Origin of the sequence: Allobrachymonas denitrificans DSM 15123 (assembly GCF_900110225.1) — a bacterium.
In the GTDB taxonomy this organism is placed as follows: Bacteria; Pseudomonadota; Gammaproteobacteria; order Burkholderiales; family Burkholderiaceae_C; genus Brachymonas; species Brachymonas denitrificans.
Map to the genome: position 1 here is coordinate 1 of NZ_FOCW01000005.1, position 52,989 is coordinate 52,989.

45 protein-coding genes and 3 tRNA genes are annotated in these 52,989 nt (G+C 63.7%); 10 read left to right on the forward strand and 38 right to left on the reverse strand.

Annotation, left to right across the window (positions count from 1 at the left end):
* Positions 1-240, reverse strand: a 240-nt coding sequence (locus BMW28_RS09185; RefSeq protein WP_143280573.1) for a transposase, incomplete at its 3' end; no start/stop codon positions are given.
* A 96-nt stretch (positions 241-336) separates the two neighbouring features.
* Here BMW28_RS09185 and BMW28_RS09190 point away from each other — a divergent pair.
* Positions 337-864: a zinc ribbon domain-containing protein gene (locus BMW28_RS09190; RefSeq protein WP_143280574.1), complete on the forward strand. Its 528-nt coding sequence runs from the start codon at positions 337-339 to the stop codon at positions 862-864.
* 11 nt (positions 865-875) lie between these two features.
* A complete protein-coding gene (locus BMW28_RS09195; RefSeq protein ID WP_143280575.1) occupies positions 876-1,331 on the forward strand; it encodes a hypothetical protein in 456 nt (151 codons plus the stop codon).
* A gap of 243 nt (positions 1,332-1,574) precedes the next feature.
* Here the strand turns inward: BMW28_RS09195 and BMW28_RS09200 are convergent.
* The 6 genes from BMW28_RS09200 to petA form a co-directional block, all read right to left on the reverse strand.
* Positions 1,575-1,650 (reverse strand) — tRNA-Thr (locus tag BMW28_RS09200).
* Positions 1,651-1,698: 48 nt separating this feature from the next.
* The gene (locus tag BMW28_RS09205) at positions 1,699-2,232 is read right to left on the reverse strand and encodes a ClpXP protease specificity-enhancing factor (protein ID WP_091816990.1); all 534 of its coding nucleotides are present in this window, start codon (positions 2,230-2,232) and stop codon (positions 1,699-1,701) included.
* A gap of 13 nt (positions 2,233-2,245) precedes the next feature.
* Complete coding sequence (locus BMW28_RS09210) at positions 2,246-2,857, reverse strand: glutathione S-transferase N-terminal domain-containing protein (RefSeq protein ID WP_091816992.1); 612 nt, start codon at positions 2,855-2,857, stop codon at positions 2,246-2,248.
* Between the two features lie 129 nt (positions 2,858-2,986).
* A complete protein-coding gene (locus BMW28_RS09215) occupies positions 2,987-3,763 on the reverse strand; it encodes a cytochrome c1 (protein ID WP_091816995.1) in 777 nt (258 codons plus the stop codon).
* A gap of 24 nt (positions 3,764-3,787) precedes the next feature.
* On the reverse strand, positions 3,788-5,203 hold the full coding sequence (locus tag BMW28_RS09220; protein ID WP_091816998.1) for a cytochrome b: 1,416 nt from the start codon (positions 5,201-5,203) through the stop codon (positions 3,788-3,790).
* 11 nt (positions 5,204-5,214) lie between these two features.
* On the reverse strand, positions 5,215-5,811 hold the full coding sequence (petA, locus tag BMW28_RS09225) for a ubiquinol-cytochrome c reductase iron-sulfur subunit (RefSeq protein ID WP_091817001.1): 597 nt from the start codon (positions 5,809-5,811) through the stop codon (positions 5,215-5,217).
* Between the two features lie 162 nt (positions 5,812-5,973).
* On the opposite strand from petA, the gene mscL reads away from it, so the two are divergent.
* Positions 5,974-6,393 carry a large conductance mechanosensitive channel protein MscL gene (gene mscL, locus BMW28_RS09230; RefSeq protein ID WP_091817004.1) on the forward strand — a complete coding sequence of 140 codons (420 nt, stop codon included), beginning with the start codon at positions 5,974-5,976 and terminating at the stop codon, positions 6,391-6,393.
* Between the two features lie 126 nt (positions 6,394-6,519).
* Here the strand turns inward: mscL and pdxA are convergent, their stop codons facing one another.
* The gene (gene pdxA, locus BMW28_RS09235; RefSeq protein WP_091817006.1) at positions 6,520-7,587 is read right to left on the reverse strand and encodes a 4-hydroxythreonine-4-phosphate dehydrogenase PdxA; all 1,068 of its coding nucleotides are present in this window, start codon (positions 7,585-7,587) and stop codon (positions 6,520-6,522) included.
* Positions 7,584-8,339: a Nif3-like dinuclear metal center hexameric protein gene (locus BMW28_RS09240; protein WP_091817009.1), complete on the reverse strand. Its 756-nt coding sequence runs from the start codon at positions 8,337-8,339 to the stop codon at positions 7,584-7,586. Before BMW28_RS09240 ends, pdxA begins: the two co-directional genes overlap by 4 nt.
* A gap of 78 nt (positions 8,340-8,417) precedes the next feature.
* On the opposite strand from BMW28_RS09240, the gene BMW28_RS09245 reads away from it, so the two are divergent.
* Positions 8,418-9,560, forward strand: a complete 1,143-nt coding sequence (locus tag BMW28_RS09245; RefSeq protein WP_091817012.1) for a S1C family serine protease — start codon at positions 8,418-8,420, stop codon at positions 9,558-9,560.
* A 9-nt stretch (positions 9,561-9,569) separates the two neighbouring features.
* On the opposite strand, the gene BMW28_RS09250 is transcribed toward BMW28_RS09245, so the two are convergent.
* The 22 genes from BMW28_RS09250 to rpsB form a co-directional block, all read right to left on the reverse strand.
* Entirely contained in the window at positions 9,570-10,040 is a 471-nt protein-coding gene (locus BMW28_RS09250; RefSeq protein ID WP_091817015.1) for a DUF4149 domain-containing protein, read from the reverse strand.
* 14 nt (positions 10,041-10,054) lie between these two features.
* Positions 10,055-10,534 carry a transcription elongation factor GreA gene (gene greA / locus BMW28_RS09255; RefSeq protein WP_091817018.1) on the reverse strand — a complete coding sequence of 160 codons (480 nt, stop codon included), beginning with the start codon at positions 10,532-10,534 and terminating at the stop codon, positions 10,055-10,057.
* Between the two features lie 97 nt (positions 10,535-10,631).
* A complete protein-coding gene (gene carB / locus BMW28_RS09260; RefSeq protein WP_091817020.1) occupies positions 10,632-13,892 on the reverse strand; it encodes a carbamoyl-phosphate synthase large subunit in 3,261 nt (1,086 codons plus the stop codon).
* Between the two features lie 68 nt (positions 13,893-13,960).
* On the reverse strand, positions 13,961-15,133 hold the full coding sequence (carA, locus tag BMW28_RS09265; protein WP_091817225.1) for a glutamine-hydrolyzing carbamoyl-phosphate synthase small subunit: 1,173 nt from the start codon (positions 15,131-15,133) through the stop codon (positions 13,961-13,963).
* 261 nt (positions 15,134-15,394) lie between these two features.
* Positions 15,395-16,891 carry a sodium/proline symporter PutP gene (gene putP / locus BMW28_RS09270; protein WP_091817022.1) on the reverse strand — a complete coding sequence of 499 codons (1,497 nt, stop codon included), beginning with the start codon at positions 16,889-16,891 and terminating at the stop codon, positions 15,395-15,397.
* 103 nt (positions 16,892-16,994) lie between these two features.
* Positions 16,995-21,014 carry a trifunctional transcriptional regulator/proline dehydrogenase/L-glutamate gamma-semialdehyde dehydrogenase gene (gene putA, locus BMW28_RS09275; protein WP_091817024.1) on the reverse strand — a complete coding sequence of 1,340 codons (4,020 nt, stop codon included), beginning with the start codon at positions 21,012-21,014 and terminating at the stop codon, positions 16,995-16,997.
* Positions 21,015-21,265: 251 nt separating this feature from the next.
* Positions 21,266-22,045 carry a TrmH family RNA methyltransferase gene (locus tag BMW28_RS09280; RefSeq protein ID WP_091817026.1) on the reverse strand — a complete coding sequence of 260 codons (780 nt, stop codon included), beginning with the start codon at positions 22,043-22,045 and terminating at the stop codon, positions 21,266-21,268.
* A complete protein-coding gene (gene rnhB, locus BMW28_RS09285; RefSeq protein ID WP_091817028.1) occupies positions 22,042-22,692 on the reverse strand; it encodes a ribonuclease HII in 651 nt (216 codons plus the stop codon). The genes BMW28_RS09280 and rnhB overlap by 4 nt, the downstream gene beginning before the upstream one ends.
* Complete coding sequence (gene lpxB / locus BMW28_RS09290) at positions 22,664-23,827, reverse strand: lipid-A-disaccharide synthase (protein WP_091817030.1); 1,164 nt, start codon at positions 23,825-23,827, stop codon at positions 22,664-22,666. Before lpxB ends, rnhB begins: the two co-directional genes overlap by 29 nt.
* Positions 23,828-23,993: 166 nt before the next feature.
* Positions 23,994-24,782: an acyl-ACP--UDP-N-acetylglucosamine O-acyltransferase gene (gene lpxA / locus BMW28_RS09295; protein WP_091817031.1), complete on the reverse strand. Its 789-nt coding sequence runs from the start codon at positions 24,780-24,782 to the stop codon at positions 23,994-23,996.
* A gap of 19 nt (positions 24,783-24,801) precedes the next feature.
* Positions 24,802-25,242 carry a 3-hydroxyacyl-ACP dehydratase FabZ gene (gene fabZ / locus BMW28_RS09300; protein ID WP_091817228.1) on the reverse strand — a complete coding sequence of 147 codons (441 nt, stop codon included), beginning with the start codon at positions 25,240-25,242 and terminating at the stop codon, positions 24,802-24,804.
* A 5-nt stretch (positions 25,243-25,247) separates the two neighbouring features.
* A complete protein-coding gene (lpxD, locus tag BMW28_RS09305; protein WP_200785777.1) occupies positions 25,248-26,246 on the reverse strand; it encodes a UDP-3-O-(3-hydroxymyristoyl)glucosamine N-acyltransferase in 999 nt (332 codons plus the stop codon).
* A gap of 68 nt (positions 26,247-26,314) precedes the next feature.
* Positions 26,315-26,869, reverse strand: coding sequence for an OmpH/Skp family outer membrane protein (locus BMW28_RS09310; RefSeq protein WP_091817033.1), 555 nt, complete (start codon positions 26,867-26,869; stop codon positions 26,315-26,317).
* 2 nt (positions 26,870-26,871) lie between these two features.
* Positions 26,872-29,322 (reverse strand): outer membrane protein assembly factor BamA, encoded by a 2,451-nt coding sequence (gene bamA / locus BMW28_RS09315; protein WP_091817035.1) that lies wholly within the window; start codon positions 29,320-29,322, stop codon positions 26,872-26,874.
* A gap of 50 nt (positions 29,323-29,372) precedes the next feature.
* Complete coding sequence (gene rseP, locus BMW28_RS09320; RefSeq protein WP_091817037.1) at positions 29,373-30,734, reverse strand: RIP metalloprotease RseP; 1,362 nt, start codon at positions 30,732-30,734, stop codon at positions 29,373-29,375.
* The gene (gene ispC, locus BMW28_RS09325) at positions 30,731-31,939 is read right to left on the reverse strand and encodes a 1-deoxy-D-xylulose-5-phosphate reductoisomerase (protein ID WP_234970104.1); all 1,209 of its coding nucleotides are present in this window, start codon (positions 31,937-31,939) and stop codon (positions 30,731-30,733) included. Before ispC ends, rseP begins: the two co-directional genes overlap by 4 nt.
* 20 nt (positions 31,940-31,959) lie before the next feature.
* On the reverse strand, positions 31,960-32,796 hold the full coding sequence (locus BMW28_RS09330; RefSeq protein WP_091817042.1) for a phosphatidate cytidylyltransferase: 837 nt from the start codon (positions 32,794-32,796) through the stop codon (positions 31,960-31,962).
* Positions 32,790-33,518 (reverse strand): polyprenyl diphosphate synthase, encoded by a 729-nt coding sequence (gene uppS, locus BMW28_RS09335; protein WP_091817044.1) that lies wholly within the window; start codon positions 33,516-33,518, stop codon positions 32,790-32,792. Before uppS ends, BMW28_RS09330 begins: the two co-directional genes overlap by 7 nt.
* Before the next feature lie 45 nt (positions 33,519-33,563).
* A complete protein-coding gene (frr, locus tag BMW28_RS09340; protein ID WP_091817046.1) occupies positions 33,564-34,124 on the reverse strand; it encodes a ribosome recycling factor in 561 nt (186 codons plus the stop codon).
* Positions 34,125-34,168: 44 nt separating this feature from the next.
* On the reverse strand, positions 34,169-34,891 hold the full coding sequence (gene pyrH, locus BMW28_RS09345) for a UMP kinase (protein WP_091817048.1): 723 nt from the start codon (positions 34,889-34,891) through the stop codon (positions 34,169-34,171).
* A gap of 111 nt (positions 34,892-35,002) precedes the next feature.
* Positions 35,003-35,890 carry a translation elongation factor Ts gene (gene tsf, locus BMW28_RS09350; protein ID WP_091817051.1) on the reverse strand — a complete coding sequence of 296 codons (888 nt, stop codon included), beginning with the start codon at positions 35,888-35,890 and terminating at the stop codon, positions 35,003-35,005.
* Between the two features lie 107 nt (positions 35,891-35,997).
* On the reverse strand, positions 35,998-36,747 hold the full coding sequence (gene rpsB, locus BMW28_RS09355; protein ID WP_091817055.1) for a 30S ribosomal protein S2: 750 nt from the start codon (positions 36,745-36,747) through the stop codon (positions 35,998-36,000).
* A gap of 178 nt (positions 36,748-36,925) precedes the next feature.
* Here rpsB and BMW28_RS09360 point away from each other — a divergent pair, with 178 nt between their 5' ends.
* Positions 36,926-38,587, forward strand: a complete 1,662-nt coding sequence (locus BMW28_RS09360; RefSeq protein ID WP_091817057.1) for an NAD(P)H-hydrate epimerase — start codon at positions 36,926-36,928, stop codon at positions 38,585-38,587.
* 256 nt (positions 38,588-38,843) lie between these two features.
* On the opposite strand, the gene rnr is transcribed toward BMW28_RS09360, so the two are convergent.
* Positions 38,844-41,234, reverse strand: coding sequence for a ribonuclease R (gene rnr / locus BMW28_RS09365; protein ID WP_091817060.1), 2,391 nt, complete (start codon positions 41,232-41,234; stop codon positions 38,844-38,846).
* Between the two features lie 22 nt (positions 41,235-41,256).
* Here rnr and BMW28_RS09370 point away from each other — a divergent pair.
* A tRNA-Leu gene (locus BMW28_RS09370) sits at positions 41,257-41,341 on the forward strand.
* A gap of 161 nt (positions 41,342-41,502) precedes the next feature.
* Positions 41,503-41,587: transfer RNA gene (locus tag BMW28_RS09375), tRNA-Leu, on the forward strand.
* Positions 41,588-41,739: 152 nt separating this feature from the next.
* On the opposite strand, the gene BMW28_RS09380 is transcribed toward BMW28_RS09375, so the two are convergent.
* The 6 genes from BMW28_RS09380 to BMW28_RS09405 all read right to left on the reverse strand — a co-directional run bounded on the left by BMW28_RS09380 (position 41,740) and on the right by BMW28_RS09405 (position 49,003).
* Positions 41,740-43,173: an ATP-binding protein gene (locus BMW28_RS09380; protein ID WP_091817063.1), complete on the reverse strand. Its 1,434-nt coding sequence runs from the start codon at positions 43,171-43,173 to the stop codon at positions 41,740-41,742.
* Between the two features lie 2 nt (positions 43,174-43,175).
* Positions 43,176-43,850 carry a response regulator gene (locus BMW28_RS09385; protein ID WP_091817066.1) on the reverse strand — a complete coding sequence of 225 codons (675 nt, stop codon included), beginning with the start codon at positions 43,848-43,850 and terminating at the stop codon, positions 43,176-43,178.
* Between the two features lie 33 nt (positions 43,851-43,883).
* Positions 43,884-44,648 (reverse strand): cytochrome b/b6 domain-containing protein, encoded by a 765-nt coding sequence (locus tag BMW28_RS09390; protein WP_091817069.1) that lies wholly within the window; start codon positions 44,646-44,648, stop codon positions 43,884-43,886.
* Between the two features lie 14 nt (positions 44,649-44,662).
* Positions 44,663-45,232 carry a diheme cytochrome c gene (locus tag BMW28_RS09395; protein WP_234970105.1) on the reverse strand — a complete coding sequence of 190 codons (570 nt, stop codon included), beginning with the start codon at positions 45,230-45,232 and terminating at the stop codon, positions 44,663-44,665.
* Positions 45,233-45,253: 21 nt separating this feature from the next.
* A complete protein-coding gene (locus BMW28_RS09400; RefSeq protein WP_091817071.1) occupies positions 45,254-45,667 on the reverse strand; it encodes a DUF1924 domain-containing protein in 414 nt (137 codons plus the stop codon).
* A gap of 147 nt (positions 45,668-45,814) precedes the next feature.
* Positions 45,815-49,003 carry a DUF349 domain-containing protein gene (locus BMW28_RS09405; protein WP_091817074.1) on the reverse strand — a complete coding sequence of 1,063 codons (3,189 nt, stop codon included), beginning with the start codon at positions 49,001-49,003 and terminating at the stop codon, positions 45,815-45,817.
* Positions 49,004-49,580: 577 nt separating this feature from the next.
* Here BMW28_RS09405 and BMW28_RS09410 point away from each other — a divergent pair.
* From BMW28_RS09410 to nrdR, 3 genes are all read left to right on the forward strand, one after another.
* Positions 49,581-50,714, forward strand: coding sequence for a lytic transglycosylase domain-containing protein (locus tag BMW28_RS09410; protein WP_327020818.1), 1,134 nt, complete (start codon positions 49,581-49,583; stop codon positions 50,712-50,714).
* A 304-nt stretch (positions 50,715-51,018) separates the two neighbouring features.
* Positions 51,019-52,263, forward strand: coding sequence for a serine hydroxymethyltransferase (gene glyA, locus BMW28_RS09415; RefSeq protein ID WP_091817076.1), 1,245 nt, complete (start codon positions 51,019-51,021; stop codon positions 52,261-52,263).
* A 178-nt stretch (positions 52,264-52,441) separates the two neighbouring features.
* Positions 52,442-52,891 carry a transcriptional regulator NrdR gene (gene nrdR, locus BMW28_RS09420; protein ID WP_091817079.1) on the forward strand — a complete coding sequence of 150 codons (450 nt, stop codon included), beginning with the start codon at positions 52,442-52,444 and terminating at the stop codon, positions 52,889-52,891.
* The last annotated feature ends 98 nt before the right edge of the window (positions 52,892-52,989 follow it).

Below are 52,989 nucleotides of genomic sequence, written 5' to 3' on the forward strand. Positions count from 1 at the left end.
CTTGACTTCGCGCTCCAGTTCCTTGATGCGTCGCGCATCCGAGGTCGTGGTACCCGCACGCAGGCCAGCGTCGATCTCGGCTCTCTTGACCCAATCGTGCAGGGTTTGCGGCACACAGCCAATCTTCGGCGCAATCGATTCGATAGCTGCCCACAACGAAGGGTACTCGGCTCGATGCTCCTGCACCATGCGCACAGCGCGCTCGCGCACTTCCGGGGAAAACTTGTTGGACTTGTTCATGGCTCCATCTTCTCAAGAGTTGGGGCCTCCTCCAAACCCGGGGCGGTTCAGGCTGAATGGGATGCCGTGCATGCGGTGCTGGCAACGGACAGCAAAATGCGCTGTGTCAAGGCTCTGACACGGAACTCGCCGCCCGCCTTGCTGCGTGGTCTGGTCTACGCCCCTACCGGCAGCCGCATGGTGCCAAGCTACACGGTCAAGACCAAGTCGGGTGGCAAGCGCTACCGCTATTACGCCGACCTTAAATACGTGCGCTATGGCACCAGTGCGGAGACCTACGGCTCCATCAACGCCGACCAGCTCGAGGGCATTGTGGTCCAGCAGGTCTTGCAAGCCCTGCAATCACCGGCGTCCATCCAGGCGGTTTGGGACGCCGTCAAGGCTGCTACCAAGGAACTGGATGAATCGCATGTGGTGCTTGCCATGCGCAACCTGGGAGCGGTCTGGGCATCGCTGTTTCCGGAGGAGCAGCGGCGCATTGTCAATTTGATGATCCGCCGGGTGCAGATCACGGAGGACGCCATTGAGATTCAGTGGCACACCCCAGGCTGGCAATCGCTGGTCGGGGAATTCCAGCCCAACACCATCGGGGCCGAGTTGGCCGAACTGGCCGAGAGCGCCTGAAGGAGAATACCGTGCCAAAAGTTAAAAACACCGTGATGCAAACCGGATCGCCGGAGGTCAGGAAGCTTCGGGATGGCTCGGACGTCCAGCTGACCACGGTGATCCCCGTCAAGATCACCCGCCACAAATTCACCCGGGTGATTGTTCAACCCGGCCACGCCGCCCCCAACAACTGGCAGGCGCAGATGGACGCCAAGCTGATGAAGGCGCTGTGCATGGCCCTGTACTGGCAGGAACAGCTTGATTGCGGCGCCGTGGGCAGCATTGCCGAGATCGCCAAGCGTGAGGGCATGGAGAAAATGCGAGCGCACAAGTTCATGAAACTGGCCCGGCTGGCACCCCATTATGTGGAGGCCATTGCCAGGGGCCAGGGGCCGATCGGGTTGTCCTTCGAGTTCTTTGTACGCAAGATTCTGCCGCACGACTGGGGTCAGCAGGAGGTGGTTATTGATGCGCTGGCGGGTTGATGCCGTGTTCGATAGGTGTAGTTACGCAGCAAACCGAAGTCGTGCAAACCCGCATGAATGCTGGGTTCTTGGCCGATGACGACCAACGCATTCACAGAGAACAGAGAGCGTTTCTGGGCTGGAAATCTACTTCTGGCGCGGAAAACCGGGAGGGCCAGCGCACGCACCGTGACGCAACCCCTTGTGTTTATTGGGGAAACGACGGGCGAAAAAAATGGCCTGAGGGGTTCAGGCCATGGGATGTGGTGCCGGTTGTCGGATTCGAACTGACGACCTACCGCTTACAAGGCGGGTGCTCTACCAACTGAGCTAAACCGGCGAAAGGTGCATTATAGGCAAAAAAACCGGACGATTCCGTGCCTGTGGCTTACTTCACTACACGCAGCGTACTGCCCTTGGCAGGCGTCTGTCCAGGCTTCGCTGCGGTGGCCTCGCCTTCGGCTGTCTGACCGGGCTCGCCGCCCTCGGTGGCGGGCTTGCTGACGACGGACAGTCCGGCACGGGGTGCCTCGGCCACTTCCGGTGCTGCAGCCGGAGTATCCTCCACCTCGGCAGCATCGAGCGGCTCACCCGCATCGCCTTCTTCCAGCACCTCGAAGCCCATGCCCTGCCCGCTTTCGCGGGCATAGATGGCCTGCACGCGCTCCACCGGCACGATGATCTCGCGCACCTTGCCGGAGAAGCGGGCCTTGAAGCGGATCTCGTCATTGCCGAGGCTCAGGCCACCCGTCGCATCCATGCCGATGTTCAGTACGATTTCGCCGTCCTGCACGAACTCGCGCGGAACGGCAACCGTATGGTCGACGCGCACCAGCAGATACGGCGTCAGGTGGTTGTCCGTACACCATTCGTGCCAGGCACGAATCATGTAGGGACGGGTGGACGTGAGAGCTTCGGACATGGCGCTTGCCTCCTTAGCGGCGCATCACCTTTTCGGAAGGCGTCAGCGCCTCGATGTAGGCCGGGCGGGAGAAGATGCGCTCGGCATACTTCAGCAGCGGAGAGGCGTTCTTGCTCAGCTCGATGCCGTAGTAATCCAGGCGCCACAGCAGCGGAGCGATGGCCACGTCCAGCATGGAGAAGTTGTCGCCCAGCATGTACTTGTTCTTCAGGAACACCGGAGCCAGCTGCGTCAGGCGGTCACGGATCTGTGCACGGGACTTTTCCAGTGCCTTGTCATTGCCCTTGATGGTGCGGTTCTCGAGCACGGACACATGCGTGAACAGTTCCTTCTCGAAGTTGAGCAGGAACAGGCGCACACGGGCACGGTCCACCGGGTCGCCCGGCATCAGCTGCGGATGCGGGAAGCGCTCGTCGATGTACTCGTTGATGATGTTGGATTCGTACAGGATCAGGTCGCGCTCGACCAGGATCGGCACCTGGCCGTACGGGTTCATCACGCTGATGTCTTCGGGCTTGTTGTACAGGTCGACGTCACGGATTTCAAAGTCCATGCCCTTCTCGAACAGCACGAAACGGCAGCGGTGAGAAAAGGGGCAGGTCGTACCCGAATACAGAACCATCATGTTGCTAACTCCATCGGCTGGCCGCCGCGAGGCGGACGCACAAAAAGTAAAAGAGTGGGCACCTGAAGTATGCCCACTCTGGAAGGTCCGCGAGGCCGCGGACACATATGCTAACGAATGCCCAGGGGCTTACTTGACGTCTTTCCAGTAAGCAGCATTCAGGCGCCAGGCAACGTAAGCGAACACTGCCAGGAAGGCCAGCACGATCGCACCGATTGTCTTGCGGGATTTCTGGGCAGGCTCGCCCATCCACTGCAGGTAGTTCACCAGATCGCCAACAGCCTGATCATACAGGGCCGGCTCCATGGTGCCAGGCGTGACCTGTTCCCACTTGCCCGTGAACACATGGGTTTCACGCTCGCCTTCCTTCTTGACCTGGAAGACGGGCTTGCGCTCGCCCTGCAGTTCCCACATCACGTGCGGCATGGCGACGTTGTTGAACACCACGTTGTTCCAGCCGGTCTGGCTGGCCGGGTCGCGGTAGAAGCTGCGCATGTAGGTGTACAGGTAGTCCGCACCGCTGCCACCGGCGCCGGCACGGGAACGTGCGATCAGCGTCAGGTCGGGCGGCGTGGTACCGAACCAGGCCTTGCCCTGCTTGGCAGTCATGGCCACTTCCATGGTGTCACCGATCTTCTTGTCGGTGAACATCAGGTTGTCCTTGATCTGCTGCTCGGTCAGGCCGATGTCCGTCAGGCGGTTGTAGCGCATGAAGGCGGCAGAGTGGCAGTTCAGGCAGTAGTTGGCAAACAGCTTGACGCCGTTCTGCAGGGAGGGCAGGTTCGACACGTCGACCGGCGCCTTGTCCCACTTGACGTCGCCACCACCGGCCGCCAGGCTGGCCGTTGCGCCCAGCAGGCCGGCCGTGCACAGCAGACCTGCAATGATTTGCTTGAATTTTTTCATTGTTGGATTCTCCTGTGCGTCAGATCAATGGGGCTTGAAGGTGACGCGATCCGGAACCGGCTTGGGCTCACCCAGCTGGCTCCACCACGGCATCAGCAGGAAGAAGCCGAAGTAGAACAGCGTACCGATCTGGGAAATGCGCTCGCCCAAGGGGAACGGAGCCAAGGTACCCAGATAGGCCAGGATCAGGAAGTTGATCACGAACACCACGTACAGCCACGTGTGCCAGGTCGGGCGATAGCGCAGCGACTTGACGGGGCTGTGGTCCAGCCAGGGCAGGAAGAACAGGATGACGACAGCACCACCCATGGCAACCACACCCCAGAACTTGGCGTCGATGAGGAACAGCAGCGCGCAGGTGACCAGCGCAGCACCCAGCACCACCAGCTTGGCGATGGCGGACAGCTTGAGCTTGAACACGGCGAACAGGGCAGCCAGCAGGGTGATGGCCATCAGCACGTACACCATTTCGGCCGTGATGGCACGCAGCATGGAGTAGAACGGCGTGAAGTACCAGACCGGAGCGATGTGCAGCGGAGTCGTCAGCGGGTCAGCCGGGATGAAGTTGTTGAACTCCAGGAAGTAGCCACCCATTTCCGGGGCGAAGAACACCACGGCGGAGAACACGATCAGGAACAGTGCCACGCCGAAGATGTCGTGCACGGTGTAGTAGGGATGGAACGGGATGCCATCGGCCGGAGCGGTAGCGGACCAGCGGTTGCCTTTCGGGCCTTGCTTGATCTCGATGCCGTCGGGGTTGTTGGAACCGACGTCGTGCAGCGCCATCAGGTGGGCCACCACCAGGCCGATCAGCACCAGCGGAACAGCGATCACGTGGAAGCTGAAGAAGCGGTTCAGCGTAGCGTCGCTCACCACGTAGTCACCACGGATCAACAGGGCCAGGTCAGGACCGATGAAGGGAATGGCGGAGAACAGGTTCACGATCACCTGGGCACCCCAGTAGGACATCTGGCCCCAGGGCAGCAGGTAACCCATGAAGGCTTCGGCCATCAGCGCCAGGAAGATGCCGCAACCGAACAGCCACACCAGTTCGCGCGGCTTGCGGTAGGAACCGTACAGCAGACCACGGAACATGTGCAGGTAGACCACCACGAAGAAGGCGGAAGCGCCCGTGGAGTGCGTGTAGCGGATCCACCACCCTGCCGGCACATCACGCATGATGTACTCGACGGAGGCGAAAGCGAAACGGGCATCCGGCTTGTAGTGCATCACCAGGAAGATGCCGGTGACGATCTGGATGACCAGCACCAGCATGGCCAGCGAGCCGAAGATGTACCACCAGTTGAAGTTTTTCGGCGCGAAGTACTCGGCCATGTCGCGCTTGTAGATGTAGAACGCCGAGGGCAACCGGTTCTCGAACCAGTTCATGACCTTGGCGCCTGCCGGCGCGTTGGGGGAGATTTCCTTGAATTCAGCCATGGTTCGTCACCTCAAGCCTTCTTGTCATCGCCGATCAGCAGACGCGTGTCGGACAGGTACATGTACGGAGGGATTTCCAGGTTGTCCGGTGCGGGCTTGTTCTTGAACGCGCGGCCGGCCAGGTCGAAGGTCGAGCCGTGGCACGGGCACAGGAAGCCGCCTTGCCAGTTGTCGGGCAGGGAGGGCTGGGGACCCGGAGTGAACTTGTCGGAGGGAGAGCAGCCCAGGTGGGTGCAGATGCCGATGGCAACGAAGATGTCTTCCTTGCGCGAGCGCCATTCGTTCTTGGCGTATTCGGGCGTGGGAACGTTGTTGCGCTCCGAATTGGGATCGGTCAGCTCGGGCGTGACCTTCTTGAGCGACGCCAGCATTTCGGGCGTGCGCTTCATGATCCACACGGGCTTGCCGCGCCATTCCACGGTAATCTTTTCGCCGGGTTTCAGCGCCGAGATGTCGACTTCAACCGCAGCGCCTGCTGCCTTGGCCAGTTCAGACGGCTGGAAGCTGCTCACGAGGGGTACGGCGACGCCCGCCACGCCCGCTGCACCGACGCAGCCCGATGCAATCAGCCAGGTACGTTTACTGGCGTCCACTGGTGTATCACTCATAGGGATTCCTCACAACGCGTTGTTACGCTTGTTCACAACAGGGTTTAACCTATTCATTGTATCCGAGTGACAGACTGTTATTCAATGTAGCCTGACGTGTCCGCGCCATATTTTTATGGAATACTCGTGCCATTCAAACAAGCACTGACTGGAGTCAATTAAATGGGAATGCTGCAGGAATTCAAGGAGTTTGCGGTCAAGGGCAATGCGGTCGACCTGGCCGTGGGTGTCATCATCGGCGCCGCCTTCGGCAAGATCGTCGACTCCCTGGTCAAGGATGTGATCATGCCGCTCATCTCCTCGGTGGTGGGCAAGATCGACTTCTCCAATATGTATACGGTGCTGGGCACGATTCCGGCCGATGTTCCGAACAACCTGGAAGCCCTGCAGAAGGCCGGCGTGCCGGTGTTCGCCTACGGCAACTTCATCACCATCCTGATCAACTTCCTGATCCTGGCCTTTGTGGTGTTCCTGATGGTCAAGCAGATCAACCGCCTCAAGCGCGAGACGCCTGCCGCCGAGGAGGCACCCGCTGAAGAAGTCGTGCTGCTGCGTGAGATCCGCGACAGCCTGAAAAAGTAAGCGCTATCCGCTCACTGGCGGCATGCAGGTGCCGCTCCAGAACCCCTTGCACGGCTGCCGGCAAGGGGTTTTGTTTTGCCTGCGTCAGATGGTCGTCCTGGTGGCCACCATTCTTGCCCGCTCGCTTCAGGCGCCTTGCGCCAGATCGACCGCCATGCGCACCGCCTCGCGCAGGCTGGTGCTGTCGGCACAGGCCTTGCCAGCCAGATCGAAAGCCGTGCCGTGATCCGGGCTGGTGCGAATCAGCGGCAGGCCCAGGGTTACGTTGACGCCATGCTCGACTCCAAGATATTTGACAGGGATCAAACCCTGATCGTGATACATGGCGATGACAGCGTCGCAAAATGGCAACGGATCATGGGCATGCCGGCGTGCCTGCATGAACACCGTATCCGGCGGGAATGGGCCGCTCACGCTGATGCCCTCGGCCAGCGCCGCATCGCGCGCCGGAATGATGGCGGTCAGCTCCTCGTCGCCAAACAGTCCGCCCTCCCCTGCGTGCGGGTTCAGGCCCGCCAGCGCGATGCGGGGTGCGCGGTGCCTGCCAAGCGCGGTGCGGCGCAGGAAGGCATCGGTAATACGGATGGTCTGAAGAATCTGGTCGACCTGAACGGCTGCAATGGCGTTGCGCAGACTCACGTGGATGCTGTTGAGCACCGTGCGCAGCTCGGGGTTGGCCAGCATCATGCGCACCGGCATGGCTTCCACTGCCACGCCTGCATGCTCTGCTGCCAGCGCCTGCAGCATTTCCGTGTGGCCCGGATGCGAAATGCCTGCGAGGGAAAGCGCTTCCTTGTGAATGGGCGCAGTGACCAGCGCGGCAGCCTTGCCTTGCAGGGCTGCGCGCGCGCCCAGCTCGATGCAGTCCGCCGCCATGCGCCCTGCTTCCTGCTGCACTTCGCCGAAACGCGGCAGCGCTGCCGGGAGCGCACAGCCTTGCAGGACCCTTATGCTGGTGCCGTCTTCCGGCGCCCCCCAATCACTCACTGCAATGGGCACCGGGACCAGCGCCGCAGGATGCGCCGCCTGATGGAGCTGCGCCGCGCGCTGCATCACCTGCAGGTCGCCCACCACGATGCAGGGCTGCATCAGGGCGGGTTCACGCATAAAGGCATCGACGATGATTTCCGGGCCGATGCCGGCCGGATCGCCCATGCTCAGTGCGATGGGCGGAGAAGAGGTTGCCTGGCTCATGCGGGGTTGTCGATGTCGATGAAGGTATGGGTCAGACCATGGCGACGGGACAGCTCCTCACCGAGTGCGGACACGCCATAGCGCTCGGTCGCGTGGTGGCCGCAGGCAAGAAACGCCACGCCGCACTCGCGCGCATAGTGGGCCTGGGGCTCGGACAGCTCGCCGGTCAGGAAGGCATCCACGCCGGCTGCGATGGCGGCCTCGAAATAGCCCTGCGCTCCGCCACTGCACCAGGCAAGGCGGCGCATCGGACGCGCCGGGTCGCCATCGACCAGAGTGACCGGCCGTTGCAGCACGCGCTCCACATGGGCAGCCAGCGCGGCAGCCGACGCGAATTCCTGCCCGGCAGGCTTGCCCAGAAACACCATGTCCTGATCGCCGGTGCGGCCATCGGGGTCGAACCCAAGCCGCTGGCCCAGTTGCGCGTTGTTGCCGAGTTCGGGGTGGGCGTCGAGTGGCAGATGGTAGGCAAACAGGTTGATGTCGTGCTCCAGCAGCAGTGCCAGACGCTGCTTCATCCAGCCGGTGACCCTGCCATCCTGGCCTCGCCAGAACAGGCCATGATGGACCAGGATCGCGTCTGCCCCCGCCTCGATGGCCGCCTCGATCAGCGCGCGGCTGGCCGTGACGCCCGTCACCAGGCGGCTGATATCGGATTTGCCTTCGACCTGCAGGCCATTCGGGCCATAGTCACGGAAAAGCTGCGGCTGCAGCGTGGAGTCGAGAGACTGGAGCAAGTCGTTGCGCAACATGGTGACAAATGTGGTGCTGGAGAGGGAAACTCGCTGGCCATGGGGAGATGCGCCACGATTTCGGCGACAATTCAGGCCATGAAACGATTGTGGTTGCTATTCTCGCAGGTTGTGACGGCCGCTCTTGCGGTTTACTTCGTGATCGCAGCCATGCAGCCGCAATGGCTCAAGCGTTCCAGCCCCGACCTGAAGAGCGTGACCGTGGTGGAAGCACCGCCGAGCGACAAGCCGGTGCCGAGCACCCAGACGGAAACCCTGCGCTCCGCGGCACGACAGGCTGCCCCTGCCGTGGTCAGCATCGTCACCAATCCCGACGAGCGTTCGCAGCAGGAAGCTGCGCGACGCGCCAACGCGCCACGCAGCCCGCAGCAGGACGAAGACATGTTCTCCGGCGTGGGCAGCGGCGTGCTGGTGAGCGCGGAAGGCTACATCCTCACCAACAACCACGTGGTGGAAGATGCGGAAAGCATCGAAGTGCAGCTCAATGATGGGCGCCGCGGCGCGGCAACCATCGTGGGCACCGATCCGGATACCGACCTGGCCGTACTGAAACTTGACCTGGCGAATGTACCCGCCATCACGCTGGGCGATTCGGCCAGCCTGCAGGTGGGTGATCCGGTGCTGGCCATCGGCAACCCGTTCGGCGTTGGCCAGACCGTGACCAGCGGTATCGTGAGTGCGCTGGGCCGCAGTCAGCTCGGCATCAACACTTTCGAGAACTTCATCCAGACCGATGCAGCCATCAACCCCGGCAACTCGGGGGGGGCGCTGGTGGATATCCACGGCAATCTGGTCGGCATCAACACCGCCATCTATTCGCGTACCGGTGGCTACATGGGCATCGGTTTTGCCACCCCCACCAGCACCGCCAAGCATGTGCTGGACAGCATCATCACTGCGGGCGAAGTACGCCGTGGCTGGATCGGCGTGGAGCCGAGCGACATCACGGCAGAGATTGCTGCCACCTTCAAGGCGAAGGAGAACGAAGGCGTGATCATCACCGGCGTGGTGCAAGGCGGGCCGGCGGCCAAGGCCGGCCTCAAGCCGGGAGACATCATCACCGCGGTGAACAGCACGGCCATCCACAATGTGCAGGAACTGCTGGATACCGTGGCGGCCCTGACGCCGGGGCAACCCACCACTTTCGCCATCCTGCAGCATGGCGAAGCCAGCACGCGCGAGCTGACTCCCCTGCAGCGGCCCAAGCCGCGCGCACGCTGAGTCGAAGAATCAGACCTTGCGTTGCGCCAGGCGAATCACGCAGACCAGCGCGCACAGCCACTGACCCACGTAGAAAACGGTACCCACACTGTGCCAGAGCGCCAGGTTCTGGCGCATCTCGATGCGCGGGGCGGCGACCAGTTGCAGCAACAGCGCCAGCAGCAGGCCGGTGATCAGCAGGCCGAAGTACAGCATATTTGGGCGCTGGATAGTGTCGAGCGAAACGCCCTGCTCGCCTGCCTCGTACCGCGTGTCGGAAAAGTCGCGCAGACGGCTGCGGAACAGCATGACCAGCAGCAGTACGCTGATGATGGACACCCAGCCCTGGGCCGCGAACAGGCGCGCCGCCATGGTTCCGGCCATGGACGGGGTGGGCAGGTGCGCAAACAGCATGGGCACCGCCATGAAGCCGATGACCGACAGGCTGCCCAGCCAGAGGGCCGCCAGGACGGAACTGAGGATGTGCTGGCGTGGACTCATGGCGGTCTCCGGAATCAGAGGTAGCGGACGCCGGTGATTTCGTAGCGGCGCACGCCACCCGGGGCCTGCACTTCGGCCGTGTCGCCCTCTTCCTTGCCGATCAGGGCGCGGGCGATGGGGCTGCCCACGTTGATCAGGCCCAGCTTGAGATCGGCCTCGTCCTCACCCACGATCTGGTAGGTGACGGCGTTGCCGGAATCCTCGTCTTCCAGATCGACGGTGGCACCGAACACCACCTTGCCACCGGCATCCAGCGTGCTGGGGTCGATCACCTTGGCAGCCGTCAGCTTGCCTTCGATTTCCTTGATGCGGCCTTCGATGAAGCCCTGACGGTCCTTGGCGGCTTCGTATTCGGCGTTTTCACTCAGGTCGCCGTGCGAGCGGGCTTCGGCGATGGCGGCGATGACGTCGGGGCGGTCCTTGGTCTTCAGTTTGTGCAGTTCGGCCTTGAGTTTCTCGGCGCCCTTGACGGTAATCGGGATGGTCGTTGTCATGTTATTGGGAAAATGTCTCGTCCAGAAAAGCGAAACCGCCGGGTCTTGCGTCCCGGCGGCAGTGGATGGGCAAATTATGCCCTATTTCATTGGAGCGTCAAGCCGTGAGCGCGCTGTGCATTTCCTGCACGGAGATCACACCCAGCTTGTCCGCATAGCGCATGCCCTCGACCACCGCCTCGGCACCCGCGATGGTGGTGTAGGTGGTGACGCGGGCCGCCAGCGAACTGGTGCGGATGGCACGGCTGTCGGCGATGGCGTTGCGGCGCTCCTCGACCGTGTTGATGACCATGACGATCTCGTCGTTCTTGATCATGTCCACGATGTGCGGACGGCCTTCGGTCACCTTGTTGACGGTGTCGCAGGCGATGCCGGCATCATTGATGGCCTTGGCCGTGCCACGCGTGGCAACCAGTGTGAAACCCATCTCGACCAGCTGGCCGGCGATCTTGATCGCGGTCGGCTTGTCGCTGTTCTTGACGGTCAGGAACACCTTACCGCTGGTGGGCAGCTTTTCGCCGGCGCCCATCTGCGCTTTCAGGAAGGCTTCGCCGAAGGTCTTGCCCACGCCCATCACTTCACCGGTGGACTTCATCTCGGGGCCGAGAATGGTGTCCACACCGGGGAACTTGACGAAGGGGAACACGGCTTCCTTGACGCTGAAGTACGGCGGCGTGACTTCTTCGCCAACGCCCTGCTGGTCCAGCGTCTGGCCGGCCATGCAGCGTGCGGCCACCTTGGCCAGCTGCACACCCGTAGCCTTGCTGACGAAGGGCACGGTGCGGCTGGCACGCGGGTTCACTTCCAGCACGTAGATGATGTCCTTCTTGCTACCGTCTTCCTGGATTTTCTCCTGGATGGCGAACTGCACGTTCATCAGGCCGACCACGTTCAGGGCCTCGGCCATGGCGCGGGTCTGGCGCTTGATTTCCTCGACCGTGTCCTTGCCCAGGTAGTACGGGGGCAGCGAGCAGGCGGAGTCGCCGCTGTGCACGCCGGCCTGTTCGATGTGCTCCATCACGCCGCCGATGAAGGTACGGCCGGCGCTGTCACGCACGCAGTCCACGTCGCATTCGATGGCATCGGACAGGAAGCGGTCCAGCAGCACCGGGGAGTCATTGCTCACCTTGACGGCCTCGCGCATGTAGCGCTCCAGGTCGCGCTGCTCGTGCACGATTTCCATGGCACGGCCGCCCAGCACGTAGCTGGGACGCACCACCAGCGGGTAACCCAGCTCGGCTGCCTTTTCCAGCGCTTCGGCTTCGGTACGGGCGGTGGCGTTCGGCGGCTGCAGCAGGTTCAGTTCGTGCAGCAGCTTCTGGAAACGCTCGCGGTCTTCGGCAGCGTCGATCATGTCGGGCGAAGTGCCGATGATCGGCACGCCAGCGGCTTCCAGGCCCAGCGCCAGTTTCAGCGGGGTCTGACCACCGTACTGCACGATCACGCCGGTCGGCTTTTCCTTCTCGACGATTTCCAGCACGTCTTCCAGCGTCAGCGGCTCGAAGTACAGACGGTCGGAGGTGTCGTAGTCGGTGGACACGGTTTCGGGGTTGCAGTTGACCATGATGGTTTCATAGCCGTCCTCGCGCATGGCGAGCGCGGCATGCACGCAGCAGTAGTCGAATTCGATACCCTGACCGATGCGGTTCGGGCCACCGCCCAGCACCATGATCTTCTTCTTGTCGCTCGGCTCGGCCTCGCACTCCTCCTCGTAGGTGGAATACATGTAGGCAGTGTCGGTGGCGAATTCGGCGGCGCAGGTGTCCACGCGCTTGTAGACCGGGCGCACATTCAGCGCATGGCGTGCCTCGCGCACGGCCTTCTCGCTGGTGTGCAGCAGCTTGGCCAGGCGGCGGTCGGAGAAGCCCTTCTTCTTGAGCATGCGCAGGGTGTCGGCATCGATGGCGCCGAGCGCGTTGATGCCTTTTTCCTCGAACAGCTTGTCGATGGCCAACTCGATCTTGACGATTTCTTCGATCTGCACCAGGAACCAGACGTCGATCTTGGTGAGCTGGTGCACTTCTTCCACGCTCCAGCCGGCGGCGAAGGCATCGCCCACATACCAGATGCGCTCGGGACCGGGCTCACCCAGCTCGCGCTCCAGAATCTCGCGGTCCTGGGTTTTCTCGTTCATGCCGTCCACGCCCACTTCCAGGCCACGCAGGGCTTTCTGGAAGGATTCCTGGAAGGTACGGCCCATGGCCATCACCTCGCCCACCGACTTCATCTGCGTGGTCAGGTGGTCATCGGCGGCCGGGAATTTCTCAAAGGCGAAACGCGGGATCTTGGTGACCACGTAGTCGATCGAGGGTTCGAAGGAGGCCGGCGTGGCGCCGCCGGTGATCTCGTTCCGCAGCTCGTCGAGCGTGTAGCCCACGGCCAGCTTGGCAGCGATCTTGGCGATCGGGAAGCCGGTAGCCTTGGATGCCAGTGCAGACGAACGCGACACGCGCGGGTTCATCTCGATCACGATCATGCGGCCATCCTTGGGGTTGACCGCGAACTGCACGTTGGAACCGCCCGTGTCCACACCGATCTCGCGCAGCACAGCCAGCGAGGCGTTGCGCATGATCTGGTATTCCTTGTCGGTCATGGTCTGCGCCGGGGCGACGGTGATGGAGTCGCCGGTGTGCACGCCCATGGGGTCGAGGTTCTCGATCGAGCAGACGATGATGCAGTTGTCCTTCTTGTCGCGGACCACTTCCATCTCGTACTCTTTCCAGCCGAGCAGGGACTCTTCGATCAGCAGCTCGTTGGTGGGCGAGGCTTCCAGGCCGCGCTTGCAGATGGTCTCGAATTCTTCGGCGTTGTAGGCAATGCCGCCGCCGGTGCCGCCGAGCGTGAAGCTGGGGCGGATGATGGTCGGGAAGCCGACGTGCTTCTGCACGTCCCAGGCTTCGGCCATGCTGTGCGCCACACCGGAACGGGCGGAGCCCAGGCCGATGCGCGTCATGGCGTCCTTGAATTTCTGGCGGTCTTCGGCCTTGTCGATGGCTTCGGGCGTGGCGCCGATCAGCTCGACCTTGTACTTGTTGAGCACGCCGTTGCGCCACAGGTCCAGCGCGCAGTTGAGCGCGGTCTGGCCACCCATGGTGGGCAGGATGGCGTCGGGACGCTCCTTGGCGATGATCTTCTCGACCGTCTTCCAGTTGATCGGCTCGATGTAGGTGACGTCGGCGGTGGCCGGGTCAGTCATGATCGTGGCGGGGTTGCTGTTGATCAGGATGACCTTGTAGCCTTCTTCACGCAGCGCCTTGCAGGCCTGCACGCCGGAGTAGTCGAACTCGCAGGCCTGGCCGATGATGATGGGGCCGGCGCCGATGATGAGGATGCTCTTGATGTCTGAACGTTTTGGCATGGTATTTCTTGGTTTGGTCGTTCGCGGATGGGGGCGGCCTTGTGGGCGCGCCGCCCGCTCCAGATCAATCAGGCGGACTTGCCCTCGCGCATCAGGGAGGTGAAGCGGTCGAACAGGCTGGCAATGTCGTGCGGGCCGGAGGAGGCTTCGGGGTGTCCCTGGAAGCTGAAGGCCGGCTTGTCGGTGCGCTCGAGGCCCTGCACGGTGCCGTCGAACAGGCTCACGTGGGTGATGCGCAGGTGCGCAGGCAGCGTGGATTCATCGACCGCAAAACCGTGGTTCTGGCTGGTGATGCTGACGCGGCCGCTTTCCAGGCACTTGACCGGGTGGTTGGCGCCGTGGTGACCAAACTTCATCTTGAAGGTCTGGGCACCGCTGGCCAGTGCCAGCAGCTGGTGGCCCAGGCAGATGCCGAAGATCGGCACGCCGGCGTCCATGATCTGCTGAATGGCGGTGATGGCGTAATCGCAGGGTTGCGGGTCGCCAGGGCCGTTGCTCAGGAACACGCCGTCGGGCTGCAGCGCCAGCACGTCGGCAGCGGGCGTCTGCGCCGGCACCACGGTGACCTTGCAGCCACGCTCGCACAGCATGCGCAGGATGTTGTGCTTGACGCCGAAGTCGTAGGCGACGACGTGGAAGTCGGGATCGGTCAGCTCGCCGAAGCCCTCACCCAGTTCCCATTCGGTCTGCGTCCAGGCGTAAGGGCTGCTGCAGCTGACCACCTTGGCCAGATCCTGGCCGGCCATGCTGGGCGCACCCTTGGCAGCGGCGATGGCCTGGTCGATTTCAGCCTGGGTGGGAGCGCCGGTGTGATCGAGTGCCATGATGCAGCCGCTTTGCGCGCCGTGCGTGCGCAGGTGGCGCGTGAGGCGGCGGGTGTCCAGATCGGCAATGGCAACCACGCCGTTGGCCTTGAGGTAGTCCTGCAGGCTGGCGGTGCTGCGGAAGTTGGACGCGATCAGCGGCAGGTTCTGGATCACCAGGCCGGCAGCGAACACCTTGTGCGATTCGACGTCTTCGGGGTTGGTGCCGGTATTGCCAATATGCGGATAGGTGAGCGTGATGATCTGCTGGCAGTAGCTGGCGTCGCTCAGGATTTCCTGGTAGCCGGTGAGGGAGGTGTTGAAAACGACTTCGCCAGTCGTGCTGCCCGGCGCGCCGATGGAGTGGCCGGTGAAGGTGGTGCCATCGGCGAGGGCCAGGATGGCGGCAGGAAAGGGTGCCTGTTGGGACAAGAGCACGTGGTTCTCCGTAAAGCGGTGCGGGATCAGAAGGAAGGCGGTACGCCAGCCTGACCCAAGAACCACCATGCCCTCGTGGGGGTGCACGGTCTCAGCACCGTTGCTGCATGTGAACTTGAATCGCGGCAAGCGCCGGGTGTGCTGTGAAGCATCTCATTATAAACGGTGAGGGTTACCCCTTGTTTAAGCTGTGCAGCAAAAAGCCACACTGCCCGCACGATTGCTGGCAGTGTGGCTGCACAAATGAAGCTATCCGGAGGCTCAGACGCCGATGCGGCGCGCCTCTTCCATCACCACGGCATGCGATTTCAGCATGCTGGCAGACGGCGTGCCCATGCGGCTCACCAGCACGATGGCGATGGTGGAGAAGATGAAACCGGGGATGATTTCATATAGGCCCAGCCAGCCGAACTGCTTCCACACCAGCACCGTGGCAGCACCGACGATGATGCCGGCCAGCGCGCCGTTGCGCGTCATGCGGCTCCAGAACAGCGACAGGATGATGATGGGACCGAAGGCGGCACCGAAGCCGGCCCAGGCGTAGCTCACCATGCCCAGCACGCGGGAGTTGGGATCTTGCGCGATGAAGATGGCCACCAGGGCGATCAGCAGCACCATGGCGCGACCGATCCAGACCAGTTCTTTCTGCGATGCGTTCTTGCGCAGGAAGGTGCGATAGATGTCTTCCGTCAGCGCGCTGGAGCACACCAGCAGCTGGCAGGACAGCGTGCTCATCACGGCAGCCAGGATGGCGGCCAGCAGGCCGCCGGCGATCCAGGGGTTGAACAGCTGCTTGGACAGTTCCATGAACACCGTTTCGGCGTTGGCGTTGACGGCGGCGGCGCCTTCCGGATGGGCCATGAAGTACGGGATGCCGACAAAGCCGACGGCGACCGCGCCCATCAGGCACAGAATCATCCACGTCATGCTGATTCGGCGGGCATTGGGAATGGTTTCCACCGAGGAGGCTGCCATGAAGCGCACCAGGATGTGCGGCTGGCCGAAGTAGCCCAGGCCCCAGGCCAGCAGCGAGATGATGCCGGTGAAGGTGGCGCCCTTCATGATGTCGAACTTTTCGACCGGCACCACGGCGGCCCAGTCCTGGCCGGGCTGCAGCTGGCCCTGCACGGCCAGATAGGCCATGACGGGCGCCAGGATCAGCGCGGTGATCATCATGGAGGCCTGGATGGTGTCCGTCCAGCTCACGGCCAGGAAGCCGCCGATGAACACGTAGGCGATGGTGCAGAGGGCACCCACCCACAGCGCGGTTTCATAGGGCATGCCGAACATGTTCTCGAACAGGCGCGCGCCAGCCACCACGCCGGAAGCGCAGTAGATGGTGAAGAAGATCAGGATCACCAGCGTGGTGAAGATGCGCAGGATGTTGGACTTGTCCTCGAAACGGCTGGAGAAATAGTCGGGCAGCGTCAGGGCGTTGCCGGCGCGCTCGGTGTACAGGCGCAGGCGGGCAGCGACGAAGCGCCAGTTCAGGTAGGCGCCGATAACCAGGCCGACGGCAATCCACGATTCGGACAGGCCGGTCAGGTAGATGGCGCCGGGCAGGCCCATCAGCAGCCAGCCGCTCATGTCGGAGGCGCCGGCAGACAGCGCAGTGACGAAACTGCCGAGGCTGCGACCACCCAGAATGTAGTCGGACAGGTTCTTGGTGCTGGCATAGCCAAGCCAGCCAATGCCGAGCATGGCCACCAGGTAGATGGCGAACATGATCGTGGTGGGATCGCTCCAGTTCAGGGTCATGGGAGTCTCCAGGAAAGGGGTAGGTTGTAGTGAGGGGTGATGCACAGCGGCACGGTGGGCCCGCTTGTGGCGGACGCGCCGCTGTGCACCGGAAAATGCCGACTCAGGCCATCGTCATGAGCTGGGCGTTGCCGCCGGCGGCGGCGGTATTCGTGCTGATGCTCTGTTCGTGCATCAGCGCCGAAAGCGTGTAGCCGTGGCCCGCGGCGAGTTCGTCGCTGCGGCGGCTGTCCATGCGGACCAGATTGCCGTCGCGGGAGGCGACGCGCGTGCCGACTTCGAGCAAGGCATCGCCATCGCCCTCGAACAGCAGGACCTGCATGGGGGTGGCATTATCCGTCAAGGCGTCGACGTTGCCCGCACTCACCCATCCGGACAGTTCGGGCACCTGCAGCAGCACAGTGAGGCTGGAGGTGACGGCATCCGACGGCGAGCCCACGACATGGCAGGGATTGCCGGTCGCAAAGGCAGCGGCAAGCTGGTGCACCAGGCCCAGTGCCGTTTGCGGCATGGCCCATACGCCACCGCGTGGCAGCAGGCGATAGCGGTTGGTCTCGCCGGTGGGGCCAGGCATCAGTTCGCTGTAGCCGAGGCGTGATCCGGCTGCCGCGCAGGCGCAGGCCTGCTGTGCGGCATCGCGCTCGTGCGCTGGCAAGCCACTGAGGCCCTCTTCCGTCACGATGCGCTTCAAGGCATCCAGTGCAGCTTGTGCGGCGGGGAGGGCTGGCTCATCGGCCAGCTGCGTGCTGGCCCCCGGCAGCGCATCCAGATCCGCATGCGCTTCGCTCGCCTGCACCAGACGGTACAGGTACAGCGGGCCGCCCGCCTTGGGGCCGGTGCCGGACAGGCCCATGCCGCCAAAGGGCTGCACCCCTACCACGGCACCGATCTGGTTGCGGTTGACGTACAGGTTGCCGGCATGCACGCGCTGCGTCATGCGGTCGATGGTTTCGTCGATGCGGCTGTGCACGCAGAAGGTCAGGCCGTAGCCGGTGGCATTGATGCCGTCCACCAGCTGATCCAGCTCGTCGCGCTTGAAGCGCAGCACGTGCAGCACGGGGCCGAACACTTCGCGCGTCAGGCGTTCCACGCTGTCGAGCTCGATGATGGCAGGGCGCACGAAATGGCCCTGCTCCAGTCCTTCGCCGCGCGTCACGCGCGTCACGGGCTGGCCGGCGGCTTCCATGCGTTCGATATGGGCTTCGATCTGCTGGCGTGCTTCGGCGTCGATCACCGGGCCGACGTCGGTGTGCAGACGGTCGGGATTGCCCAGCGTCCATTCCTGCAGGGCCTGCTTGAGCATGCCCACGGTGCGGTCAGCCACGTCGTCCTGCACGCACAGCAGGCGCAGTGCGGAGCAGCGCTGGCCGGCAGAATCGAAGGCAGAGGCCAGCACATCGGCCACCACCTGCTCGGCCAGAGCCGAAGAATCCACCACCATGGCGTTCTGGCCACCGGTTTCGGCAATCAGCGGAATCGGCTGACCGTTGGGCGACAGGCGCAGCGCCAGCTGGCGCGCGATGGCGCGGGCCACTTCGGTGGAGCCGGTGAACATCACGCCGCCCACGGCCGGGTGCGCCACCAGCGCTGCACCCACGGTTTCACCGGTGCCGGGCAGCAGCTGCAGGGCATCCTCGGCCACGCCGGCTTCATGCAGGATGTCAACCATGGCGGCAGCGGTCAGCGGCGTCTGCTCGGCCGGCTTGGCAATCACGGCATTGCCGGCAGCGAGCGCTGCAGCGACCTGGCCGCAGAAAATGGCCAGCGGAAAGTTCCAGGGACTGATGGCCAGCACCACGCCCAGCGGACGATGCGTGCCGCTGTCGAACTGCGCTGCCGCCTGGGCGCCGTAATAGCGCAGAAAGTCCACAGCCTCGCGCACTTCGGCAACGGCGTTGTTCAGTGTCTTGCCGGCTTCGCGCATGATCAGGCCCAGCAGGCCTTGGCTGCGCTGCTCCAGCAGATCGGCAGCGCGCTGCAGGGCATCGGCGCGCTGCTGCGGAGGCGTACCCGCCCAGATCGGCGCGGCCAGGCTGGCACGCGTGGCGGCAGCGGCCACCTGTTCGGCAGTGGCTTCCTGCACCCAGCCCACGGTATCGCGCTGGTCGGCCGGGTTGCGCACGGCCTGCCAGCCTTCGGCCTGAGACAGCTCTTCGGGCACGTCCGCATCAGCCGGTGCCGCACAATGCGCTTCGCGGGTGCTGTGCAACAGCGCCGCGGCCAGCGAGGCCAGTTGCTGCTCGTGGGCCACATTGAAACCACGCGAGTTGGCCCGCGCCTGCTCGCCCTGCCCGGCGAACAGGTCCACCGGCAGGGGAATGCGCGGGTGGGGAGCACCAATCACACCCTCTTCCTCGGCCAGCGCCTGCACTTCCTGTACCGGATCGGCCACCAGCTCCGAGACCGGCACACTGGCATCGCCAATGCGGTTGACGAAGGAGGTGTTGGCGCCGTTTTCCAGCAGGCGGCGCACCAGATAGGCAAGCAGCGTCTCGTGGCTGCCCACCGGCGCGTAGACACGGCACGGTCGTCCCAGCTTGCCGTCTCCCACCAGACCGGTCGCCTGCTCATACAGAGGCTCGCCCATGCCGTGCAGGCACTGGAATTCATACTGGCCGCTGTAGTAGTTGGCACCTGCCATGTGGTAGATCGCCGCCAGCGACTGGGCATTGTGCGTGGCGAACTGGGGATAGATCGCATCCGGAACTGCCAGCAGCTTGCGCGCGCAGGCCAGATAGCTCACATCGGTATAGACCTTGCGCGTATAGACCGGATAGCCGTCCATGCCATCCACCTGGGCGCGCTTGATCTCGCTGTCCCAGTAGGCGCCCTTTACCAGACGGATCATCAGGCGGCGGCGTGTGCGGCGCGCCAGATCGATCAGGTAGTCGATCACATGCGGGCAGCGCTTCTGGTAGGCCTGCACCACAAAGCCGATGCCGTTCCAGCCACGCAGCGAGGGAGCAGCACACAGCGCTTCCAGCAGATCCAGCGACAGCTCCAGACGGTCGGCTTCTTCGGCATCGATGTTCATGCCGATGTCGTAGCGCTTGCACAGCTCGGCCAGCATCAGCACACGTGGCAGCAGCTCGCCCATCACGCGGTCGTACTGTGCGCGGGTGTAGCGCGGATGCAGGGCCGAGAGTTTGATGGAAATGCCCGGCCCTTCAAAAATGCCGCGCCCGGCAGATGCCGCGCCAATTGCATGGATGGCCTGCTCGTAGTCGCGCAGGTAGCGCTTGGCGTCCGCCTCGGTCGCGGCCGCTTCGCCCAGCATGTCATAGCTGTAGCGGAAGCCCTTCTTCTCGAACGAACGGCTGTTGGCCAGCGCTTCGGCAATATTCTGTCCGGTGACGAACTGCTCGCCCATCAGCTTCATGGCACGGTGCACGCCCTGGCGGATCAGCGGCTCGCTGCCCTTGCCGATCACGCGCGTCAGCGCAGAAGACAGACTCTTCTCGCTGGTGGTGCTGGTCAGCTTGCCGGTAATCACCAGGCCCCAGGCCGCGGCGTTGACGAACATGGAAGGCGAACGGCCCACATGGGCGCGCCAGTCGCCGTGGCTAATCTTGTCGCGGATCAGAGCATCGCGCGTGGCACGGTCCGGGATGCGCAGCAGCGCTTCGGCCAGGCACATCAGGGCCACACCCTCCTGGCTGGACAGCGAAAACTCCTGCACCAGCGCCGCAACACCGCTCGTCACCGGCGCATCACGCAGGCCCTGCACCAGCTGGCTGGCCAGGCGCTGCACGGATTGCGCCTGCTGGGCGTCATCGGCACGCGCCATCGGCAGCAGCACCGGCAGGCATTCCGGCTCGGGACGGTGCCAGGCGGCCGTGATCGCTGCACGCAACGGCGTCTGCGGCAGGATGCCCTGGGCAAACTCGAGGAAAGGTTGCACCTCTTCTGCCATCTGAGCAGATTCGGGTTGCACCTCCTCTTCCTGCGCCACTGCGCCGGGCTGCGTCAGATGGATCACGGACTGGCCACGCTCCAGTGCCTCGACATACTGCACAATGGCCTGCTTCACCAGCCAGTGCGGAGTGCGTTCCATGCCCTGTGCCGCATTGCGGATGCGATCACGCAGCGCATCGTCCACCTTGATTCCCATGGTGCTCGCCATGTCTCGTCCTTTCATTCACTCACGTAAAAAAGGTTGCACCTTTTGCAGATTCAAGGTGCAACCTTTGAATGGGGTGCGATGATACGAGTGGGTTTACAGACTTTGACTCGGGGTATTCCCTAGGCGAAACACCTGTACGACGGTTTCCCGAATGAAAAAGAGACGCAAATGTACCAAGACCCTACTTGGACAAGGCAGTTTTTCAAGCGCGATTTTTTGGGAAAACTGCGGCAGGCAGCTTTCGCGCAGGCTCAGCGAGACAGCTGCGCCACACAGCTGGCATGCAGGCAGATCGCCGCCGCCGCTGCCACGTTCAGGGACTCTTCTCCGCCCGGCTGGGCAATGCGCAGCAGCTGTGATGCACGCTGCACCAGAGCCTCCTGCACGCCCTGCCCTTCATGGCCCAGCACCCAGGCGCAAGGGCTGGGCAGATTCGCCTCATGCAAAGGGGTGCTGCCCTGCAGATGGGTGACCAGCAAGGGCACCTGCAGTACCTCCAGCTGCTCCAGCGTCAGCCCTTCGTGCAATTGCAGCCCGAAATGTGCCCCCATGCCGGCACGCAGCACCTTGGGCGACCACAGTGCAGCCGTGCCTTTCAACGCCAGCACCTGCTTGAACCCCAGTGCGCTCGCGCTGCGCAGAATCGAGCCGACATTGCCGGCGTCCTGGATGCGATCCAGTACCACACTGTCCACATCCGGCTGAAACCGGGGCTGCACCTCGGCCGCCCACTCCAGAAGAAAACCCATGCTGGCAGGAGACTCCAGCGTGCTCACCTGGGCAAACAGCGCATCATCCAGCACCGCCACCCGCTCGGCGCCAGCGTACCAGGCCCCGGGAATCTGCCCCCAGGCACGGGCAGCAATCACGGCCCATGCCGGCCGCACTCCCCGCTCCAGTGCAGCACGACACAGATGGTCGCCCTCCACCCAGATCTGCCCCTGCTTGCGATAGGCTCCCGGGTCCTGCGCCAGTTTGCGGAGTTGCTTGACCAGCGCGTTGTCACGCGCGGAGATGTGGACGACTTTCATCGGCTCACCTCGATCCCCACAGCGCCTTGCCGCAGCACCATGGCTACCGGAGCAAAGCTGCGACGGTGATAGGGAGTGGCACCCAGGGTACGCAGCGCCTGCAAATGCTCTGCCGTGCCATATCCCTTGTGGCGCTCGAAACCATAGCCGGGAAACTGCTGCTCGATATCACGGCACCAGCGGTCGCGCGTCACCTTGGCCACGATGGAGGCCGCCGAAATCGTAGCAACTTTGGCATCCCCCTGCACAATGGCCTCGGCGCGCACGCGCAGCTCCGGAATGCGGTTGCCGTCCACCAGCACCTTGTGCGGCAGCAGGCGCAAGCCCTCCACGGCACGGCGCATGGCCAGCATGGTGGCCTGGAGGATATTGAGCGTATCGATCTCTTCCACGCTGGCCTGCCCGATGCTGCAGCACAACGCATGGGCCAAAATGGCATCGTAGAGCTTCTCGCGGCGCGCGGCCGTCAATTGCTTGGAATCCGCCAGACCGGCGATCGGCTTCTGCTCGTCCAGAATGACGGCAGCTGCCACCACCGGCCCCGCCAGCGGACCACGGCCGGCTTCGTCCACACCGGCAATCAGTCCATCGGGCGCGTCCCAAGGCAAGGCAACCTGGTTAGCGGGAGAGAACCTGGGCGATCGCATCGGTAGCCAATCGGGCAGTATCACGCTGCAGCACATGGTGCAGCTCGGTAAATCGGGCGCGCACGGCAGCAATGCGCGCGGGCTGGTCGAACCAGTCATTCACGGCAGCGGCCAGCGCGCGCGGCGTGGCCTGATCCTGCAGCAATTCCGGCACCACGAAGTCACGGCACAGGATGTTGGGCAGACCCACCCAGGGCTGCAGCTGCTTGCGCCGCATCAGCACGGCAGAAACAGGATGCATGGCGTAGGAAATCACCATCGGACGCTTGAACAGCGCCGCCTCCAGCGTGGCCGTGCCACTGGCAATCAGCGTGACATCACAGGCAGCCAGCACCGCATGCGACTGCCCCTTCACAACCTGCACCTGCCCTTCCATGCCCGCCTCACGCACCAGCTGGCGCACACGCTGGTACTGCGCCGGCACAGCCGGCAGCACGCACTGCAGGCCCGGGCGCTGCTTCTGCAGCAGGCGTGCGGCGTCCAGAAAACGGGGAGCGAGATACTGGATCTCGGAACCACGACTGCCCGGCAGCAAGGCGAGCACTTCTCCTACTTCCGGCAGGCCCAGCGTGCGTCGTGCCCCGGCCTGATCCGGCTCCAGCGGCAAGGTATTGGCCAGCGGATGGCCCACATAGGTACTGGGGATGCCATGCCGGGCCAGCAGGTCCGGCTCGAACGGGAAAATGCACAGCACATGGTCTGCCGCACGACGGATCTTGTGCACGCGCTCCGGACGCCAGGCCCAGATGGACGGACAGACAAAGTGCACCGTGCGCACGCCGGCAGCGCGCAGGTCTTCTTCCAGTCCCAGGTTGAAATCGGGCGCATCCACACCCACGAACAGATCCGGCTTGTGCGCCAGCAGCTGCTGGCGCAGCTCATTGCGAATCTGCCAGATGCCCGCCACGCGACGCAGCACCTCCAGGCTGTAACCATGCACGGCCAGCGCCTCGCTCGGCCATTGGGCGACAAAGCCCTCGGCCTCCATGTGCGCACCGCCGATCCCTCGCGCCTGCAACTGCGGCCAGCGTTGGCGCGCACCCTGCAGCAACAGGCTGGCCAACAGGTCACCGGAGGCCTCGCCTGCGACCATGGCCAGTTGCAATCCATCACCAGATGCCGCAGCAGAAGTCATGGCAGCCGACGATGCGACGCCCGCAAGCTGGAGCGTTGCCGAAGAGGCACTGTCTGTTTGAGCAGCTGCAGCCCCTGGCATGCCGGCAGACGGGCGAACCGGCCCAGAGGCGGCAGCGCCAGCCAAGGCAGCAGCGAAATCGTTCGGCATGTTGCTCAGCAACCCGTCAGCGCACAATGCCGCGACGCGATGCGGCGAGAAAATCACGCATCAGTTGCACATCAGCAGCCGCTTCCGGGCGTTCGGCCTCGATGGCAGGCAGACCCTCGACAGCCTGCTCCAGCGTGAGCCCCGCCCGGTAGATCTGGCGGTACATGGCCTTGACCGCCGCAATGCGCTCCGGTCCGAAACCACGACGACGCAGCCCCTCGACGTTGAAGCCGCGCGCGGCCGCCGGATTGCCGTCCGCCATGATGAACGGCGGCACATCCTGGCTGATGGCCGAAGAAAATCCCACCATCGCATGTGCGCCGATCTTGACGAACTGGTGCACGCCCGACAGGCCACCGATGATCACCCAGTCGCCCACATGCACGTGGCCGGCCAGCGTCGCATTGTTGGCCAGAATGGTCTGGCTGCCCAGCTGCACGTCATGTGCAATATGCACATAGGCCATGATCCAGTTGTCATTGCCGATGCGCGTGCAGCCACTGTCCTGCGCGGTGCCGGTATTGAAGGTGCAGAACTCGCGCACCGTATTGCGGTCACCAATCACCAACTGCGTCGGCTCTCCCGCATACTTCTTGTCCTGCGGCGCAGCGCCAATCGAGCTGAACTGGAAGAAGGTGTTGTCTTCGCCGATGGTCGTATGGCCCTGGACCACGCAGTGCGCGCCGATCTTGCTGCCCCGCCCGATGCGCACATCGGGACCGATCACGGCATAAGGACCTACCTCGACATCCGCCGCCAGTTCGGCCGCAGGATCGATGAGCGCGGTGGGGTGAATCAGGGACATGCGGCTGCCTTTCTCCGGATCAGGACTCGACCTTGCGGATGGTGCACATCAGGTCGGCTTCGCAGACCAGTTCGCCATCAACCGACGCCTTGGCGTGGAACTTGTAGATGCCGGCGCGGGCGCGCTCCATGGTCGCTTCCATGATCAACTGGTCGCCCGGCTCCACCGGACGCTTGAAGCGCGCATTGTCGATGCCGACGAAGTAATACAGCACGTCGGGTGCCAGTTCTTCACCCTCGGGAATCATGGACAGCAGCGCCGAAGTCTGCGCCAGCGCTTCCAGCATCAGCACGCCCGGCATCACCGGACGGTTGGGGAAGTGCCCCACAAAGAAGGGCTCGTTGATGGTCACATTCTTCAGCGCCTTGATGCGCTTGCCATCCTCGAGTTCCAGCACCCGGTCCACCAGCAGGAAGGGATAGCGGTGCGGCAGGCGCTTGATGACTTGGTGGATGTCCATCGATTTCATTGTTGTTGTTCCGAAAGTTGACGTTCTAGGCTGCGGACGCGCTCACGCAGCTTGGAGAGCTGGCGAACCACCGCAGCATTCTTTTCCCAGCTTGCATTATCGTCGAAGGGAAAGTGTCCCGAATAGGTACCGGGCTTGAGGATGGAGCGCGACACGAAAGTGGTGGCCGAAACGTTCACGCCCTTGACCAGCCGGCTGTGCCCCATGATGTTGGCCGCGCCGCCAATGGTGACGCCCTCCTCCACCGTGGTGCTGCCGGCAATGCCGGCGTTGGCCGCCATGGCCACGTTGCGGCCCAGGTGCACGTTGTGCGCGATCTGGATCAGGTTGTCGAGCTTCACCCCATCCTCGATCACGGTGTCGTCGATCGCACCGCGGTCGACGCAGGTATTGGCACCGATCTCCACGTCGTTGCCGATGCGCACCGCGCCCAGCTGCTCGATCTTGGTCCAGCCGCCGCCCTTCACCAGGGCAAAGCCGAAGCCATCGGCGCCGATGACGGCACCCGGATGGATGATGCATCGCTCTCCCACACTGCAGCCCTCGCTCAGCTGCACGCGCGACTTGAGCCAGCTGTGCGCGCCCACGCGTGCGCCACGCTCCACCACGCACAGGGGGCCGATGATGGCCGTCTCGTGCACCTCTGCTTCCGGATGGACCACGGCACTGGGATGAATGTGGTGCTCGGGTGCGGGACGAGTACGGCGCTTCCACCACTGCGTGAAGTGGGCGTACCAGGCATACGGGTTGTCCGTGACGATGCAGGCGCGCCCCGGCTTGCTGGCAGCGTCCAGCATGGCAGGCGCCACGATCAGGCAGGCCACTGGTGTGCTGTCCAGCAGATCGGCAAAGCGGGGATTGCTCAGGAAGCTGATGCTGTCAGCCGTCGCATGCTCCAGCGCCGCAATGCGCGCCACGCGGATGCTGCCATCTCCGTGCAGCTCTCCCCCATGGGCCTGCATGGCCTCGACAATCTCCTGTACGCTCACATCCACCATGGCTCTCTCCTGAATCATGAAAAAAGGCGCCAAGGCGCCTTTCGCGGTAGCCAGCCTGCGCTACCTTACTTGCCGGCGTTGAGTGCGGCAATGACCTTGTCGGTAATGTCGAGGCGTCGGTCCACATAGACGGCTTCCTGCAGGATCACGTCATAGCGCTCGGCCTTGGCCACCTGGATCACCACGCGGTTGGCGCGATCCAGCAACTGCTGCAACTCTTCGTTCTTGCGATTGTTCAGGTCTTCCTGAAACTCGCGACGCTTCTGCTGGAACTCGGCATCCTGCGTGAGCAACTGACGCTGGCGTTCAGCACGCTGCTGTTCGGACAGACGCGGAGCGTCCTTCTCGAACTGGTCCATGGCCTTTTTGAGGCTCTCGCCCATGCCCATCAGCTGCTTTTCACGGCTGGCAAATTCCTGCTTGAGCTTGCCCTGCGCCTTCTGCGCAGCATTGGTCTCACTGAACAGGCGATCCGTATTCACGAAACCGATGCGGGTAGCAGCCAATGCGGCCGGCTCAGCAGCGGGCGCAACCTGCGCCTGCGCAGCACACCCCAGCAAGGCTGCCGACGACAGCAGCAACGCTGCCCCGATTGTGGAGAAAGAAAAACGAGACTTCATGATCAGAACGTGGTGCCAATCTGGAATTGAACCTTCTGCAGTTTATCACCCTCGTACTTCTTGATCGGGAAACCGAACGCCAGGCTGAGCGGGCCCATGGGTGACAGCCAGCGAATGCCCGCGCCTGCAGAGACGCGAACTTTCTTGGCGTGCTCGTTAACATTAACACCTTCCTTGTTCACTGCCGGATTGTATGCCCCCGGACGATCAGAATACACGTTTCCGGCATCCACAAAACCAAACATCCGCAGGGTCTTATCATTGCCAGCTCCCGGGAACGGCGTGATCAACTCAAGGTTCACGTTGAACATCTTGTTCCCGCCAACCGAGTAAGTACTGCCGTCATACGCCACACTCTTCGGACCCAGCGTACCTTGGTCAAAACCCCTCACCGAACCAAGCCCCCCGGAATAGTAGTTCTTGAAGAAAGGGAAGTCCTTGTTGCCCAGACCCTTGCCGTAACCAAGATCCGTGTTGAACGCCAAAGTGTATTGCTTGTTCAACGGGTAGTAATACTGGAACCGGTAGTTGGCCAACGCATATTTGAGATCCCCTGCAGGACTAACCGCACCGGTCAGACGCTGATAGATGCCCGTTGTCGGCGCAAGCGAGCTGTCACGGGAATCGCGTGACCAACCGACTGTCAATGGGATGCCATAGGCGCTTGTCTTGCAGTTGTCAGCAATGTACTGCTTGTCATCAGCCGTCAAAGGGTTGCTGAAGCTCCCGGAGCTACAGGCGTTTGCCGCAAGAAATTGCCATTGCTCGTTCGTCAACTTGTTCTCAAGCGGTAGAGCGGAACTACCAGGTTGAATCTTGTATTGCTCAAAACCGCCACCAAAGTACACCGTATCACGCTCGGTAAACGGAATACCGAAACTGATATTGCCCCCCAGTTGCTGGATACGGTAATCGTAGGAACCGCTGCCCTGTGAAGCATACGGTTCGCTACGGTTGTAAAACACATTGAATGTGCGCGAAACACCGTCACTGGTGAAATAGGGGTCTACCGAAGAAATCGACGCCGAACGGTTGTACTTGCTGGTGTTGACTTCCGCGGACAGCGACTGACCCGAACCGAAGATATTGTCCTGGCTCACCCCCGCAGACAGCGACACTTTGTCAGTGGAGGAATAGCCAGCGCCGATCTGAAGAGAGCCCGTCGGGCGTTCCTTGACCCCAACCGTCAGATCCGCCTGGTCCGAAGTACCCGGCACGGGCGTGGTATCCACCGTCACTTCGTTGAAGTAGCCCAGACGATCCACGCGGTCGCGTGAGAGCTTGATCTTGTCGGCGTCATACCAGGACGATTCGAACTGGCGCAGTTCGCGGCGGATCACTTCGTCGCGCGTCTTGGTGTTGCCGGCCACGTTGATGCGGCGCACGTAGGCGCGCTGATCGGGGCTGGCCGTGAATACCAGCGCCACCTGCTGCTTCTCGCGGTCGATGGAGGGCTGCGGCGTGACCTTGGCAAAGGCAAAACCATAGTTGCCGAAACGGTCGGTCATGGCCTTGACCGTGGCGGCGACGTCATCGGCCTTGTAGGCCTCGCCCGGCTTGACCTTGACCAGCGAGCTGAATTCATCTTCCTTGTCGAGGAAGTTGCCCGCCAGAGAGACGCCGGAGACCACGTACTTCGGCCCCTCGGTCACGTTGACGGTGATGTCGATGTCACGCTTGTCGGGAGACAGTGCCACCTGGGTGGAGTCGACCTTGAACTCGAGGTAACCGCGGTTCAGATAGTAGCTGCGCACCGCCTCCAGGTCGCTGTTCAGGCGCTGCTGCGAGTAGCGGTTGGACTTGGTGTACCAGGACATCCAGCCACCGGTATCCTGCTCCATCTGCCCCCGCAGCGTGGACTCGCTGAACGCCTGGTTGCCGACAAAACGGATGCTGCGGATGCGGGCAGAAGCGCCCTCATGCACGGTGAAGTTGACGTTGACGCGGTTGCGGTCGATCGGGGTGACCGTGGTGACGACTTCCGTGCCGTAGTAGCCCTTGCCTTCGTACTGGCGTTTGAGCTCCTGCACGGCCAGGTCCTCGGCGGCCTTGTCGAACGGACGGCCAGCGGCCACGCCTGCACCTGCCAGGCCGGCCATGATCAGCTTCTTGTCGAAGGCATCGATGGAGGTCAGCGTGACTTCGTTGATGGTCGGGCGCTCCTGCACCACCACGATCACGTCGCTGCCACGCGTTTCCACCTTCACATCGCTGAACAGGCCCAGGCTGTACAGCGCGCGGATGGCGGCGGAACCCTTGTCATCATCGTAAGTCTCGCCCACCTTGACGGGGATGGAGGCAAACACGGTACCGGCATCGACCCGCTGCAGGCCTTCAACCTTGACATCCTTCACGACGAAGGGAGTGACGGCCCACGCTGCATTGGCGAGGAAACCCAGACCCACGACGGCTGCAACAGCGGTGTGGCGGAAAGGCAGGGAGGTTCGCTTCATGAATATCGCTTGTGTTGATTCAGGCATAGCCCGCAACCCGCCTCTGGGCACTAGGTGCCCAGTACGCGGGAGAGATCATTGAAAAGGGCTATGCCCATGAGGCCGATCAGAATGGCCATTCCGATCTGCTGCAGGCGCTGCACAAACGCATCAGGCACAGCCCGACCCGTGGCAGCTTCCCACAAATAATACATCAGGTGACCACCGTCCAAGATCGGGATTGGCAACAAATTGAGTACCCCAAGACTCACGCTGATCAGCGCAAGAAATGCAACATAGGTCGCCAGACCGGCGCGGGCCGAGCGTCCTGCATAGTCGGCAATGCTGATCGGGCCGCTCAGATTCTTGAGGGATGCATCGCCCATCACCATGCGGCCCAGCATGCGCAGGCTGAAAGCCGCCATGTCCCAGGTGCGCTGCATGCCATGCTGCATGCCGTCAAAAGCACCGAGGCGCACCGTGGTCATCTCGGGCGGAGCGCCCAGGAATGCGCCGATGCGACCGATGGTGACGCCCTCCTGCTGAACGGTTTCCGGCGTGACCTCGATATCCAGCGTTTCGCCATTGCGGCTCACCTGCCAGCGCTGCGCCTTGCCCCCGGTCTCGGCGCGCACCAGGCGGCGCAATTGCGCTGCATCTTCGATCGGCTCATCGTCCACGCGCAGAACGCGGTCGCCGGTGCGCAGGCCGGCACGGTCCGCCGGATCACCCGGCGCGAGTTCACCGACCATGGCCGGCATGAAGGGGGCCGCCAAGCCGATCCTCTCCAGCGTCTGCGCATCCACGTCACTCAGGCCGGCCTGCTGTAAGGCCAGGACATGGGAGCGCGTGGCATCGCTGCCATGGCTGGCCTGCAGTTCGACATCGCGCCCTTGCAGCGCTGCCTGCGTCAATTCCCATTGCAGGGTGCCGAGCGAACGCACCGGCTGCGCTTCTTCAGCCTCGTCATTGAGCCAGCGCAGGGACACGATGCGATCGCCACTGCGCAACCCTGCCTGGTCAGCCAGACTGCCGGGAGCAGGCTGTGCAATCACCGGGCTGACTTCGGACATGCCATACCATGCCAGACCGCTGTAGATCAGCACGGCAAGCAGGAGGTTGGCCAGCGGCCCTGCGGCCACGATGGCAATGCGTTTCCAGACCGACTGGGTGTTGAAGGCAAGATGACGCTGGTCTACAGGCACCGGCGCTTCACGCTCATCCAGCATGCGAACGAAGCCACCCAGCGGCAGCGCCGCCACGGCATATTCGGTGCCACTGCGGGGACTTGTCCAGCTCCACAGCGGCTTGCCGAAGCCGACCGAGAACTTCAGCACCTTGACGCCACAGGCGCGTGCCACGCGGTAGTGGCCGTACTCATGGATGGTGATGAGCAGGCCCAGCGCGACGAGAAAAGCCAGCAGCGTGATCATGCCTGCAAGCGGGCCACCAGCTCGTTCGCCAGCGCGCGCGACTGCTGGTCCAGGGCCAGCAGGTCATCCAGTGACTGCGGAGCGGCAAAGCGCGATTGCTCGAGCGTTGCCGCATTGACCTGATAGATCTGGTCGAAACGGATGCGGCGATCCAGGAAGGATGCCACGGCCACTTCGTTGGCAGCATTGAGTACCGCCGTGCTGCCCGGCTGCGCCTGCAGCACCTGCCAGACCAGCGGCAGGCAGGGAAAGCGCTCCGGGTGGCCGTGCTGGTCCACCGCTTCGAAGGTCATGGCCGACAGGCTGGCAAAATCCAGCGCCGCTGCCCCGCTCTCGATGCGCTCGGGCCAGGACAACCCGTAGGCAATCGGCACGCGCATGTCGGGCGTACCCATCTGTGCCACGATGGAAGCATCGCGGTACTGCACCATGGAGTGCACGATGCTCTGCGGATGAATCACCACGCCCATGCGCTCCGGCGACATGCCGAACAGGTAGTGCGCCTCGATCACTTCGAGCGCCTTGTTCATCATGGTGGCGGAATCCACCGAGATCTTGCGGCCCATGCTCCAGTTGGGATGGGCACAGGCCTGCTCTGGCGTGACGCTCTTGAGCGTCGCGGGATCCGCACTGCGGAACGGGCCACCGGATGCCGTCAGGATGATTTTCTCGACCCGCTGCTGCCAGGTTGCCGGATCATCCGGCAGCGACTGGAAGATGGCCGAATGCTCGCTGTCGATCGGCAGCAGCGTGGCCCCACCCTGCTGCACGGCGTCCAGAAACACACGGCCGCCAACCACGAGAGCCTCCTTGTTGGCCAGCAGCAGGCGCTTGCCCGCGCGGGCCGCTGCCAGGCAGGGCGCCAGCCCGGCTGCGCCGACGATGGCAGCCATCACGGCATCCACCTCGGGATGGCGGGATACCTCGACCAGCCCCGACTCGCCACTCAGCACCTCGACCGACAGGCCATGCGCCTTGCATGCATCGCGCAAGGCTTGCGCGTGGGGCTCCGATGCCATCACGGCAAAACGCGGGGAAAAGCGGCGACACAGCTCCAGCATCTTGTCGGTCTGGGTAGCCGCGCTCAGCGCAAACACCTGAAACTGACCGGGATGGCGGGCAATCACATCCAGCGTGCTGTTTCCGATGGAGCCGGTAGCGCCGAGGACGGTGATTTGCTGCGGGGAGGAAAAGGAGGAGGACACGGTCATGCGCTCAGGCCGGCTCACGCCAGCCACAGGGTAACAGTCAGGGCCAGGGGCAGTACGGGCAACAGCGCATCGATGCGATCCAGCACGCCGCCGTGCCCGGGCAGCAGCTGGCTGCTGTCCTTCAGGCCCATGCTGCGCTTCATGAGGGATTCGACCAGATCGCCGACCACGCTCATGGCCGTCAATGCCGCCACCACCAGCAGCAGCACCGGAATGCCGGCGCGCGCCGCAATGTCGGCATGGAAGTTGGAAACGGACAGCTGGCTGCAGATCAGTGCCAGCAGCAACGCACCCGCCACACCGCCATACACGCCTGCCCAGCTCTTGCCGGGACTGATGGATGGCGCCAGCTTGCGCTTGCCGAATGCACGACCAGCGAAATAGGCGGAAATGTCAGCGGCCCAGGCCAAGGCCAGCACTGACAGCAGATACCAGACACCAAAGCGCCCGTGCAGTTGCACGGCGGCCAGCCAGGCCGCACAGAGAACGAACAGGCCCATTACCAGACGCACGGGAGAGGGAATGCGCTGCCACACCGGCACACCGGCGCGCAGCAGCCAGGGAGCCAGTCCCAACCAGGCCAGACTGGCAAGACTCACGAAAATGCGTACGCCATCGGACGCAGTGGCGTGCCAGCCCCAGGACGTCATCAGGGCACAGGCGCCTGCAGCAAGCGCGGCGCTGGCCCAGCACATGCCAGACTGGCAACCACTCAGACGGGCCCACTCCCAGGCAGCGGCCGCCATGATGACGGCCATCAGCAGACCGAAGGCCGATTCAACCGGCGCAAACAGGGCTGCTAGCAGAACCAGCAGCAGCAGCACTGCCGTGATGACGCGCTGCCTCAGCATTCGCCGTCCTGCTGCACCTGCTCGGAGGTCTGGCCGAAACGGCGCTCACGGCTGGCAAAGTCGGCGATGGCACCATCCAGAGCCGCTTCATCGAAGTCAGGCCAGAGAGCATCGCTGAAATGGAATTCGCTGTAGGCCGATTGCCACAGCAGGAAGTTGCTGATGCGGAATTCACCGCCGGTGCGGATCACCAGGTCGGGATCCGGCACATGATGCAGTGCCATCGCACCCGACAGGGAGGCCTCGGTGATCGGCTCACCGCACTCAGCCAGTGCGGCTGCAGCCTGGGCAATGTCCCAGCGACCCCCATAGTTGAAACAGACGTTCAGGATCAGCCGCTGGTTGCCTTGCGTGGTCCGCTCGGCCTCATCCAGCCCCTGGCGAACGCCATCAGACAGGCCACTGCGCGAGCCGACAAAATGCAGCTGCACCCCATCGGCATGCAGTTGCGGCACTTCGCGTGCCAGCGCCTTGCCCAGCAGCTCCATCAGCCCGGAGACTTCATCTTCGGGCCGGTTCCAGTTTTCGGAAGAGAACGCGAAAACCGTGAGCACGCGAATGCCACGGGCAGCACAGGCGCGCACGCAGCGCTTGAGGGATTCGACCCCCTGACGGTGGCCCGCCAGACGGGGCATGAAACGCTTGCGCGCCCAGCGACCATTGCCATCCATGACGATGGCAACGTGCTGCGGCACGGAAGCAGGCGATGAGGGCTTGCGCATCGGGTCGTTACCGGTCGTGCCGCCAGCAGACGCCGGCGGCAGGCCTTACACGGCCATGATGTCCTGTTCCTTGGACACCACCAGCTGGTCGATGGCCGCGATCTCCTTGTCGGTGATCTTCTGCACCTCGGCTTCGCTGCGCTTCTGGTCGTCTTCGGAGATGTCCTTGTCCTTGACCAGCTTCTTGACGGCTTCGTTGGCGTCGCGGCGCAGGTTGCGGATGGCGATCTTGGCGTTCTCGCCTTCGTGACGCACGATCTTGGTCATTTCCTTGCGGCGCTCTTCGCTCATGGGCGGCATCGGCACGCGGATCAGGTCACCCATGCTGGCGGGGTTCAGGCCCAGGTCGCTTTCGCGGATGGCCTTCTCGATCTTGGCGCCCATGGGCTTTTCCCAGGGCTGCACGCTCAGGGTACGCGCGTCGATGGCCGACACGTTGGCCACCTGGCTCAGCGGAACCATCGAACCATAGTAATCCACCAGCACCGTATCCAGGATGGCCGGGTTGGCGCGGCCGGTACGGATTTTGGTCAGGTTGTTCTTGAACGCGTTGATGGATTGCTCCATCTTGGCCTGCATGTTTTTCTTGATATCGGCAACCGACATGACTTCTCTCCAGATGACTGATTTCGCTCCAAGGGGCGGAATGTTCAAATATATACCAGTGTGCCCTCATCTTCACCCATCACGACGCGCTTGAGTGCGCCCGGCTTGAAGATGGAGAACACCTTGATCGGCAGTTTCTGGTCACGGCACAGGGCAAAGGCGGTGGCATCCATGATGCCCAGGTTCTTCGCGATGGCTTCGTCGAATGTCAGCTTGTCATAGCGGGTCGCGGACGGATCCTTCTTGGGATCGGCCGTGTAGACGCCGTCGACCTTGGTGGCTTTGAGCACCAGTTGCGCACCGATCTCGGCGCCGCGCAGCGCAGCGGCAGTGTCGGTCGTGAAGAAGGGGTTGCCGGTACCGGCAGCAAACACCACCACCTTGCCCTCTTCCAGGTACTGCAGCGCCTTGGGACGCACGTAGGGCTCGACCACCTGCTCGATGGAGATGGCCGACATCACGCGCGCCGTCAGGCCGATGTTGTTCATGGTGTCAGCCAGGGCCAGGGAGTTCATCACCGTGGCCAGCATGCCCATGTAATCGGCCGTCGCGCGGTCCATGCCGGCAGCGCCGCCAGCCATGCCGCGGAAAATGTTGCCGCCACCGATGACCACAGCCACCTCGACACCCAGCTTGCTCACCTCGGCCACTTCATTGGCCATGCGCAGAATGGTCTCGCGGTTGATGCCGTAGGCATCGTCACCCATCAGGGCCTCCCCGGAGAGCTTGAGCAGTACACGTTGAACGGCGGGTTTTTCGGTGGTCATGGCAATCTCCTAGGATGATGGTAGCGGATTGGGGAAAATGGAACAGGCGAAAAAAAGGCCGCGGAAGCCGGGTGCATGCACCCGTTTTCCGAGGCCCTTGCGGGGATCTGATTAACCCTGCTTGGCGGCTGCCACCTGGGCGGCCACTTCAGCGGCGAAATCGTCCACCTTCTTCTCGATGCCTTCGCCCACCACGTACAGGGTGAAGCCCTTGACGGTGGTGTTCTTCTCTTTCAGCATCTGCTCGACGGTCTGCTTGTCGTTCTTGACGAAGGGCTGGCTCAGCAGGGCCACTTCCTTCAGGTACTTCTGAACGGAGCCTTCGACCATCTTGGCGGCGATGTCGGCCGGCTTGCCGGATTCGACAGCCTTGGCGTTGGCAACGCTGCGCTCGCGCTCGATCAGCTCGGCGGGAACGTCAGCGCTGGACAGGGCCACGGGCTTCATGGCGGCGACGTGCATGGCAACGTCCTTGGCAGCGGTTTCGTCGCCTTCGAACTCGACGACCACACCGATGCGCGTGCCATGCAGGTAGGACACCAGTTGGCTGCCTTCGAAGTACTTGAAGCGGCGGAAGCTCATGTTCTCGCCGATCTTGCCGATCAGGCCCTTGCGCACGTCTTCCAGCGTGGGGCCGAAGCCGTCCTGCTCGTAGGGCAGCGCGCCCAGGGCTTCGACGTCGGCGGGGTTGTTCTTGGCAACCAGGTCAGCAGCAGCCTTGACCAGGGCCAGGAAGCTGTCGTTCTTGGTCACGAAGTCGGTTTCGCAGTTGACTTCCACCAGGGAGCCCTTGTTGCCCTCGATGGTGCTGGCAACGGCGCCTTCGGCAGTGATGCGGGCTGCGGCCTTGCCGGCCTTGCTGCCCAGCTTGACGCGCAGGATCTCTTCCGCCTTGACCATGTCGCCGTCGGCTTCGGTCAGGGCCTTCTTGCATTCCATCATCGGGGCATCGGTCTTGCCGCGCAGTTCGGCCACCATGCTTGCGGTAATTGCTGCCATCTGTAGTTCTCCGTATTCAGTTGGTTCGTTCGACTGTACTTACAGAAAAGGGGCACAGTGCGCCCCTCTTCCCTTATTGTGCCTTATGGGCGTGGCAGAGCCGTGACTCAGGCGTTGGCTTCGTCCACTTCGACGAATTCGTCGTCGCCTTCGGACACGGCCTTGACCACGTCGTTCACGGCGTTGGCACGGCCTTCCAGGATGGCGTCAGCCACACCGCGGGCATACAGGGCCACGGCCTTGGCGGAGTCGTCGTTGCCGGGGATCACGTAATCGATGCCGTCGGGGTTGTGGTTGGTGTCGACCACACCCACCAGCGGGATGCCCAGTTTCTTGGCTTCGGACACGGCGATCTTGTGGTAGCCGACGTCGATCACGAAGATGGCGTCAGGCAGGGCGTTCATGTCCTGGATACCGCCGATGTCCTTTTCCAGCTTTTCCAGTTCGCGGGCGAACATCAGCTGTTCTTTCTTGCTCATGCTCTCCAGGCCGGCTTCCTGCTGGGCTTTCATGTCCTTCAGGCGCTTGATGGAGGTCTTGACCGTCTTGAAGTTGGTCAGCATGCCGCCGAGCCAGCGCTGCTCGACGTAGGGCACGCCAGCGCGCTGGGCTTCAGCAGCGACGATGTCGCGGGAAGCGCGCTTGGTACCGACCATCAGGATGGTGCCGCGGTTGGCAGCCAGCTGACGCACGAACTTCATCGCCTCTTCGAACATCGGCAGGGTCTGCTCGAGATTGACGATGTGAATCTTGTTGCGGGCACCGAAGATGTACGGTGCCATTTTGGGGTTCCAGAAGCGGGTTTGGTGGCCGAAGTGGACACCGGCTTCCAGCATTTCACGCATGTTGGTAGACATTGGGATTCTCCAGAGGTTGGGTCTAAAATTCCGCTACGTTTGCCTGCACGGCGCAGTGGATTCACTGGCGGCGGGCAACACCCGGATCAGCGGATTTGCGATTTGCTCCACGAACCATGGCAGGGCGCCATGTGCAAAGCCGAAAAATTATAGCACGCCCATACACGGACGGATAGTCATGACCGGCACCCCCCTTCCCTCTCCCCCGCCTGCACGCCTGCATCTGTCGGCGCACGGCCACACCCTGCCCCTGCATGACATTGCGACCACCAGGGGGGTGGAGCAGCATCACATGGCGCTGCTGCCGGCACATGCGCTGATGCAGCGCGCCGGCTTGGCCGTGGCGCGCGTGGCGCTGGCCGTGGCACCGCATGCGCAGACGATCTGGATTGCCTGCGGGCCGGGGAACAACGGGGGCGACGGGCTGCAGGCCGGCGCCTGGCTGCAGGCACAGGGCAAGCAGGTGCTGGCGACCTTGCTGCAGCAGCCAGAAGCCTTGCCCGCCGATGCCCGCGCAGCGTACGCAGATGCGGTGGCGGCGGGCGTCAGCTTTGTTGACCGGGCGCCCCCTCTGCTCGCACACGACCTGTGCATCGACGCCCTGCTCGGGATTGGCGCCAGCCGCGCTCCCTCCGCTGCCATGCAGGCCTGCATCACGGCCATGCAGCAAGTCCCGTGCCAGACCCTGGCGGTGGATATTCCGACCGGGCTGCATGCGGAAACGGGACACTGGCTGGAAGGCGCCAGTGCTGCGCAATGCGTCCATGCCAACCATACGGTGACGCTGCTGACGCTCAAGCCCGGCTTGTTCACCGCCCATGGCCGGGATGCCAGCGGGCAGGTCTGGTTTGACGGGCTCGGCACCACAGCCTCCCCTGCGCCGGACGCTGCCAGCGCTACCGCATGGCTTCAGGGTGCGGACTTCAAGGCAGTGCCGCGCCTGCCGGAAAGCCCTCCAGCGTACGCCAGCCACAAGGGCAGCTTCGGCGACGTCTGCATTGTGGGCGGTGCCCCCGGCATGACAGGCGCCGCCTGGCTGGCCGGAAGCGCGGCCTTGCATGTGGGCGCCGGACGGGTTTACGTCGGCCATCTTGCAGCGGATGCAGGCAACGCATGGGCGGAACTGATGCCGCGTGCGCTGCCGGATGTAGCTGCGCTCGAGCACCTTCCGCTCACCTCTGCCACGACGGCCTGTGGTTGCGGCGGCGGAACCGTCATCGCCGATTTTCTGCCTGCCCTGCTGGATCAGTGTCCGCGACTGGTCATTGACGCGGATGGCCTGAATGCCGTGGCTGCCGATGCCGGTCTGCAGGCGCTGTTGCGCAAGCGGGCGAGCCGGCAGCAATGGACGATACTCACGCCGCATCCTCTGGAAGCGGCACGCCTGCTGGGCCTTGGCGCTCAGGAAGTTCAGACAGACCGCATGACAGCGGCTGCCGCGCTGGCGACGCAGTTCCAGTGTATGGTGGTTCTCAAGGGCTCCGGCAGCGTCTGCGCAGCGCCGGCCCTGCACACCGAGCCGGCACCTGCGAGCTCAGGCTGCTTCATGGCACTGGCGGAGCAATATGAACCCGAACCGGTCACTCCGCTGCCGACCGTGCACTATTCGGGCAATGCGCGGCTGGCCACTGCAGGCACGGGGGACGTGCTGGCCGGATGCATGGCGGCTTGCTGGGCACAGGCGCATCAGGCGAACCCGGGAGCATCCGGAATGGAAACCGCCCTGCATGCCGCCAATGCGGCCGTACAACTGCACGGCCACACGGCCAATATCTGGAATTACGGCACGACGCTAACTGCATCGGTGCTGGCTGCCTTGCTGCCACGCTACTCCGGCTGAGGCTGAGGCTGAGGCTGAGGCTGAGGCTGAGGCTGAGGCTGAGGCTGAGGCTGAGGCTGAGGCTGAGGCTGAGGCTGAGGCTGAGGCTGAGGCTGAGGCTGAGGCTGACGGATGCATGCTGCAGGCCGGCAGCCGTCGACCCATGCTGCATGTCGACACAACTGCACGGCGGCACCGCAACAGCCCCTTCGACACCACTTCGGATCACGAAGGGCTGGCCAGCCGGCACCGATCACGCCAGCTGACCCGCCCCATCTCAGGCCCGGCGCCGCTTGCTCGGCTTGGCCGACTTGCCACGTGATGGCGTGTCTGCCCGTGCGCCGCTGGCAGGCCTGGACGCTGTCTTGCCGCGCGCCTGACGTCGCGCCTCCTGCACTGGCGAGGCGGTACGCGCACTGCGCGTCGTGCGCTTGCGCGGCTGCCAGACGGTTTCCTCTTCGACCGCGCCACCGCCCGGCTCCACAGAGTCGGTTTCGTCCTCCACCGGAGCCGCCGCTTCGGCATTGCGCCTGGCGTTGCGCTTGCGCTGGGTCGCCGTGGTTCCCGAGACCAGACTTTCACCGGCACGCACCAGACGGAAGTCGATGCGACGGCCATCCAGGTCAACGCGGATCACCTGCACCTGCACGCGGCTGCCCAGGGCGAAACGCACACCGGTACGTTCGCCGCGCAATTCCTGGCGGGCTTCATCGAACTTGAAGTAGTCGCCGCCCAGCTCGGTGATGTGCACCAGACCCTCGACATACATCGCATCCAGCGTGACGAACAGGCCGAAGCTGGTGACGGTGCTGACCACGCCGCTGAATTCCTCGCCGAGGAAGTCGCGCATGTACTTGCACTTGAGCCAGGCTTCCACGTCGCGGCTGGCTTCGTCGGCACGGCGTTCGTTGGCGCTGCAGTGCAGGCCGGCTGCCTCCCACGCCTGCACTTCGGCCGTGGTCTTGCGCGGCTTGTGCGTGGGAGCCTTGACGCGGGCCGCCGCCGTCTTTTCGAGGCGGCGCGCCAGCTTGGCATGCGCCTCGCCCGGCGTGGGCAGGGCCGGCAGCACGTAGCGCTCGTTGTGCAGGATGGACTTGATGACACGATGCACCAGCAGGTCGGGATAGCGCCGGATCGGACTGGTGAAATGCGTGTACGCATCGAAGGCCAAGCCGAAGTGGCCACTGTTCTCGGGCGTGTAGATGGCCTGCTGCATGCTGCGCAGCAGCATGGTGTGGATCTGCTCGGCGTCCGGCCGATCCTTGGTGGCCTCGGCAATGGCGGCAAATTCGCGCGTCTGCGGTTCGTCACTGACGCCCAGCGGCACCCCCATGGTGCGCAGGTAGTTGCGCAGGGTCTCGACCTTTTCGGGTGTGGGCCCTTCGTGCACACGGAACAGGCCGGCGCGCTTGTGCTCGCCGATGAAGTCGGCCGCGCAGACGTTGGCGGCCAGCATGCACTCCTCGATCAGCTTGTGGGCATCGTTGCGCACGCGCGGCACGATTTTCTCGATACGGCCGTTCTCGTCACAGACGATCTGCGTCTCGACCGTGTCCAGATCGATCGCACCCCGGCGGTCGCGCGCCTTGAGCAGGGACTTGAACACGCCGTGCAGATCCAGCAGATTGTCCACGCGGTCCTTGAACTTGCGCGCGTCCAGCCCCTTGGTATTGGACAGGATGGCTGCCACCTGCGTGTAGGTGAAGCGTGCGTGGCTGTACATCACCGCCGGATAGAACTGGTAGGCGTGAATGTCGCCCTCTTCCGTGATCAGCATGTCGCAGACCATGCACAGGCGGTTCACCTCCGGGTTGAGCGAGCACAGGCCGTTGGACAGCTTCTCGGGCAGCATGGGAATCACGCGGCGCGGGAAGTAGACACTGGTGGCGCGGTCGTAGGCGTCGATGTCGATGGCATTGCCGGTCTGCACGTAGTGGCTGACGTCGGCGATGGCAACCAGCAGGCGCCAGCCCTTCTTCGCGGACTTGCCACGGCCCGACAGCACTGCCGGTTCGCAATACACGGCATCGTCGAAGTCGCGGGCGTCTTCGCCGTCGATGGTGACCAGAGGCACATCGGTCAGGTCGACACGGCCACCCAGATCGCCCGGCTGCACGGTGCTCGGCAAGGCCTTGGCCTGTTGCAGGCAGGCGTCGGAAAAGATGTGCGGCACACCGTACTTGCGCACGGCGATCTCGATCTCCATGCCGGGATCATCGACCTCGCCCAGCACTTCCTTGACGCGACCGACGGGCTGGCCATACAGCGCAGGCGCCTCGGTCAGCTCGACCACCACCACCTGGCCGGGACCGGCGGTGGCAGTGGCGTCCTTGGGAATCAGCACGTCCTGACCATAGCGCTTGTCTTCGGGCGCGACCAGCCAGACGCCGTTCTCCTGCAGGAGGCGGCCGATGATGGGCTGGTTGCTACGCTCAATGATCTCCACCACGCGCCCTTCGGGGCGGCCGCGGCGGTCGAGCCGTGCGATGCGGACCTTGACGCGGTCCTTGTGCAGCACAGCGCGCATTTCATTGGGGGGAAGGTAGACATCGGGGCGTCCGTCGTCCGGAATCACAAAGCCGTGCCCGTCGCGGTGTCCCTGCACCACACCTTCAATTTCTTGGTCAAAATCTTTTTCTTGATTTTGTTTTTTTGCGGAATTCTTGATACAATCACCTTCTTAAGTTGATGCCCAGGTGGCGGAATTGGTAGACGCACTAGTTTCAGGTACTAGCGAGTAACATCGTGGAGGTTCGAGTCCTCTCCTGGGCACCATCAACAGAAGCAAATCATAGCCGCCAATAGGCGGTTTTTTGATGCTGCAAACAATGTTTCGGAAACATGACCTGCTTCAGGCAGATGACTCCGAAAAGTTTTTTTGCAACAGGCTTCAAAACAGAAAATTTACTGTTATAGTAACGCCTTCTTCAGATGACGCCCAGGTGGCGGAATTGGTAGACGCACTAGTTTCAGGTACTAGCGAGTAACATCGTGGAGGTTCGAGTCCTCTCCTGGGCACCAGTCATCGAAGAAACGCAATCAACCGCCCTTGAGGCGGTTTTTTGTTGCCTGTTGATTGAACGTCGCAGAGGCAAGTGGGTCAGACTGCACACACTTGGGATTCCGGTTCCTCGTATTCGTGGCTCGTCGAACGATTGCGGCAGCCCCCACCCTCACGGACGCCTGGCCGATTCCACGACGACGCGCAAGCCACCCAATGCCTCGCTGCGACCAAGCACGATATCCAGGCCATGCCGTGCAGCAATACGCCGCACAATGGACCAGCCGAGGCCACTGCCTGTCTTGCCGGTGCCGAGCACGCGGAAGAAGCGTTCACCCAGTCGGGCCATGTCTTCCTCGCTCATGCCGGGGCCGCTATCTTCCACCACCCAGCGCACGCCTCCTTCAGGCTGCTGCGCGAAGGACACGCGCACTTCTGCGCCGTCCGGGCTGTAGCGCAAGGCGTTATCCAGCAGGTTGCGCAGCAACACTCCCGCGAGCGTGGGCGGCAGCGAGGACGGCAATTGCGCGGGTGCCTCGCATTCGATGGTCTGGTCGCGCGGATCAGCCTGCGTGTATTGCAGGTCCTGCACGACCTGGCGCAAGGCGGGAAGGATATCGGCAGTTGGAGCACCGTCGGTACGCGCAGCGGCATCCTCGGTGTCTGCCTCGAGACGGGCCAGCTGCAGCAGCTGCTCGACCATGCGCGTGGCGCGGTCGCATCCCTGCAGCACCCCTTGCAGGGCATGCTGACGCTCTCCGTCATCCTGTGCGCCCAGAGCCACCTGCGCCATCATGCGGATGGCGGCAATGGGGGTACGCAGCTCATGGGCTGCATCAGCGGTGAATCGGCGCTCGTTCTGCAGCATGTCACCGATGCGGACGAACATCTGGTTGATGGCACGCGTCAGCGGCTGGATCTCGCGCGGGGTCCGCTCCAGCATCAGAGGGGCGTGGGAATGCGGAGGCCGCTGTGCGATCTGCTGCCCCACTTCGCGCAAGGGACGCATGGCCGCGCGCAGCGACAGCCAGGCGACCAGCGCCACTACCGGGAACATCAGCAGCAAGGCCAGCAACAGGGTGCGCACACTGGCGGTGGCGATCTCGTGGCGCACTTCGGCGTCCTCTGCCACCATCACGCGGACCTTGTCATCATCGCCTGCTGCTGTGAAGACGCGCCAGTTGCGCTGTCCCGTCCTCGCGTCGGAAAAACCCAGGCTGCCGTCGCCCAGGGGCTGACGCGGCGCATGCAGGGACTGCGCGAGCAGGGAGTCTCCTTTCCAGACCTGGTACACGGTGTGGATGTGGTATTTGCGCCCGCCCTTGCCGCGGCGCGGACGCTGCTCCAGTTCTCCGAATTCATCCTCGTCGATTTCGTCCAGCGGTTGCGCGGCCAGCAACAGCGCCGTCTGTTCGAGATGCGTGTCCAGCAGTTCGTTGACTTCGTGGCGCGTGATGTACCAGGTGCCGGCGATCACCATCACCCACACCAGCGCCAATGCCGAGAGGATGACAGTCAGCAGGCGCAGGTAGATGGAATAGCTGCGCGCAGGCGCTGCCGCCGCATCCTGCGGAGCCGAAGAAGCCCCCCTGCCTGCCAGACGCATGATCACTCTCCGCTGCGTACCACTTCAGGCAGCAGATAGCCTACGCCGCGCACCGTCTCGATCAGCTCGCTGCCGAGCTTGCGGCGCAGGTGATAGACATGCACCTCCACCGCATTGCTTGCGACTTCGGTGCCCCAAGGATAGATTTTCTCTTCCAGCTGCTCGCGGCTCATGACGCGGCCGGCGTTGCGCATCAGGGCATGCAGCAGATCGTATTCGCGCTGCGCCAGATCAACGGGCTTGCCTGCCAACGTGACCTTGTGCGCAGACGGATCCAGCACCACGTCTCCGGCGCGAAGCATGTTGCTTGCCTGCCCGCTGGAGCGGCGCACCAGGGCGCGCAGACGCGCGGCCAGTTCATGCAGATCGACCGGCTTGACGACGTAATCGTCGGCGCCGGTATCGAGACCCTGGATACGCGACTGCACGGCGTCACGCGCGGTGAGCACCAGCACCGGGGTGGAGCGGCCCTGCTGGCGCAGGGCCTGCAGCACTTCCATGCCATCCATGCGCGGCAGGCCCAGATCGAGCACGGCGGCCTCGTAATCCACCGCCTGCAGCTCGCGCAGGGCGGCGCTGCCGTCCCGCACCCAGTCCACATGGAAGCCCTGCTGCTGCAGCCCCGCACGCAGTGCGGTGCCCAGCAGTTCGTCGTCTTCGGCCAGCAGGATACGCATGATGTTTCGAGTGCTCCCTAATCGCTTGCTTGCTCAGTCGTCGTCATGGTCGCCGGCATCGCCGCTGCCCTGCATGAGTGCGGGCGTTGCGCCGTCGGCAGTCAGCGCTGAGCGCGCATCCTGCCAGTACCATCCGCCAAAGGCTACCATAGCCAGACTCAGCAGGAGTGCCAGCCAGGCACGATTGTGCGGAACCAGATCCGGGCCGGAGCCAGGCTGGCGACCACCCAGCATGGGGCGCACCAGATTCTGGCCACGCAGCAGGCTGCCAACCAGCAACACTCCCAGATGCAGCAGCACGGCAAACAAGGCGAAGTTGCCCAGCCACTCGTGCAGCTCTGCCATCCACTCGCCCGTGATTTCCTGATAGGTGATGTAGCCGCTCAGCCCCAGCCAGGGCAAGGCAGCGATCAGCACGACGATGGACAGGCTGGTGCCCTGGCTCATGGCCTGGCGCAGTTGCGTGCCGGGTTGTGCCGTCCAGGCCTGCAGGCCGCGGCTGGAGAACTGCTCGCGCAGCCAGCGCAGGGAGGAGACCATGCGACGCCCCCAGATGGTCAGCGCAACCGACTGCGGGCCGACAAGACCCCAGACGATACGGAACACCAGTGCGATCACCATGCTGTAGCCGGCGATCACGTGCCAGATGCGCCAGCTTTCGCTGTCACCGGTGATGTAGGCCACCAGGAAGCTGGCGGCGATCCACCAGTGGGCAGCGCGGGTGGGCGCGTCCTTCACGCGGCGGGTGGGTGCAGCTGCCGCAGCAGCGGCAGGAACGGAAGAAACAGTGGTGTTCATGGTGGTCTCCGGAATCAGCGCGGGATACGCACGCTGTCTTCGTCATAGTTGCCCTTGTCGGCACCGGTGTGGCAGGCCATGCAGTTAGCCGGGCTGCCGATCTTGGCGCGCTTGAAGGTGGAGGCAGGAATTTCGTCGTGCTCGTGCAGGAACCAGCGCGTGCGGGTGATGCGGTCTTCCGGCGGCGTACCCAGGCGACGGGAACTGCCGGCATTGGCCTGCAGCCAGGTGGAAATGGTCTTGACGCTGGCAGCATCGATGGAGGCATCGGTGCCGTAGTGCTTGTCCAGCGTGTTCATCATGCGTTGCCACGAGGCTGCCGGCAGAAAGCGCGGCTCGAAGGCCATGTGGCAGGAGGCGCATTCGGCCTGGTAGGCTTTGGGCATGGCTGCGAGAGCCGTCTTGGCAGCCGGACGCCTTTCGGATTCGCGGCGCTCGCTGCGGGGTGCTTCGCGCTCCTCATGATCGTCGTCGGCAAGCACCTGACTGCTGAACAGGGGCAAGGTGATGGCAGCGCCTACGGCGGCAATGCCGGCAATCCACCAGCGCTTGCGGCCAGCAGACGGTTGTGAAGTTGGTTGCATGACGTTCTCCTTGAAGGTGGATCAGCGACGCAGGCTGATGAGATAGGCCATGAAGTCGGCCTTTTCCTGTGCCGAGCATTCGCGCTTGAAGACATCGTTGCAGTTGCGCTTGAACCACTTGTCGACCTTGGCGGTTTCGGTGAAGCGGTCGGCCTGCACGGCCGGGGCCAGCGGGGCAATGGTCTTGCCGGTGCTGGCATGGCGGCCGGCTGTCACGGGAGGAGCGTTATGGCAGGAGGCGCAACTCCATTCGTAGCCATGCCTGGAATTGAACAGTTGCTGACCACGCGCAACCTGGCCGGGGCCGGACTGCGACTGGAATCGCTGCAGCTGCTGCTGGGCGCTGGTGTCTGCCGCCTGTGCGGGCACAGTCAGCAAGAGGCCGACCAGGCCCACGGCGGGCAGCAGGTGTTTGAGAAAGGTGGGGCGTTGCATGGAAGCTCCTGGGGGTGTCCTTGAATGGTTCCCATGGTGCCCACCGCATCTGAAAGCCGGCTTAAGAGACGATGCACTCTGCCCTGCAGGCGAAAAAAATGCACCCGGCTTTCGCGCGGGTGCATTTGGCTCTAGTTTGCTGCCTGCTTATTTGCGCAGCAGCACCTTGAGCGTCTGCTGCAGGCGGCGTGCGCGGGCAGCATCGTGGCTGTCGGCCAGCACCTGGGCCACGTCGCTGATCCAGGTCTCGGCAGGAGCCGGATCGTGACGGCGGGTCAGCAGTTGCAGCTGCAGCGCGCGGCGTGCCGTCAGATGCTCGGCAGGGGTCGGCACTTCGGCTGCCATTTCCAGACGCAGCAGCGCGGTGTCGGAAGCACCCGCCTTGGCAGGCGCGCCCAGCGCAGCCACCCAGGTGTTGCGTTGCGCACCGGGCACGGCCTTGCCCAGCTCGCTGGCGCTAGGCACCGCGTCGCCCTGGCGCTTTTCCCAGGCGCCGAGCAGATTGGTGATGGTCTCGCCATGGGCTTGTTCCGCCAGCTTGCGCAGGGCAGCCTGGGCATGGTCCAGCGCATCACGCTGGGCACGGAAAGCCGTGTCGCCCAGACGCGGCGCACGCGGGCCACGCTCGAAGCGGTCGTCGAAACGACCACGCGGACCGTCACGGCGATCGCCAGGGCGGCCATCACGGCGGTCACGCCCGCCACGACGATCATCCTGGGGCTTGCCGCCCTGCTCGCCCATGCGGGCCTGCGGACGGTCATCGCCGCGCACGGCAATGGCCGGACGATGCTGCAAGGCTGTTGGTGCAGGCGGACGCGGCGCCCCTTCTTCGGCCGGCGCAGCTTCAGCCGGAGCCTGCGGGGCTGCTGCAGGCGCTTCTTCGGCATGCGAGGCCACTTCGGCAGCGGCTTCGCGCTGGCCCTTGATGGCGTCTTCCAGCGCGCGCATGGCAGCGTGGATGGCCTGGGCATCGCCCTTGGCATTGGCCGCTTCCAGGGCCTTGGCAGCTTCCACCACCACCTGGTCGCGCTCGCTCAGGGCGGCCTGGGCATGTTCGCGCTGCTGGTGCTTGCGCTGGAAGGCTTCATCCAGCGGCTTGCGGAAGGCGTCCCACAGCTTCTGTTCGTGCTTGCGCTCCAGCGGCACCGACTGCGCCTCGTGCTGCCAGCGCTGCTGCAGCGCCTTGATGGCATCAATGCGCAGGCTGGCGGCGGCACCCAGTTCACGGGCTTCGTCAATCATGGCCTGGCGCACCTGCACGCTGGCTTTCTGCGCGGCATCGAGATGGGCGCCGGCTTCGGCCATGGCGGCCTTCCAGCGCGGCTGCAGTTCGGCAAACACCTTTTCGCTCAGGTGGCCGGCTTCGCGCCAGCGGCGGGAGAAGCCGAGCAGGTCGCGGTGGGCGGCCTTCCAGTCGGCAATGCCGGACTGCACCTGCCGGGCATGCTGTTCGCCCCAGGCCTTGAGTTCGTCCATCAGGTGAAGGCGGGCGGCCTTCTGTTCGGCCGCATGCTCCTTCATGGAGGTCAGCCAGGCTTCCACGATGCGGTAGGCCTCGTTGCAGGCCGCGTCGAAACGCTTCCACAGCGCGTGGTTGGGCACGCCGCCCTGGTCGGTCTGTTTCCACTGCTCACGCAGGTGGCGCAGGGTTTCCTGCAGCTTGCGCGGGCTGAGCTTGCTGGTCGGCATCGGACGCGGGCCGGCGGGTTGTGCCTTGGCTGGCTTGGCCTTGAGTTGCTTGGCCGGAGCCGGCGCGGATTCTGCCTTGGCCTCGGCCGTGTCAGTTTGGGAGGCGGCAGCAGGCGTTTCCGCATCGGTGGCTGCTTGGGCAGATTCCGACGGTGCTGCCGCAGCTTCTGCAGCAGGAGCCTCCACAGGCGCTTCCTGCGTCTCGGCGGACACCTCGGCAGTGGCCTCTTCCGACGGAGCGCCAGCACTTGCGGGCTCTTCAGCGGGAATGTCAGCACCTGCAGCCTCGGTAGACGCAGGCACCTGCTCAGCAGCGGCCTGATCAGCCAGCGCACCTGCTTCTTCAGCCGCCATCTGGGCAACCTGGCTTTCGCCCTGCTCTGCTGCCTCTGCAGCGGCGGATTCAGCGGGCGCCGCAGCAGGAGCCGCCTCCGGTGCTGCTTTCTGGGCGGCAGCACGTTCCGGGCGATCAATCAGCGCTTCGGCCTGCTGCACCAGTTCCTGGCGAATCTGGTCGGCGCGCCAACGCTGCCAACCTTCGAGCTCTCCTGCCGAAGCCAGAACCGCATGGGCCTTGCCCTCGAGTTCGGCACCCACTTGCTTGCGATGTTCCTTGAGTGCATTGCGCAAGGCCTGGGCAGCCGCCACGCTGGCCTTGCTATGGCCGCTGACCAGTTCCTGCTCCAAAGCCGTCACTGCAGCCTGAACGGCCGCTTCGGCATCGGCACGACGCTGTGCCTGCTGGGGATCCTTGGGTGCCGCAGGCTCGCCCTCGGCCTCTGCCACTGCAGCAGGAGCGATTTCCTCGCCACGCAGAACGCGCAATTCATCGGCCCATACCGGCACCGGCGGCAGCGGGCGAGATGCGTCCTCGACAGCGGCACGGGTCTGGCCCAGTGCATCTTCAAAGGCACGCACCACCAGCTGCAATTGTTCGATGGCGCTTTCCAGCTGCGTCACGTGCTTGGGATCCACACTCTGCCAGGCGGCATCCTGCTGCAGGGCCTGCGCCTGTTCGCGCCAGTGCGCCACATCGGCATTCAGGCTGGCTTCGGCCGCATCGGCTTCCTTCCAGCTCTTGGTGGACAGCACCTCGATACGCTGCGCCAGCAGCACGGCCGCCTCACGGTGCACCTGCACGCGGGTCTGCAGATCCTCGATCGTCTTGATGCGCTCGGCCAGCTGTTGCTTGAGCGTGGCGAGCGGCTCCTTGCTCAAGGGCGCACCCGCCTTGGCGGCATCACGCTGCCAGGCCATGGCGTCGGCAATGTTCAGCTTGCCCGTCTGCAACAGCTGCTCGGCCTTGGCGCCCCACTCTGCCGCCAGCAGCTCCTGCCCCTTGCTGCGCTTGATCTCGTCCAGCTTCTCGCGCAGCGCCTTGGCGGCACCCTTGTCGCGCGCGCTCAGTTCCTTGAACACTTCCTGCATGCTGGCGACATCGGGGTCGGTTGCCAGCCAGGCACGCACGCGCGCAGCGCGGTCGCCCGAGGTGGCCGCCGAAAACACGCCGCCCGTCAGGGCATCAAGCGGATGCGCGGCCTGACGGCCGGAAGCGTTGGAGGAAGCGCTGGCTTCCGGGCCCCCCGCGGGGGTGGAATCATTGGATTCAGCCTCGGGGCCGGCACCAAATAGTGGAAAGCGGATCATGTCAGTAGTCGGTTGGAGTCGTTCCGGAAATGGAAAATGCCGCGCACGACGGCATCAAGGACTATTTTGCCCGCTTTTTCACGGTGTTGTCATCCGCCAACGTCCGGCAGGCCGAACTTGCCTTCCGATACTGCCCATGATCCCCCGGGGATGGGACTCCCAATCGAACGGGCATGCGGCAAACATGCGCGCGCAGGCTCTCCCAGAGGGGAAACAGGTGTCAGACACTACAAATAGAGGCCCGCAAATCGCAGGGAAGCACCGGGAAAACCCGGCATTTCACCCCATTTTCAGCGTCAAAATCATTTCCAAAAGTCATGTTTCAAACAGGTTTTATTCTTGACGGGGATTTAGGAGGCTTTCTAGAATGCGTTTATTCCGCACACTGCCTATTTTTTCATCGGCGTGTGCCCGTGCAGGCGGACATTTCTGCACTGATGAACCCATGTGCCGCTGGCCAGCCACTTGAGATAGTGGCGCCCTGCAGCCTTGCTGCAAAACCGGCACCGCAGTCCGCCCGCAATCCGATCAGCATCCGTGTCCGTGGGTTGGACGACGGATAACCGAGGACCCGCGCTTGACCGCCGTCTCCACCTCTATCGATTCCCCGCTGGCATCCACCAATGACAGCGAGGCCACCTCCTGGAAGCACCCGCTGCGCAAGCTGGGCCGCGGCTTCTTCCTGGTGACTCACAGCAGCATGGCCCTGGTTGGCATCGGCGCCGTGCTGTCCGCAGGCGTGCTGGCAGCCCAGCCGGAACTGCGCGATGACGCCGCTGCCCATGTGGTGGACTGGCTGACGCCGGGCGAGGCTGCTCAGCCCGCGCTGGAAAGCCTGACCGCAGATGCCGCGGCCGTGTTTGCCAGCTCTGCCTCTGCCGTGGAATCCACGCCGGTGGTGCCTGCCGCCACCACGGAAGCCCGCTTCCCCGCCACCGATCCGGCTGACCTGCCGCGCCAGCAAGCCGCAGTCACCTACTGGATCAGCAAGAAATACCGAGTGGCCCCGGAACCGGTGGGCCTGCTGGTGAAGGAAGCCTTTGCCGTCGGCAGCCAGGAGAAGATCGATCCTTCGCTGATCCTGGCCATCATGGCGATCGAATCCAGCTTCAACCCGTTTGCGCAGAGCACCGTGGGTGCGCAGGGCCTGATGCAGGTGATGACCAAGATCCACTCCGACAAGTACGCCGACCTGGGTGGCAATCTGGCCGCCTTCGACCCGGTGAGCAACCTGCGCGTGGGCGTGAAGGTGCTCAAGGAAACCATCGCCCGCGCTGGCTCGCTGCGTGGCGGCCTCAAATACTATGTAGGCGCTGCCAACCTGCCCACCGATCAGGGCTATGGCGACAAGGTGCTGGCCGAGTACGCCCGCATCCAGGCCGTGGCCCAGGGCCGCACCGTGGCATCGAATGCCCAGCTGCCGGTGAAGGAGCCGCAGGCGCCCAAGGCAGCCAGCGTGAAGCTGGCGGCAGCCAAGCCGCAGGCCGAGGCCGCGGATGGTCGCAAGCGCACGCAGATCGCTGCAGCCCCGATGCAGGCCAGCTACAGCAAGCGCAACTCGCCCTCCTCCGTGGATGGCAGCGCACCGCTGGTGCAGCGCGCCCTGGCCAAGGGCAACATGAAGACGGATGGCGCCCGCCGCCTGGAACTGGCACGTAACGATGCCGGCATGACAACGGATAGCGGCGCAGCCGACAGCGCTACACAGTAAGCACAAGGCTCCGGAAAACCGTTGCAGGAGGACTGCGCTTGTGCCCCTGCAGGGTTCAAGGCAAAGCAGGATTCCGCTACACTTGAGCCCGTACACAACTGGCGATAGGCATCGGGTTCCGCTCCCGATGCTGACGTGGATCCGGCCAGCCTGCCACAGGCATGCGCAGCGCCATCACCACGGGGAAGTGTGCCATCGCAGCCCGCCCTTTCGGGTTGATGCGATGATTTTGCCGTTCGCCTGGGCAGCCCTGACGCCGCGTCCCGCGCAGGGGTCAATCTCCTTTTGACGAAAGACTGCCAATATGTATCAGCGCAACATCCTGATTGAACAAACCGATCCCGAACTGTGGGCAGCCATCCAGGCCGAGAACCAGCGCCAGGAAGACCACATCGAACTGATTGCCAGCGAAAACTACGCATCCCCGGCCGTGATGGCCGCCCAGGGCACGCAACTGACCAACAAGTACGCCGAAGGCTACCCGGGCAAGCGCTACTACGGTGGCTGCGAGTACGTGGACGTGGCCGAGCAGCTGGCCATCGACCGCGTGAAGCAGCTGTTCGGCGCAGAAGCCGCCAACGTCCAGCCGCACTGCGGTGCTTCCGCCAACGAGGCCGTGTTCCTGGCCTTCCTGAAGCCCGGTGACACCATCATGGGCATGAGCCTGGCCGAAGGCGGTCACCTGACGCACGGCATGGCCCTGAACATGTCCGGCAAGTGGTTCAACGTGGTCAGCTACGGTCTGAACGAGCAGGAAGAAATCGACTACGATGCCATGGAACGCAAGGCCCATGAGTGCAAGCCCAAGCTGATCATCGCCGGCGCCTCGGCCTACAGCCTGCGTATCGACTTCGAGCGCTTTGCCAAGGTCGCCAAGGCTGTGGGCGCCATCTTCATGGTGGACATGGCCCACTACGCCGGCTTGGTGGCTGCAGGCGTGTACCCCAACCCGGTGCCGCATGCCGACGTGGTCACCTCCACCACGCACAAGAGCCTGCGTGGCCCGCGCGGCGGCATCATCCTGATGAAGGCCGAACACGAGAAGGCGATCAACAGCGCCATCTTCCCGGGCCTGCAGGGTGGTCCGCTGATGCACGTCATCGCTGCCAAGGCTGTGGCCTTCAAGGAAGCCCTGAGCCCCGAGTTCAAGGCCTACCAGGAACAGGTGGCCAAGAACGCCGTGGTGATGGCCGAGACGCTGACGCAGCGCGGCCTGCGCATCATCAGCGGCCGTACCGAAAGCCATGTGATGCTGGTGGATCTGCGCAGCAAGGGCATTACCGGCAAGGAAGCCGAAGCCGTGCTGGGCGCCGCCCACATGACGATCAACAAGAACGCCATCCCGAACGACCCCGAGAAGCCGTTCGTGACCAGCGGTGTGCGTATCGGCACCCCGGCACTGACTACGCGCGGCTTCAAGGAAGAAGAGACCCGCATCACGGCCAACCTGATCGCCGACGTGCTGGACAACCCGCGTGACGAAGCCAATCTGGAGGCCGTGCGCGCCAAGGTGGCTGAACTGACGCGCCGCTTCCCGGTTTACGGCTAAGCTGCCTGTCTGAAGCGCTTCGGCGTTGCGTGCCTCCTGCGTGCGGGAGATGCGTGGCACGAGGCGCTTTTTATTTGGGCGTGTGGTGGGCGTTTGCCTTGCCGGGCGCCCGGGCTCGCTGCACTGTCCCCGAGCCCGTTGCAATGTCCCCTTCCGAACCTCCCTTCCGGAGACTGCCATGAAATGCCCTTTCTGCGGCCATAACGACACCCAGGTGGTGGAAACGCGCCTGTCCGAGGAAGGCGACACCGTGCGCCGCCGCCGCAAGTGCGGCCAGTGCGAAAAGCGCTTTACCACTTACGAGCGCGCGGAAGTGACGATGCCGGTGGTGGTGAAAAAGGACGGCCGCCGCGTGGAATACGACCGGCACAAGCTGCAGGCCTCGTTTGCGCTGGCGCTGCGCAAACGCAGCGTGAGCACCGAACAGGTCGATGGTGCCATCAGCCGCATCGAGGAAAAGCTGCGCACCTTGGGCGAACGCGAGATTGCCAGCAACCAGCTGGGCGAGCTGGTGATGCGCGAACTCAAGAAGCTGGACAAGGTGGCCTATATCCGCTTTGCCAGCGTGTACCGCAGCTTTCAGGATATCGACGAGTTCACTGCGCTGGTGGACGAAGTGCGGAAATAAGCAGGCCGCGTGCGCCGGGGCATGGCTTCCCGGCGGCAATGCCACGGCGCTGGACGTTTAGACGTTTAGACGTTTAGACGTTTAGACGTTTAGACGTT

Excerpts from the sequence above, each read along its gene's own strand:
- BMW28_RS09190 (WP_143280574.1), top strand. The coding sequence starts at position 337 with ATGCGCTGTGTCAAGGCTCTGACACGGAACTCGCCGCCCGCCTTGCTG.
- BMW28_RS09205 (WP_091816990.1), bottom strand. The coding sequence starts at position 2,232 with ATGTCCGAAGCTCTCACGTCCACCCGTCCCTACATGATTCGTGCCTGG.
- BMW28_RS09210 (WP_091816992.1), bottom strand. The coding sequence starts at position 2,857 with ATGATGGTTCTGTATTCGGGTACGACCTGCCCCTTTTCTCACCGCTGC.
- BMW28_RS09215 (WP_091816995.1), bottom strand. The coding sequence starts at position 3,763 with ATGAAAAAATTCAAGCAAATCATTGCAGGTCTGCTGTGCACGGCCGGC.
- BMW28_RS09220 (WP_091816998.1), bottom strand. The coding sequence starts at position 5,203 with ATGGCTGAATTCAAGGAAATCTCCCCCAACGCGCCGGCAGGCGCCAAG.
- petA (WP_091817001.1), bottom strand. The coding sequence starts at position 5,811 with ATGAGTGATACACCAGTGGACGCCAGTAAACGTACCTGGCTGATTGCA.
- mscL (WP_091817004.1), top strand. The coding sequence starts at position 5,974 with ATGGGAATGCTGCAGGAATTCAAGGAGTTTGCGGTCAAGGGCAATGCG.
- pdxA (WP_091817006.1), bottom strand. The coding sequence starts at position 7,587 with ATGAGCCAGGCAACCTCTTCTCCGCCCATCGCACTGAGCATGGGCGAT.
- BMW28_RS09240 (WP_091817009.1), bottom strand. The coding sequence starts at position 8,339 with ATGTTGCGCAACGACTTGCTCCAGTCTCTCGACTCCACGCTGCAGCCG.
- BMW28_RS09245 (WP_091817012.1), top strand. The coding sequence starts at position 8,418 with ATGAAACGATTGTGGTTGCTATTCTCGCAGGTTGTGACGGCCGCTCTT.
- BMW28_RS09250 (WP_091817015.1), bottom strand. The coding sequence starts at position 10,040 with ATGAGTCCACGCCAGCACATCCTCAGTTCCGTCCTGGCGGCCCTCTGG.
- greA (WP_091817018.1), bottom strand. The coding sequence starts at position 10,534 with ATGACAACGACCATCCCGATTACCGTCAAGGGCGCCGAGAAACTCAAG.
- carB (WP_091817020.1), bottom strand. The coding sequence starts at position 13,892 with ATGCCAAAACGTTCAGACATCAAGAGCATCCTCATCATCGGCGCCGGC.
- putP (WP_091817022.1), bottom strand. The coding sequence starts at position 16,891 with ATGACCCTGAACTGGAGCGATCCCACCACGATCATGTTCGCCATCTAC.
- putA (WP_091817024.1), bottom strand. The coding sequence starts at position 21,014 with ATGGCGAGCACCATGGGAATCAAGGTGGACGATGCGCTGCGTGATCGC.
- BMW28_RS09280 (WP_091817026.1), bottom strand. The coding sequence starts at position 22,045 with ATGAAAGTCGTCCACATCTCCGCGCGTGACAACGCGCTGGTCAAGCAA.
- rnhB (WP_091817028.1), bottom strand. The coding sequence starts at position 22,692 with ATGCGATCGCCCAGGTTCTCTCCCGCTAACCAGGTTGCCTTGCCTTGG.
- lpxB (WP_091817030.1), bottom strand. The coding sequence starts at position 23,827 with ATGACTTCTGCTGCGGCATCTGGTGATGGATTGCAACTGGCCATGGTC.
- lpxA (WP_091817031.1), bottom strand. The coding sequence starts at position 24,782 with ATGTCCCTGATTCACCCCACCGCGCTCATCGATCCTGCGGCCGAACTG.
- fabZ (WP_091817228.1), bottom strand. The coding sequence starts at position 25,242 with ATGGACATCCACCAAGTCATCAAGCGCCTGCCGCACCGCTATCCCTTC.
- BMW28_RS09310 (WP_091817033.1), bottom strand. The coding sequence starts at position 26,869 with ATGAAGTCTCGTTTTTCTTTCTCCACAATCGGGGCAGCGTTGCTGCTG.
- bamA (WP_091817035.1), bottom strand. The coding sequence starts at position 29,322 with ATGAAGCGAACCTCCCTGCCTTTCCGCCACACCGCTGTTGCAGCCGTC.
- rseP (WP_091817037.1), bottom strand. The coding sequence starts at position 30,734 with ATGATCACGCTGCTGGCTTTTCTCGTCGCGCTGGGCCTGCTCATCACC.
- BMW28_RS09330 (WP_091817042.1), bottom strand. The coding sequence starts at position 32,796 with ATGCTGAGGCAGCGCGTCATCACGGCAGTGCTGCTGCTGCTGGTTCTG.
- uppS (WP_091817044.1), bottom strand. The coding sequence starts at position 33,518 with ATGCGCAAGCCCTCATCGCCTGCTTCCGTGCCGCAGCACGTTGCCATC.
- frr (WP_091817046.1), bottom strand. The coding sequence starts at position 34,124 with ATGTCGGTTGCCGATATCAAGAAAAACATGCAGGCCAAGATGGAGCAA.
- pyrH (WP_091817048.1), bottom strand. The coding sequence starts at position 34,891 with ATGACCACCGAAAAACCCGCCGTTCAACGTGTACTGCTCAAGCTCTCC.
- tsf (WP_091817051.1), bottom strand. The coding sequence starts at position 35,890 with ATGGCAGCAATTACCGCAAGCATGGTGGCCGAACTGCGCGGCAAGACC.
- rpsB (WP_091817055.1), bottom strand. The coding sequence starts at position 36,747 with ATGTCTACCAACATGCGTGAAATGCTGGAAGCCGGTGTCCACTTCGGC.
- BMW28_RS09360 (WP_091817057.1), top strand. The coding sequence starts at position 36,926 with ATGACCGGCACCCCCCTTCCCTCTCCCCCGCCTGCACGCCTGCATCTG.
- BMW28_RS09380 (WP_091817063.1), bottom strand. The coding sequence starts at position 43,173 with ATGCGTCTGGCAGGCAGGGGGGCTTCTTCGGCTCCGCAGGATGCGGCG.
- BMW28_RS09385 (WP_091817066.1), bottom strand. The coding sequence starts at position 43,850 with ATGCGTATCCTGCTGGCCGAAGACGACGAACTGCTGGGCACCGCACTG.
- BMW28_RS09390 (WP_091817069.1), bottom strand. The coding sequence starts at position 44,648 with ATGAACACCACTGTTTCTTCCGTTCCTGCCGCTGCTGCGGCAGCTGCA.
- BMW28_RS09395 (WP_234970105.1), bottom strand. The coding sequence starts at position 45,232 with ATGCAACCAACTTCACAACCGTCTGCTGGCCGCAAGCGCTGGTGGATT.
- BMW28_RS09400 (WP_091817071.1), bottom strand. The coding sequence starts at position 45,667 with ATGCAACGCCCCACCTTTCTCAAACACCTGCTGCCCGCCGTGGGCCTG.
- BMW28_RS09405 (WP_091817074.1), bottom strand. The coding sequence starts at position 49,003 with ATGATCCGCTTTCCACTATTTGGTGCCGGCCCCGAGGCTGAATCCAAT.
- glyA (WP_091817076.1), top strand. The coding sequence starts at position 51,019 with ATGTATCAGCGCAACATCCTGATTGAACAAACCGATCCCGAACTGTGG.
- nrdR (WP_091817079.1), top strand. The coding sequence starts at position 52,442 with ATGAAATGCCCTTTCTGCGGCCATAACGACACCCAGGTGGTGGAAACG.